The organism is Sutterella wadsworthensis, assembly GCF_003315195.1.
Taxonomy (GTDB): domain Bacteria; phylum Pseudomonadota; class Gammaproteobacteria; order Burkholderiales; family Burkholderiaceae_F; genus Sutterella; species Sutterella wadsworthensis.
On sequence record NZ_QNRV01000013.1, the window covers coordinates 1 to 57,671 of the forward strand.

Annotated in this window: 50 protein-coding genes and 2 other RNA genes (1 of these 52 running past the window's edge); 17 read left to right on the forward strand and 35 right to left on the reverse strand. The window is 56.8% G+C overall.

The window, feature by feature from the left end; all coding sequences use genetic code 11:
- Positions 1-352: 352 nt before the first annotated feature.
- Positions 353-955, reverse strand: a complete 603-nt coding sequence (mobA, locus tag DES29_RS06595) for a molybdenum cofactor guanylyltransferase MobA (RefSeq protein ID WP_021995201.1) — start codon at positions 953-955, stop codon at positions 353-355.
- Positions 956-1,016: 61 nt separating this feature from the next.
- Between mobA and DES29_RS06600 the strand changes: the two genes are divergently transcribed.
- Positions 1,017-2,258, forward strand: coding sequence for a molybdopterin molybdotransferase MoeA (locus DES29_RS06600; protein WP_113854646.1), 1,242 nt, complete (start codon positions 1,017-1,019; stop codon positions 2,256-2,258).
- A gap of 35 nt (positions 2,259-2,293) precedes the next feature.
- Here the strand turns inward: DES29_RS06600 and DES29_RS06605 are convergent, their stop codons facing one another.
- The 5 genes from DES29_RS06605 to DES29_RS06625 form a co-directional block, all read right to left on the reverse strand.
- Positions 2,294-3,229, reverse strand: coding sequence for a DMT family transporter (locus DES29_RS06605; RefSeq protein WP_016475050.1), 936 nt, complete (start codon positions 3,227-3,229; stop codon positions 2,294-2,296).
- Between the two features lie 116 nt (positions 3,230-3,345).
- On the reverse strand, positions 3,346-4,488 hold the full coding sequence (locus tag DES29_RS06610) for a metallophosphoesterase family protein (protein ID WP_016475051.1): 1,143 nt from the start codon (positions 4,486-4,488) through the stop codon (positions 3,346-3,348).
- Complete coding sequence (locus DES29_RS06615; protein ID WP_240912724.1) at positions 4,466-5,815, reverse strand: helix-turn-helix transcriptional regulator; 1,350 nt, start codon at positions 5,813-5,815, stop codon at positions 4,466-4,468. The genes DES29_RS06610 and DES29_RS06615 overlap by 23 nt, the downstream gene beginning before the upstream one ends.
- An 83-nt stretch (positions 5,816-5,898) precedes the next feature.
- Positions 5,899-6,558: an outer membrane lipoprotein periplasmic chaperone LolA gene (gene lolA, locus DES29_RS06620; protein ID WP_021995204.1), complete on the reverse strand. Its 660-nt coding sequence runs from the start codon at positions 6,556-6,558 to the stop codon at positions 5,899-5,901.
- A 12-nt stretch (positions 6,559-6,570) separates the two neighbouring features.
- Positions 6,571-9,030 carry a DNA translocase FtsK gene (locus DES29_RS06625; RefSeq protein WP_236578880.1) on the reverse strand — a complete coding sequence of 820 codons (2,460 nt, stop codon included), beginning with the start codon at positions 9,028-9,030 and terminating at the stop codon, positions 6,571-6,573.
- A 370-nt stretch (positions 9,031-9,400) separates the two neighbouring features.
- Between DES29_RS06625 and trxB the strand changes: the two genes are divergently transcribed.
- The 3 genes from trxB (at position 9,401) to DES29_RS06640 (ending at position 12,096) form a co-directional block, all read left to right on the forward strand.
- On the forward strand, positions 9,401-10,360 hold the full coding sequence (trxB, locus tag DES29_RS06630) for a thioredoxin-disulfide reductase (protein ID WP_016475056.1): 960 nt from the start codon (positions 9,401-9,403) through the stop codon (positions 10,358-10,360).
- A gap of 80 nt (positions 10,361-10,440) precedes the next feature.
- Positions 10,441-11,103, forward strand: coding sequence for a Smr/MutS family protein (locus DES29_RS06635; protein ID WP_016475057.1), 663 nt, complete (start codon positions 10,441-10,443; stop codon positions 11,101-11,103).
- Positions 11,104-11,142: 39 nt separating this feature from the next.
- On the forward strand, positions 11,143-12,096 hold the full coding sequence (locus DES29_RS06640) for a trimeric intracellular cation channel family protein (protein WP_016475058.1): 954 nt from the start codon (positions 11,143-11,145) through the stop codon (positions 12,094-12,096).
- Positions 12,097-12,395: 299 nt separating this feature from the next.
- Here the strand turns inward: DES29_RS06640 and DES29_RS06645 are convergent, their stop codons facing one another.
- The 7 genes from DES29_RS06645 to DES29_RS06675 form a co-directional block, all read right to left on the reverse strand.
- A complete protein-coding gene (locus tag DES29_RS06645; RefSeq protein ID WP_016475059.1) occupies positions 12,396-13,580 on the reverse strand; it encodes a porin in 1,185 nt (394 codons plus the stop codon).
- Between the two features lie 497 nt (positions 13,581-14,077).
- Positions 14,078-14,416: a P-II family nitrogen regulator gene (locus DES29_RS06650; RefSeq protein WP_005432453.1), complete on the reverse strand. Its 339-nt coding sequence runs from the start codon at positions 14,414-14,416 to the stop codon at positions 14,078-14,080.
- A 178-nt stretch (positions 14,417-14,594) separates the two neighbouring features.
- Positions 14,595-14,960 carry a hypothetical protein gene (locus tag DES29_RS06655; RefSeq protein ID WP_113854639.1) on the reverse strand — a complete coding sequence of 122 codons (366 nt, stop codon included), beginning with the start codon at positions 14,958-14,960 and terminating at the stop codon, positions 14,595-14,597.
- A 132-nt stretch (positions 14,961-15,092) separates the two neighbouring features.
- Complete coding sequence (gene glmM / locus DES29_RS06660; RefSeq protein ID WP_046446549.1) at positions 15,093-16,451, reverse strand: phosphoglucosamine mutase; 1,359 nt, start codon at positions 16,449-16,451, stop codon at positions 15,093-15,095.
- A gap of 36 nt (positions 16,452-16,487) precedes the next feature.
- Positions 16,488-17,357 carry a dihydropteroate synthase gene (gene folP, locus DES29_RS06665; protein WP_113854640.1) on the reverse strand — a complete coding sequence of 290 codons (870 nt, stop codon included), beginning with the start codon at positions 17,355-17,357 and terminating at the stop codon, positions 16,488-16,490.
- 97 nt (positions 17,358-17,454) lie between these two features.
- Positions 17,455-19,470: an ATP-dependent zinc metalloprotease FtsH gene (ftsH, locus tag DES29_RS06670; protein ID WP_021995000.1), complete on the reverse strand. Its 2,016-nt coding sequence runs from the start codon at positions 19,468-19,470 to the stop codon at positions 17,455-17,457.
- Between the two features lie 274 nt (positions 19,471-19,744).
- Entirely contained in the window at positions 19,745-20,398 is a 654-nt protein-coding gene (locus tag DES29_RS06675) for an RlmE family RNA methyltransferase (protein ID WP_005432462.1), read from the reverse strand.
- 126 nt (positions 20,399-20,524) lie between these two features.
- On the opposite strand from DES29_RS06675, the gene yhbY reads away from it, so the two are divergent.
- On the forward strand, positions 20,525-20,998 hold the full coding sequence (gene yhbY / locus DES29_RS06680; RefSeq protein ID WP_021995001.1) for a ribosome assembly RNA-binding protein YhbY: 474 nt from the start codon (positions 20,525-20,527) through the stop codon (positions 20,996-20,998).
- 137 nt (positions 20,999-21,135) lie between these two features.
- Here yhbY and greA read toward each other — a convergent pair whose 3' ends face one another.
- Positions 21,136-21,612 (reverse strand): transcription elongation factor GreA, encoded by a 477-nt coding sequence (gene greA, locus DES29_RS06685; RefSeq protein WP_005432465.1) that lies wholly within the window; start codon positions 21,610-21,612, stop codon positions 21,136-21,138.
- Positions 21,613-21,958: 346 nt separating this feature from the next.
- Here greA and DES29_RS06690 point away from each other — a divergent pair, with 346 nt between their 5' ends.
- Positions 21,959-22,591: an NAD(P)-dependent oxidoreductase gene (locus DES29_RS06690; protein WP_021995003.1), complete on the forward strand. Its 633-nt coding sequence runs from the start codon at positions 21,959-21,961 to the stop codon at positions 22,589-22,591.
- Between the two features lie 74 nt (positions 22,592-22,665).
- Here DES29_RS06690 and gmhA read toward each other — a convergent pair whose 3' ends face one another.
- From gmhA to ffs, 7 genes are all read right to left on the reverse strand, one after another.
- Positions 22,666-23,262 (reverse strand): D-sedoheptulose 7-phosphate isomerase, encoded by a 597-nt coding sequence (gmhA, locus tag DES29_RS06695; RefSeq protein ID WP_016475067.1) that lies wholly within the window; start codon positions 23,260-23,262, stop codon positions 22,666-22,668.
- Positions 23,263-23,287: 25 nt separating this feature from the next.
- On the reverse strand, positions 23,288-23,914 hold the full coding sequence (recR, locus tag DES29_RS06700; protein WP_005432470.1) for a recombination mediator RecR: 627 nt from the start codon (positions 23,912-23,914) through the stop codon (positions 23,288-23,290).
- Between the two features lie 11 nt (positions 23,915-23,925).
- Complete coding sequence (gene modD / locus DES29_RS06705; RefSeq protein WP_021995004.1) at positions 23,926-24,762, reverse strand: ModD protein; 837 nt, start codon at positions 24,760-24,762, stop codon at positions 23,926-23,928.
- A 124-nt stretch (positions 24,763-24,886) separates the two neighbouring features.
- The gene (locus tag DES29_RS06710) at positions 24,887-25,219 is read right to left on the reverse strand and encodes a YbaB/EbfC family nucleoid-associated protein (protein ID WP_016475070.1); all 333 of its coding nucleotides are present in this window, start codon (positions 25,217-25,219) and stop codon (positions 24,887-24,889) included.
- A gap of 50 nt (positions 25,220-25,269) precedes the next feature.
- Positions 25,270-25,692, reverse strand: coding sequence for a DNA polymerase III subunit gamma/tau C-terminal domain-containing protein (locus DES29_RS06715; protein WP_016475071.1), 423 nt, complete (start codon positions 25,690-25,692; stop codon positions 25,270-25,272).
- Positions 25,693-25,705: 13 nt separating this feature from the next.
- Complete coding sequence (gene dnaX, locus DES29_RS06720; protein ID WP_236578879.1) at positions 25,706-27,019, reverse strand: DNA polymerase III subunit gamma/tau; 1,314 nt, start codon at positions 27,017-27,019, stop codon at positions 25,706-25,708.
- Positions 27,020-27,173: 154 nt separating this feature from the next.
- Positions 27,174-27,272, reverse strand: an RNA gene (gene ffs / locus DES29_RS06725) — signal recognition particle sRNA small type.
- 378 nt (positions 27,273-27,650) lie between these two features.
- On the opposite strand from ffs, the gene trxA reads away from it, so the two are divergent.
- Both trxA and rho read left to right on the forward strand, forming a co-directional pair.
- Positions 27,651-27,971: a thioredoxin gene (gene trxA, locus DES29_RS06735; RefSeq protein WP_005432478.1), complete on the forward strand. Its 321-nt coding sequence runs from the start codon at positions 27,651-27,653 to the stop codon at positions 27,969-27,971.
- A 333-nt stretch (positions 27,972-28,304) separates the two neighbouring features.
- Positions 28,305-29,561 (forward strand): transcription termination factor Rho, encoded by a 1,257-nt coding sequence (rho, locus tag DES29_RS06745; protein ID WP_016475073.1) that lies wholly within the window; start codon positions 28,305-28,307, stop codon positions 29,559-29,561.
- A 74-nt stretch (positions 29,562-29,635) separates the two neighbouring features.
- On the opposite strand, the gene DES29_RS06750 is transcribed toward rho, so the two are convergent.
- Both DES29_RS06750 and hemC read right to left on the reverse strand, forming a co-directional pair.
- Complete coding sequence (locus DES29_RS06750) at positions 29,636-30,424, reverse strand: uroporphyrinogen-III synthase (protein WP_005432483.1); 789 nt, start codon at positions 30,422-30,424, stop codon at positions 29,636-29,638.
- Positions 30,421-31,350: a hydroxymethylbilane synthase gene (hemC, locus tag DES29_RS06755; protein WP_021995006.1), complete on the reverse strand. Its 930-nt coding sequence runs from the start codon at positions 31,348-31,350 to the stop codon at positions 30,421-30,423. The genes DES29_RS06750 and hemC overlap by 4 nt, the downstream gene beginning before the upstream one ends.
- A gap of 446 nt (positions 31,351-31,796) precedes the next feature.
- Here hemC and DES29_RS06760 point away from each other — a divergent pair, with 446 nt between their 5' ends.
- The 5 genes from DES29_RS06760 to DES29_RS06780 all read left to right on the forward strand — a co-directional run bounded on the left by DES29_RS06760 (position 31,797) and on the right by DES29_RS06780 (position 38,511).
- Positions 31,797-32,084 carry a type B 50S ribosomal protein L31 gene (locus tag DES29_RS06760; RefSeq protein ID WP_005432487.1) on the forward strand — a complete coding sequence of 96 codons (288 nt, stop codon included), beginning with the start codon at positions 31,797-31,799 and terminating at the stop codon, positions 32,082-32,084.
- 245 nt (positions 32,085-32,329) lie between these two features.
- Entirely contained in the window at positions 32,330-34,045 is a 1,716-nt protein-coding gene (locus DES29_RS06765; protein WP_113854648.1) for an ArnT family glycosyltransferase, read from the forward strand.
- 87 nt (positions 34,046-34,132) lie between these two features.
- Positions 34,133-35,560 carry an MATE family efflux transporter gene (locus DES29_RS06770; RefSeq protein WP_113854642.1) on the forward strand — a complete coding sequence of 476 codons (1,428 nt, stop codon included), beginning with the start codon at positions 34,133-34,135 and terminating at the stop codon, positions 35,558-35,560.
- 261 nt (positions 35,561-35,821) lie between these two features.
- Entirely contained in the window at positions 35,822-36,598 is a 777-nt protein-coding gene (locus DES29_RS06775) for a radical SAM protein (RefSeq protein ID WP_016475079.1), read from the forward strand.
- Positions 36,599-37,398: 800 nt separating this feature from the next.
- Positions 37,399-38,511, forward strand: a complete 1,113-nt coding sequence (locus tag DES29_RS06780; protein ID WP_021995008.1) for a type II asparaginase — start codon at positions 37,399-37,401, stop codon at positions 38,509-38,511.
- Positions 38,512-38,865: 354 nt separating this feature from the next.
- Here DES29_RS06780 and htpX read toward each other — a convergent pair whose 3' ends face one another.
- The 8 genes from htpX to gyrA all read right to left on the reverse strand — a co-directional run bounded on the left by htpX (position 38,866) and on the right by gyrA (position 50,090).
- On the reverse strand, positions 38,866-39,768 hold the full coding sequence (htpX, locus tag DES29_RS06785; protein ID WP_021995009.1) for a protease HtpX: 903 nt from the start codon (positions 39,766-39,768) through the stop codon (positions 38,866-38,868).
- A gap of 243 nt (positions 39,769-40,011) precedes the next feature.
- The gene (locus DES29_RS06790) at positions 40,012-41,169 is read right to left on the reverse strand and encodes a tetratricopeptide repeat protein (RefSeq protein ID WP_016475082.1); all 1,158 of its coding nucleotides are present in this window, start codon (positions 41,167-41,169) and stop codon (positions 40,012-40,014) included.
- A 253-nt stretch (positions 41,170-41,422) separates the two neighbouring features.
- On the reverse strand, positions 41,423-42,544 hold the full coding sequence (locus DES29_RS06795) for a porin (RefSeq protein ID WP_113854649.1): 1,122 nt from the start codon (positions 42,542-42,544) through the stop codon (positions 41,423-41,425).
- Between the two features lie 586 nt (positions 42,545-43,130).
- A complete protein-coding gene (locus DES29_RS06800) occupies positions 43,131-43,439 on the reverse strand; it encodes an HU family DNA-binding protein (protein ID WP_005432201.1) in 309 nt (102 codons plus the stop codon).
- A gap of 21 nt (positions 43,440-43,460) precedes the next feature.
- A complete protein-coding gene (gene rpsA, locus DES29_RS06805; protein WP_016475084.1) occupies positions 43,461-45,158 on the reverse strand; it encodes a 30S ribosomal protein S1 in 1,698 nt (565 codons plus the stop codon).
- A gap of 135 nt (positions 45,159-45,293) precedes the next feature.
- Positions 45,294-45,950 carry a (d)CMP kinase gene (gene cmk / locus DES29_RS06810; protein ID WP_021995011.1) on the reverse strand — a complete coding sequence of 219 codons (657 nt, stop codon included), beginning with the start codon at positions 45,948-45,950 and terminating at the stop codon, positions 45,294-45,296.
- Positions 45,951-45,970: 20 nt separating this feature from the next.
- Positions 45,971-47,077, reverse strand: a complete 1,107-nt coding sequence (gene serC / locus DES29_RS06815; RefSeq protein WP_021995012.1) for a 3-phosphoserine/phosphohydroxythreonine transaminase — start codon at positions 47,075-47,077, stop codon at positions 45,971-45,973.
- 100 nt (positions 47,078-47,177) lie between these two features.
- On the reverse strand, positions 47,178-50,090 hold the full coding sequence (gyrA, locus tag DES29_RS06820; RefSeq protein WP_021995013.1) for a DNA gyrase subunit A: 2,913 nt from the start codon (positions 50,088-50,090) through the stop codon (positions 47,178-47,180).
- Between the two features lie 226 nt (positions 50,091-50,316).
- On the opposite strand from gyrA, the gene DES29_RS06825 reads away from it, so the two are divergent.
- The 4 genes from DES29_RS06825 (at position 50,317) to ssrA (ending at position 53,684) form a co-directional block, all read left to right on the forward strand.
- On the forward strand, positions 50,317-51,642 hold the full coding sequence (locus DES29_RS06825) for a TRZ/ATZ family hydrolase (protein ID WP_021995014.1): 1,326 nt from the start codon (positions 50,317-50,319) through the stop codon (positions 51,640-51,642).
- Between the two features lie 199 nt (positions 51,643-51,841).
- On the forward strand, positions 51,842-52,510 hold the full coding sequence (locus DES29_RS06830; protein ID WP_005432189.1) for an OmpA family protein: 669 nt from the start codon (positions 51,842-51,844) through the stop codon (positions 52,508-52,510).
- Positions 52,511-52,601: 91 nt separating this feature from the next.
- Positions 52,602-53,258, forward strand: coding sequence for an HAD family hydrolase (locus DES29_RS06835; RefSeq protein WP_021995015.1), 657 nt, complete (start codon positions 52,602-52,604; stop codon positions 53,256-53,258).
- 63 nt (positions 53,259-53,321) lie between these two features.
- Positions 53,322-53,684, forward strand: a transfer-messenger RNA (tmRNA) gene (gene ssrA, locus DES29_RS06840).
- Between the two features lie 57 nt (positions 53,685-53,741).
- Here ssrA and DES29_RS06845 read toward each other — a convergent pair.
- From DES29_RS06845 to allE, 4 genes are all read right to left on the reverse strand, one after another.
- Positions 53,742-54,833, reverse strand: a complete 1,092-nt coding sequence (locus DES29_RS06845) for a helix-turn-helix domain-containing protein (protein ID WP_021995016.1) — start codon at positions 54,831-54,833, stop codon at positions 53,742-53,744.
- Between the two features lie 149 nt (positions 54,834-54,982).
- On the reverse strand, positions 54,983-55,909 hold the full coding sequence (gene arcC / locus DES29_RS06850; RefSeq protein WP_113854643.1) for a carbamate kinase: 927 nt from the start codon (positions 55,907-55,909) through the stop codon (positions 54,983-54,985).
- Positions 55,910-56,072: 163 nt separating this feature from the next.
- Positions 56,073-57,101, reverse strand: coding sequence for an aspartate/ornithine carbamoyltransferase family protein (locus tag DES29_RS06855; RefSeq protein ID WP_016475091.1), 1,029 nt, complete (start codon positions 57,099-57,101; stop codon positions 56,073-56,075).
- Positions 57,102-57,242: 141 nt separating this feature from the next.
- Positions 57,243-57,671: the 3' portion of a (S)-ureidoglycine aminohydrolase gene (gene allE, locus DES29_RS06860; RefSeq protein ID WP_021995018.1), read on the reverse strand. The gene runs 345 nt beyond the window's last position; 429 of the gene's 774 nt are visible here — the last part of the coding sequence; its start codon lies off the right edge, out of view; it ends in the stop codon at positions 57,243-57,245.

The following is a 57,671-nucleotide window of genomic DNA, read 5'->3' on the forward strand; positions in this document are numbered from 1 at the left end:
CGCCGGAATTGAAAGATTTGATTTGATCTCTTCTTTCGGCTTTCGAGAAGTGCAAACTTCGTAAAATTTTTGAGTCTCCGGATCGTGAAATCCGGTGCCTCTTTCGAGGCCCCTCAAGTTTCCGACGTTCACACTTATCGGTTCGTTGAATCTGATTTTTAAAGAACTGTCTGATCTGTCCGATCAGCGAAGAGTTCGCATCTTACAGAAGCTTCATCTTCTTGTCAAATGTCTGTCACATCGCAACGGACATCAACTTCTTTGCACTTCGCTTTTGTTTCGGCGTTCTCGTCGAAGCGAAGGATGCGAATTATGCAGAGCTTTTAAGCTCCTGTCAAGCGTCTGCAAAAAATTATTCTGCAGCCTTGAGTTCGTCGAGCGTATTGAGATTGGCAAAAGCACTTTCATCGGGCATCTGCACCGTCTCGGCGTGCAGTTCCGAATACCACCACCCCAATCGGCGTCGCCCTAGTGCAAGAAAGGATCCTGCGCTAAGCAGGCACTTGCTTCGAAGACAGGCAAAGGCATTTTGCGGACGCTCACCCTTAGCAATGAAGGCGTCGGGATCCCTGCCCTCTTGAAGTGAGCGCTCTTGAGCCATCCGAAAGCGCTCCATCAAGTCCTCAGGGAAAAACGGCGCATCACACGGCGCAGTCAGCACCCACTCCGTCATCACAACGCTTTGAGCCCCAGCTGCAGCCAAAGCGGCGAGCGGTCCGGCAAAAGCATCATCCAAATCACGAACAACCGGATACCCCCAAGCAGCATAGCGCTCAAGATTTCGATTGGCAGAAATGACGATAGAAACACACTGAGGCTTCAATCGGTCTATCACCGCTTCAATCAGCGGCCGTCCTCGGAAAAGTTCCAGTCCCTTGTCAACTCCGCCCATACGGGTGGCACGACCGCCCGCATAGATCAATCCCGTCACATTGTCTCTTGCTATCACTGCCATCCCGGACTCCTTGCTCTGGGCTATTCTTTCGGACATCAAAATCCGCTATGGGACACTTCTCATGACCGACTTCATCAGCGTCGAAAAAGTCTACGGCATCCTTGATGCGGCGATTACCCCCATCTCACGCAAAGAACGGCTGCCGCTCCGGGATGCACTGGGGTGCGTACTTGCCGAATCCCTTTATGCGACTAACGACGTACCTGCGTTCAATAATTCCGCCATGGACGGCTTCGCTTTCCCGGGGAGCTCGCTGCCCGCTCACGGCCTCGCACGGCTGCCGGTTGAAGGCGTCTCCTATGCCGGCGTGCCCTATTGCAGCGAATACTCGCCGCGAACCGCTCTGCGCGTCATGACGGGGGCAGCGGTGCCAGAAGGAGCCGACACGGTTATTCCCTTTGAGCATGTGCGCGAAACGACCGATGATGCAGGCCAAACGTGGATTGAATTTCCACACGATGAAGTCAAACCCGGCGCCAATCTTCGTCTGAAAGGAGAAGAAATGAAGGCGGGCAGCATTGTCATGCCGGCAGGGTTGGTACTCACTCCGGAATGGATCGGCATGGCGGCATCGCTCGGACATGCTGAACTTCTGGTGCGCCGCATCCGTGTCGCCGTTTTCTCCACGGGTGACGAACTCGCCGCCCCCGGGACTCCGGGTCCGCTCGACACCGGCCGAATTTACAACGCCAACTCGCCCTTGATCGCCGCCCTGGCGCAAAGCTGGGGAGCGCAGGTTGAAGACCTCGGCATTCTTCCCGATAACCCCGAAGCCATCCGGAGCGCCTTTCTGGATCTCGGCTCACGCGTCGACTTCATTGTCACTTCGGGCGGCGTCGGCGAAGGCGAGCATGACTACACCTCTAAAGTATTCGCGGAACTCGGCGGCGAGCTCTCGCACCATCACATCAGCCAGCGTCCGGGGAAACCTTTTTCTTTCGGGCGTCTGGGTGAAGCCGGACCTTGGTTCATCGCGCTGCCCGGGAATCCGGTTGCCGCTGCAGTTTCCGCAAAGCTCTACCTGCATCGTGCGGTCAGACTCGCTGCCGGCGCACTCAGCGATGAGATCGGCGGCAAGGTCGTGCCGGCTCGAGCATTAAGCCGCGTCAAAGGCCGCACCGGCCGCACCGACATCGTCCGCGGCCATCTCGAGCCGCAGGGTGAGGTGCTCACTTTTACGCCGGCCGGCAGTCAGGGTTCTGCCATGCTTTCTACCTTGGCCGGCATGAATGCAGCCGCCGTACTGCCCGAAGACACAGCTTCAGCCGAAGCCGGCAGCTTCGTTGAGTGCCTGCTCCTTTAAGCGAACGGCCGAATCGGCACCGTCCTGCGGCAGCTTTATGAGGATCGGCGGCGCTGAAAAAAATGCGGACGCTGCACCACCATGATGCCGCAGAACACCATTAAAGAACCCGCCACGAAAGGGAGTCCGACGGACTCCCCAAGTAAAAGCACCGAAAGGATGACGCCGAAAATCGGCGTCATAAAGACCAGAATCCCCAAACGAGCTGCCAAGTAAATTTTGATCAGCCGGCACCAAACGAGATAGCTTGCGAAAGACACGATAAAGATCTGAAAAAGCAGACTCGTCCAGCCGATCGCCGTTCCTTCGAAATGGTTCTGCCCGGTGAGCAGCGCACAGGGAAAAAGCAGCACAAAGCCGCCCGCCAGCTGCCAAAAAAGCATCTGCGTAGGCGCGGCCTCACTCACCGTCGTCACGCGCATCACGATGATCGTGAAGCCCCAGGAGATACCGGAACAAAGCCCCAGAATGTCACCCCACCACCAAAGTTCGCTGCCTTCGGCGGCGGGAGAATGGGACATAAGCGCCGGAAGCAGAAAAGCGGCTCCAATACCGAGAAACGCGAGCAGCACGCCGCCCCACTGAATCACAGAAAGCCGCTCTTCGGGCAGTTTGATGGCCAGACCAACCGCGGCAAAAAGCGGCGCAGTGTAAAGCAGCACCGACATATGCGCGGCGGAAGTGAAGCGAAGTCCTTCGGCCACGAAAAAGAATTCACCCGCAAAACCAAGCGCCAGCAGGAAACCGTCGCGCCACCTCAGCTTCGGATTCCATTTTTCATGCAGCACGAATTTAGCGGTAATCAGCAAAAGGAGCGCGGCGACGCCGGATCGCACTGAAACCTGAAGCATCGGTGAAACATCGCTGCCTGCAGCCTTAATGGCGACTTGCTGCAGTCCCCAAATAATGCAAAGAACAAGACAAGTGATGAGTGCGTAGCCGTCAATGGGACGACGAGAACTGTCGGGCATAACTCTGACAAAGAAAAACGAAGCGCCCGAAATGGAATCAATCGGGCGCCGTGGAAAGTAGAAAGGATACCGCTTTGGAGCAAAATCTTCTGCACTCAATGCGTTATGACTAGCACTTAAGCGCCGCCGTCAGAGCCGGCTCCCGTTTTCTTCTTGGGCTGCATACGCTTCCAACGGCCGCCTGGAGCACGGGCGCTCACGGCGCGTCCGAGCATTGCGTCGCGCCGAGGTTCTCGCTTTTCAGCTTCTGCGAGCGCACGGTTTCGCGCACGGGTCATCCGCGACGTGCGTTTTTCCTGCTCTGCCTCCGCCTCCTTGATGGAGCTCGGCGCAGGCTTCATGTCTGATGAAGGATGAAGTTCCGGCGGCTGAAAAGTCGGGGCTGCATGAGGGAGCGGCGTGCGCACAACCATCGCTGGCGGCGGCGTCCGTACGGGCGGAGCATCAATGCCGTGACTGTCCGCCCACTCCAACGCGCTCTTGAGCGCAGCGGCCTCACGGGGATCGAGCTGTGCAGGAATAACCACTTCACCGGTTATGGACGTAATGCCGCGGTACCCCACGCCTGTCATGATGATGCCGTGATGGCGTCCATACGCCCGGTCCTCATGCTGGTGCCCGTGGAAAAGACGCTTCACGCCCAGTGCCTCAGCGAGCCGATCGATAGCCGCAAACCCCTTGCGATGGCAGGACGGCGCCTCATGAGTGACCAGAATGTCTGCATGCTGACGCATCAAGTTCTGATAGACCGAAGGAAAGATCGTTGTGCGGTGACGGCGCGGCACCCCGCCGCGCCAGACGTTTCCGGGCCCTACCCGACGAATGAAAGTGGCCGGGCAGTAGTAATTGGGGGGATCATCAGGCATCCAAACCTGGCCGCGAAAAACGCCGCCCAAACCCGCAATGCGTACACCGCAGACATTGGCAGCCCGACCGTGGAGATTCTTGTCGGCAAGCTTGCTGCGCCACAAGTTGTCATACATCTCGTCGGATTCAGAATCGTGATTGCCGGGTATCCACCACACAGGAGCGTATTGCAGCGCCTCCTCCAGAACAACCTCAAGGGGGGCCGGCGCCTGCATATCGCCCAAAATGACCAATGCATCAGGCTGATACTCACGAGCAGCTTGATTGATCTGATCAAAACACCCATGAGGATCACCGCAAAAAAATATTTGCGGCAACTCCTTCGCAGCAGCCGGCCGACGGCGGCGGCGAGTCCTTCTGCGCTTCTTCTTAACCTCGATTTCCGTTGTCATCGCCCTTCTGATCACCCGTGTACTGCGCGGCGATGCGGGCGGCCTCATCACGGACTTCTTCACGCAGCTCCTGCGGGCCGACAACTTCGACCTTGGAGCCCCAGCGGAGAATTTCGCCCACGATTTCGGTGGAGTCGGAATAAGGGACCGTCAGCATCAGGGTGCCGTCATCGAGCTTTTCAACGTGCTGCTTCGGATGCCAGGCCTCGCGCAGCACATAGCTGCCAGCCTCTTGCGTAAAGTGCAGCTCAGCCGACTGAATCTTCCTGCCATGGAAGATTCCGTAGCCGCTGTCGAGCTCTGCCTCAATCGTGCTGAGCGGTATGCGCCGCACAGCCGTCGTGAGGATTTCGGCATTGGAGATGTTTTCGATCAGGAAGGTTTTGAGTGCTTCTGTGAGATGACAGTAAGCATCCACATACCAGCGGTTGCGGTAATGTACAAGGCGCAGCGGAGAAATCTCCCGCTCCTTGGTTTCTCCGGTGCGCTGAGAGTGGTAGCTGATGCGCAGTCGGCGTTTTTCGCAAAGCGCACATCCCACGAGTTCGAACGCTTCGGGCTCGCGGAAGATAACGCTACGGTCGATCACGCGCACGTGGCGCATGAGCATTCGCGGGCTGGTGCCGCCCAAATTGAAGAGATCCATGACACGCGCACGCAGCGGCGAAAGCTCTTTGGCAAGCGCAGAACTGCCGTCGGCCTCAAGCTGTCCTAAGAGGTCATAAGTCGATGTGAGCACAAAAAGCTCATCCGACGAATACCACTGCTTGGAGCGCAGCTTGAACGTACGATCCTTTGTTCGCCGAAAGGGATCAAAAGTTCGCGACTGACTTGCGCGTTTGGCGCGCAGCGCAGGTACGGTTTTATGCTCGTCAGCATCTGGCGACTCTGCATAGCAATAACCGCCTCGGGCCTTGGAGAATTGAATCGGTGCGCCAAGCTCCTCGCGCATGTAACGCAAGTCTCGCTTAATGGTGGGTGCGCTCACACGAAGAACCTCTTCAAAGAGCTCAAAAGGGACTACCCCCCTTTCGGCAAGAAGGCGGTCAATGATCAGACGGCGTGTGCTGCTTTTCATGACGGCGGGTTCCTCTGTGGATGCACTTCCGGCCAAAAGCCGGTCTCTTCTTAAGGTTGACGCGGCACCGGCCGGAAGACGATGCGGCTTCTTCATGAAGCGCTCGCCGCGGCCATCCGCAGACTTTGAGGGACACTTGCCCAGAACTTGAAAAGCTGACGCTTTCCGCTCCGGGAGCGCTCCCTCCATTTCGAAAACATTTCGGATTCGCTCTCCACCTGTCTCAAGCACATGAGTGCTCTTGCGCACGGCGGCGAATCCAAGTGCATCAATTCTAACGGACTTGGCAGCAAAGCCTGTATAGGAGCTGCAAATTGACTGCGGAACTTTTTTTAGGCGTCCTGGAGCACATCGACGCCCTTAGGAATCACAAAGCGGAACCGATCGGGATTCATCTGCTCGAGCGCCTTGAAGCGGAGAAACTTCACCTCTGTGGTTTGTCCAAACGTATCGCGAAGCGACATGCTGTCAGGATTGCCTGAAGCATCGAAAACTACCTTCACCGATTCAAACCCAGCCTGAGGCTCTTTAGGCGTGAGCGTGACGGCACCCGCCTCCGACGATGTCTGCCAATCCTTCGGGAGCGTCCCGCTGCCGAAAAGAACGGCTGCCGGGGTTGCGCCCAACGCGTCGGAGACTTTTTTAACGGTCACCTGCATCAGATCTTCGTCATAAAGCCAAAGTGTCTGGCCATCCGACACGACCTGCTGCTTCCAGGGCTTCTCATAATTCCAAAGAAAAGCGCCGGGACGACGAAAGGCGAAGATACCCTCGGCTTCGTTGACCAGCTTGCCCGAGCGGTCGACAACACGCTGCCGGAAGGCGCCTTCGGCAGCCGAAACGTGCGACAAGAAGGCCTCGAGCTGAGCGCTTCCGTCAACGGACACGGTCTTTACCGCTTCGGCGCAGACACCCAGAGGACTGAATGCGCCGGCGCAGAGCGCAGCACCCATCAAAACAAAAAAACGGCGGCGGGGAAAATCTGCTGACATGAGCAACATCCATCAAAGTTCGCGGTCAGGCACCAGCGTCGTACGCTTGCCCATAGCATTCGGCTTGCTCACAAGCCCTGCAGCCTCCATCGCTTCAAGAATATTGGCCGCACGGTTGTAGCCTATGGCAAGGTGACGCTGCACGAGAGAAATGGAAGCACGTTTTTCTGTAAGCACAACTTGCACGGCTTCATCGTAGAGCGGATCCTTTTCGCCGGACTTGCGGCCGCGGCCGCCGACGGAAGATTCGCCGTCCTCGTCGGCGGTTTCCGCTCCCTCTGTAACCCCCGAAACATAACTCGGCGAACCCTGGCGGCGCAGCGCTTCCGCCACACGCTGCACTTCACCGTCATCGACGAAACACCCCTGGATGCGGCGGGCATCGGGCGCACCCGGACGATGAAAGAGCATGTCGCCGTTGCCGAGCAGCTGCTCAGCGCCAGATTCGCCGAGAATGACCCGACTGTCGGTAGCAGAAGCCACCTGGAAAGCGATTCGGCTCGGTACATTGGCCTTAATCAGAGACGTCACCACATCCACCGATGGCCGTTGAGTGGCCAGAATCAAATGGATGCCGGCAGCACGCGCCTTCTGTGTGAGGCGGGTGATTTCACCCTCAACTTCCTTGCGGTTGGTGAGCATGAGGTCAGCGAGCTCATCCACCACGCAGACAATGTAAGGCCAAGGCTCGAGGTTGGGCGCCGCAGGATCGTCCTTGGCCGCCATCGGATCGCGAATAGGCGTTCCGCGGGCTTCGGCTTCAAGCACCTTCTCGTTGAAACCCGAAAACTGACGCACACCCACGCGGCTCATGACGGCATAGCGGCGGTCCATTTCGTTGGTCAGCCACTTTAACGCTGCACTGGCCTTATTCATATCCGTCACTACCGGCGTGAGGAGATGCGGAATGTCGTTGTAGAGCGAGAATTCGAGCATCTTCGGGTCAATCAGCACAAGCCGCAGGCGCTTAGGCGAATTCCGAAAGAGCATCGACAGAATCATGGCGTTGATGCCCACGGACTTGCCCGAACCCGTCGTACCCGCCACCAAAAGATGCGGCGTCTTAGCGAGATCAATCACCACGGGGTGACCGGCAATGTCTTTGCCCAAGGCAAGCGTAAGCGCTGAGGTGCTCTTCTCATAGGCTTCGCTCTTTAGGATTTCTTTAAGCCGAACCGTCTCACGCACGGGATTAGGCACCTCAATGCCAATGCAGCTGGTGCCGGGGATAGAGAGAACGATGCGCACAGCCTGCACGCCCAAAGCACGGCGCAGATCGTCGCGGACACTTTCAATCTGCGCACCTTTGACGCCCGGACCTGGCTCCAGTCGATACTGCGTAATCACCGGACCAGGCTGAGCACCCAGAACTTCCGCATCAATGTTGTAGCTCTTTAGCTTGGCAACGATCAAACGGCTTGTCAGCTGAATCGATTCCTCATCCGTCTTTCGCCCGTTGGGGTCAGGCGTATCCAGAAGCGAAAGACTTGGATGTGCCTCTTCTACCGAAGGACGTGCAGGGGAAGTAAAGCCCTGCGGTGCCGGCGTGATCATCTGATCGACAAAAAGCGACTGCGAACCCGCACTCTTCAGGTCGGGTTTAACAATTTCAAATTCCTGCCGCAAAGCGGTTGGTTCATAGAGCGCAGAGATATCCGCTGCCGAATCCGTGCTGCCATCTGAAGCAGGGACTTCTTCTCCGGCATCGGAATACCCAACCGTTCTCGGCGCGTCCTTCCGAAAGCGGGCAACGATTTTCTCATCAATGAAGCGGCCGATCCCTTCTGCAATGTCTGCCCAGGAAAAATCGAGCAGTAGGGCAATACCGATCGCCATCAGCACCAAAAAGACGACTGCCGAAACACCAGCACCGACATAGTAGATAACCGCACGCGCCAGAGAGTTGCCCAAAATACCGCCGGTGCCGGCCGGCAGTCCGAAATCCACACCGCCGAAGCGGAGGGCCTCAAGCGAAGTGGACCCCATCAAAAGTGCGCAAAGACCGATGAACGCGGTGAATTTCGGCGGATTGACACGATCAGGGGCGGTTTCACCGCGCTGAATGCGCCAGCGTGCACGCAGCGCAAAAACAGCCATCATGGCCAGACCGAGCACGAGCCACCAAGCGGAAAAACCAAGCATGCTAAAGAGCAGATCCGCCGCCCACGCCCCCCAAAGGCCGCAGAGATTGACCGGCGCACGAGCCGTTGAAACCGAAAACGAGGGGTCAGCAGGCGAATAGCTCGCAAGCGCCGCGGCGAGTGCGACGGCAAGCGGCATGGCGAACACCCAGGCATACTGCCAGAGAAAACGGGCAAGACCCACAAATGCTTCAGAGAGACGCTCACTCAATGCGCGCATAAGCGCTGCTCGGCGCTCGCGGCGAGCGGCTCGACGTGCCGCAGCTTCTTCGCGGCGGGCAGCCTGATCGGCATCCGCCCCGGCTGAGGGCACTCCGCTTCTGCTGAGCACTTCGCCTTCTGCATCGGCATTCGCATTCCGCCTGGCTTTAGAGGCCCGGCTGGCTTTTGAAGCCCTCGAAGGCTTGATGCGATCTTCATCCACATCGTCTTCAATTTTTGTTCGCGTTCTCGCCATACGGAACCCTTGGTGTATGCTCAAACCAATTATTTTATGAGCGAACTGGAATGAGTGCTTTACAGCTTTGCCGCCTCAAGGCGCCTCAGCTGCCTGCAAATTCCTACTCGTTCATGGCTGTCCGAGTTGCGCCGTCTTTTGCCGGCATTCTGCAAACGCCAAATCTAGACGCCTCTAAGCTGTGCCGAGACTGGAAAGCTGGCGGCCTTTCGGACGTTAACCCTTTTCTAAAGAGTAAAGCACCATGACGCAAACAAATCACGCCAAAGTCATCATTCTCGGTTCCGGTCCTGCTGGCTGGACCGCCGCGGTATATGCCGCACGCGCCAACCTTAAACCGGTCGTCATTACCGGCATGGAAGCGGGCGGCCAGCTCATGACCACGACCGAAGTTGACAATTGGCCGGGCGCTGCTGAAGGCATTCAGGGACCGGACTTGATGGAACAGATGCAAAAGCAGGCTGAACGCTTCGGCACCCAGGTGGTCTACGACCTCGTGAAGGATGTTGACCTCTCCAGCCGTCCATTCAAGCTCACAACCGACCTCGGTGACGTTTGGACCTGCGACGCGCTGATCGCCGCCACCGGCGCTTCGGCCATGTATCTGGGGCTTCCCTCTGAAGCCGCCTATAAGGGCAAGGGTGTTTCCGCCTGCGCCACTTGCGACGGCTTCTTTTACCGCGGAAAGCCCGTTGCTGTCGTGGGCGGCGGCAACGCTGCTGTCGAAGAAGCGCTTTACCTCGCCAACATTGCCTCCAAAGTAACACTCATTCATCGACGCGATACCTTCCGCGCTGAACCGATCCTGATTGATCAGCTGATGGATGAAGTGAAAGCCGGCCGCATCGAACTTGCACTGCGCCGCGAAGTCGACGAGATCCTCGGCGACGGCAAGAGCGTTACCGGCGTGCGCCTGAAGAGCACCGCCGGCGAAGCGCCTGTCGAAGTGCCGTTGGAGGGCGTCTTTATTGCCATTGGGCATAAACCCAATACAACGATCTTTGAGGGCAAGCTGGAGCTTTCAAACGGCTACATCGTTACCCGCGGCACAGGTCATGCCACTGCCTCCGCAACATCGGTGGAGGGCGTTTTCGCTGCCGGCGACGTTCAGGATCAGGTCTACCGTCAGGCGGTCACCTCCGCAGCGGCAGGCTGCATGGCGGCGCTGGATGCACAGCGCTACCTTGAGGCACTGAGCCGCTGATCAATATACAGCCTGAAAGCAGATCAATCGCTGCCGAACCTTTTGGAATCCAATCATTTCTGCAACATCCGACTTTTAAAATGGCTCAATATCACGATCTTTCGGATTTAAAGAAGCTTTCACACGACCTCAAGGTTCAGGCCAAGGCCGCGCAGGAAGCCAAACGCGTTCAGGCGGCCAAAGCGAACCGCCTTGGCGCCGAAGCGGCGGCTTTCCGCGAAGCGATGGCCTCGCTCGGCGTCAAGAATGAGGACCACACCCGCGGACGCCGTATTACAACGCCGGCCAAACCAGCGCCAGTTCCGCACCAGAGCAAACTGGAAAAAGAAGCGGTTCTCGAAGAATCCCTCTCAGACCAGTGCGATCCGGTGGTGTTTCTCGAGAGCGATGACGGCCTCATGTTCCGCCGCCCGGACGTGCCGCCGGATATTCCCCGCAAGCTCTATCGCGGTGAATGGACAGTGCAGGATCACATTGACCTGCACGGTCTCTTCGTTGACGAGGCGCGCGACGCCGTCGCGGCCTTCATCCGTACAGCGATGATCCGCGGTCACAGATGCCTGAGAATCGTCCACGGCAAGGGCTATAACTCCGAAGGCGGTCAAAGTGTTCTCAAAGAAATGGTCCGCCGCTGGCTGCAGCAAAAGAGCGAAGTCATGGCTTTTGTCCAGGCGCCTCCGCATGACGGTGATTCCGGCGCCGTAATTGTGCTGCTCGAGCAGCGCCGCCCGCGCCGCAGCTAAGGGGACTCTGCGCAACGCCGCAAGGAGGGCACTTTCGCCATGATGACACCCGTAATCAATGCTTTGACGCCGTCGACTGAATGGGTCGACACGATTGCCATGCTCGGTTTCTCGTTTGCCGGCATTCTGGCTGCTCGCGGGCGCGGCGTTGACCCGGTGGGTGTTTTTATTTTGGCCTTTACAAGCGCCTTCGGCGGCGTTACGGTACGCGATATGCTGCTCGACATCCGGCCTTTTTACTGGGTGTCACACGAAGCTTTTACCTGGCTCATCATCTGCTTCACCATTTTTGCGCCGGTCATTGCTGCCCGTCTTTCCGACCGCATTGCACGAGAACTCTTTCTTTGGGCCGATGCTGTCGGTCTGGGTTTCTTTTCAGCATCAGCGACCGTTCTTGCGTGGGAGAGCGGCATTCCGCCGCTCTCGTGCACATTGGTTGGCGTGATCACCGGCATTGTGGGCGGTATCTTCCGCGACGTCCTGCTTAACCGCTTGCCCGCGGCGCTCTCTGACCGCAAACCTTATGGGCTGGCCGCATTTATCGGCTGTTGGTTTGGAATCGTGCTCCTTTCGGACGGCGTTGCCGCAGCAACCGTCATTTTGGTGACCGCCGCTTCAATCGTGCTGATCCGTATGTTCACACTGAAGGTGAACTGGGAAATTCGCTATCGCTCTCCGCTCTCACGCCGCATATTCCCTGGGAACGGGCCTATCAGTCTGACGCGCATCCTTCGGCGTTCTAATACTGCGCCAAAGCCCCCTCGGCTGCTGAAAACGCCAAAGTCTTCTAAGTCATCCAAATCGGAACCTGCGGCTTCCGCACCACAAATGCCCCGCATTTATAAACGTGCTAACCCTGCCAATCTGCCGTCGGCAGCGCCCTGGCGCCCTATCGATGCGCCTTTAGAAGATAAGACCAAACCCTCTGCAAAATCCCCTTCGCAGAACTTAAATACGCCTGCAGAACCGGACTCTCCTAAACACGAAGATTGATCCTAATAAACCTTCTTGGAACTGATGCCAGATGGCCCAGAACGGCATCAGCATGAGAATGCCGTTGAGCAGACAATCAAATGCTTTGTGAAAATGCTCTGTGGTGTCTTGGAGCTCTTTGACCGATCGCCCGCATTCAGCAGTACCGGACAACCCACATAATTTCGAAAAAGCGAACGGCGCGGAGTCCTAATGGAACTTCGCGCCGTTTTGTTCTTGAGGCTAAATGCCTCATCAAATTTTTGTGATCTTTGGACCTCCTCAAGTGAGGAGGTTCGGTTCACGCAAGATTTGATGGATTAGAACGTGTGAACGAGGCCGCAGTAAACCTGAGTAACCTGAGCTTTGTAATCAGAGACGTCACCTTCTGCAGCATCACCCTTGGTCTGACCGTACCCGGCACCAACATAAACGCCAGTACGAGTGGAGAGCGGATAGTTGTAACGAGCAGACACTCCATAGTACTTGTAGTCACTGTCAGCTTCATTACCCGCATATTCTTCCGAGAAATCAACGAAGTAGAGACCAGCCGTGAGCGTACCAGCACCTAAAGGAGCAGCAGCACCGAGGTGCAGACCATAGCCCTTCAAGCCCAATGCTTTATAAGTATTGTTGCTAAGCTCTGCGTCAATACCAGCAACTGACGTCTGATGCTTAAAGTACTGGGCTTCAGCGAAGAGTTGAACAACTTCGAAATCGTAGTTGCCACCGATGAAGACTAACTGGCCATCCTTGTCGAGTTCACGACCGTAAGCGACAGCAAGAGTACCACCGTTATTCTCATTAGCACCGTACTTTGTCAGTTCATAGCCAACAGCGAAAGCGGCAGGGCCATATTCGCCCGACACACCAATTGATGCATAGCGCTGGGCATGCGACGTGCCTTCATCACCGCTAAATTCGGGATCTCCGTCAGAGTTAACTTTTGCAGAAGCCTTGCTGTCCGTCTTGAACGAATACTGAGCAGTCAGCTGCAGACCGGCAAAGCGCGGAGTCTGATAGACAACCATGTTGTCATAACGATCAGAAGCCGCAAAGCCCCAAACATCACCATCGCCGCCGTCGAAAGATTCAACATAGCCCAGCATGTCATACGTGCCGCAGGACGACGAAAGGCCGCCGAAACGGCCGAAGGCAACAGAACCGAACGGGCCGGAGAGCGTCAGACCGGCTTCACGGCCGAAGAGACGGCTGCCCTGACCCATCGTACCATCGTCACCATTGAAGCCGCTTTCGAGCTTGAAGCTGACCTTATAGCCGTTGCCAAGGTCTTCGGAGCCTTTCAGACCCCAGCGGTTGCCCGTATCCCAACCGGTCTGCATGTCAAACGTGTCGCTCTTCTCAGAGGAACCGTCAAACTTGGTGGTCTTCTTGTGGAAGTATTCAAAACCGGTATCGAGAGCGCCGTAAAGCGTCACGTCAGCGGCCATAGCAGAGCCGGCAAAAACGCCGAGAACGGCGAGAGCGGTGAGAGACTTTTTCATGATGTTGCCTTCACATAGCTATACGGCTTGATCAAGCCGCATAAAGAATGGATTAGTGGGAGACCGTATGCTGCCGGTCTCCCGAACGACTCATAAACGAAGACTCTTGCAGAAACCGTTTACCTGTCGCTCCACGTATGATAGGCAAGCGAATAAGAATCGCTATTTTTTGTTTCGCTTAAAAATTTGTTATATCTTATATATTTCAATATATTACAGCGAATACAACTCCATTGTCGAAATCAATTGTTGCCCCCCCCCAACAGATTTTGTCTCTTAATGCCGCATATCTCGGCAACGATATGTGTTCTCTCCCGTTATTGTCTTAGATGACGCAGAATGTCAAAACACAGTGTGCTGTGAGCATTTGCGCGCCTGTCTTTCTGATGCGGTAAGACAGGCTTTCCAAAAAATGAGTGGGCGCTCCAAGCAATGATGAACGCCGGCCGCTAAATCAAATAGAGCCGCTCAAAGCGGCTCTATATTCAGCCGAAAATTTAAACAGCTGATTCGCCGGTTTCACCCGTACGGATTCGAATCACCTGTTCAACGTCGTAGACGAAAATCTTGCCGTCGCCAATTTTGCCCGTATGGGCAGCTTTACGAATAGCATCAATGGCTTGCTCCACGAGGTCGTCGGCCACAACCGTTTCAACCTTAAGCTTGGGGAGAAAGTCCACGACATATTCTGCGCCGCGGTAGAGCTCCGTATGCCCCTTTTGGCGACCGAAACCTTTGACTTCGGTAACAGTAAGGCCGTGCACGCCCGTTTCGGAAAGTGCTTCACGAACATCGTCGAGCTTGAAAGGCTTAATCACGGCAACGATCTGCTTCATTTGATTTGACCTGAATCGAGTGGCTGCGGAACGCACCTGCGATCCGCTGTAAAAGCATAAGTCTAAAGAAAAACAAAGCCGGAGTTCCTTTCGGGACTCCGGCCTTCTTGAGATTGAATCAACTCTTCTGCGAAAGTACTTCATAGAAGCACCGCCGACAGACGAGACACATTCATTCTCAGGCCACCTTCGTCGTACGCTTGACAGAGGATTTGGCGGGTTCCGCCTCAACAGCCGGGGCAGCGGCCGGAGCCGGTGCAGCGACGGATTCAGCGGGCTTAACGGCCGAAGCCTTGCCGACGCGATATTCGTAGAGCGAAACGTCTTTGACACGGACGCCGAACTTTGGATCGTTGTTCGGGCTGTGCCAGACGTCGCGCTTCTGACGCCACGCATTGATAAAGGCGATCACATTCTGCGGCATCTTGACGGAATCAGAAAGCTCATTGACGGTGAACTGCTGACCGCCGACCAAAAAAAGCTGCAGCTGGTGAATAAAAGGGCCCTGTTCTTCAACCTTGACGGGTTCCGGATTCTCTGCCATTTTTTAGTTTCCTAAGCATTCACGCATGCATCCGTCGGTCGAAAAAATGATACGAACGACGGGTTGTTGGAAAGGTGCAATGCACGCGTATTAGGTGAAGTACTTTATCACGACTTCCGCTGTCGCAAGTCATCATTTAGATGTTTTTGACAACAGATTGTTTTCAAGTGCCTGTGCCATCTTCTCGGCAAGCTGTTCGGCAAAGGCCTTGTCATCGGCCTCAACCATGATGCGGAGCACAGGTTCCGTTCCGGACGGCCGAATGAGCACCCGGCCTCGGCCGGCTACCGCCCGTTCCGCTTCAGTGACTGTAGCAGCAAACTGAGGCAGGGAGTGCCAATCAGCACCGCGCGTGAACGGACGATTAATGAGCACCTGCGGCATCAGCTGGAGATCCGCCGTGAGCTCCGCCAAGCTTTTGCCTGTATGACGCATCGCCGAAAGAACCTGCAGAGCGCTCACGATACCGTCGCCCGTGGTCTGTCGGTCGAGTGCGAGCAGATGCCCAGATGTTTCGCCGCCCAAAATCCAACCTCGCTCGAGCAGCATCTCAAGCACGTATCGATCCCCTACTTTGGCTCGACCGAAAGGAATGCCGAGCTCATTGAGCCGTTTTTCCAGTCCGTAGTTGGTCATCAGCGTTCCAGCAACGCCCGCCACCATGCCTTTGGAAAGGCGGTCGCGGATCATCACATAGAGCAGCTCGTCACCGGTATAAACCCGTCCGTCAGCGTCAGCCATGATGAGACGGTCTGCGTCCCCGTCAAGGCTCACCGCCACTTGACAGCCCGCGGCCCGGCACTGCTCAGACAAATGCTCAGTGTGTGTCGCCCCTACGCCGCGATTGATGTTGAAGCCGTCAGGCGTATTGCCGACCGCGACCACATCGGCGCCAAGCTCATGAAAGACATCCGGCGCAACGTGATAGGCCGCACCGTTGGCGCAGTCGACGAAGATCTTCAGGCCCTTTAAATCGATGTCGCTGTCGATCGTCGATTTGCAGAATTCGATGTAGCGCCCAGAGGCATCATCGAGCCGTCGAGCCTTTCCCAACTCTGCCGACGGAACGCAGGCGAAGCCTTCGTCAATCTCTTCTTCAATCTCCACTTCCCAGCTGTCCGGGAGCTTCTGTCCGGCAGCAGAGAAAAATTTAATGCCGTTGTCGTCATAGGGATTATGCGAAGCAGAGATAACAACGCCGGCATCCAGCCGCTGCGCGCGGGTGAGATATGCGACTGCGGGTGTCGGAATGGGACCGCAGAGAACCACATCAACGCCGGCGCTTGAGAAACCGGCCTGCAGTGCGGCTTCAAGCATATAGCCCGAAACACGTGTGTCCTTGCCGATCAAGACCGAAGCGCGCCCCGTTGGGTTATGCCGCTTAAGGACTCGGCCGGCGGCCTGACCAAGCTTCATCACGAAGTCCGGCGTAATCGGAGCTGAGCCGACCTTGCCGCGCACACCGTCTGTGCCGAAATAACGTCGCTTCATAGTGGTTCTCCTTGGGTGTTCTTCTTTGTATTTTTATCAGTGAACGAGCCGAGCTGCCGCTTTTTCAATAGCCGACAGCACGAGGAGTTCATCACGGGTTTCAGCCACATCATGCACGCGCACGATCTGAGCGCCCAAACCGCAGGCAATGACCGCGCAGGCAGCACTGGCCGCAGTCCGGTCTTTAGGGACTTCTCGTCCGATCACCGCACCCAGCTCTGACTTGCGCGATACAGCCGCCATCAAAGGCTGGCCGGAGGAAGCAAAACGAAGCGTAGCGGCAATCAGTTCAAAATTGCCTTCTACCGTCTTGCCGAACCCAAATCCCGGATCCCAGCAGATGCGGTCTGACGATACGCCGAGCTCACGAAGCGCGGTCGTGCGTTTGGCCAAATAGTCATAAACGGACGCAACAATGTCCGATCCGCGAGGCGCATCAAAGCCATGCATGACCACCAAGCCGCAGTCGGTGGCTGCCGCCGCTTCTGCAGCGCCCGTAAGATCGAACCCGCGGACGTCGTTAAGGATCTTTGCCCCCGCTTTAGCAGCGGCCGTCATGATCTCAGGACGCGAAGTATCCACGGACACAACGAACCCCTCGGCAGCGAGCGCCTCCACCACTGGAAGCACTCGGCGGGATTCTTCTTCAAGCGACACTGGGCTGGACCCCGGACGCGTAGACTCTCCGCCAACGTCAATAATGTCGGCGCCATGAGCGGCCATTCGCCGAGCCCAAGCCACCGCATCGTCGAGCTTATTGTGATCTCCGCCGTCGGAAAACGAATCCGGCGTTACATTGAGAATTCCCATAATGAGCGGTCGAGCGCTCAAATCGAATACTCGGTCGGCGCAGCGCCATGTTTTTGCGAACGGCATGGTGCCGCCGTACTGCAGATTTGTGAACATCCTCTTATTCCTTTTTTCTCGCACTGAAAAAGGCCGCCCGACAGCCGCAGAGCGGCAGGCGCGGCGGCCTTTGCAGATGGGCTGCTCAGAGCGCACGTTATTCGGGCTTCCTGCCGTCCTTCGGTGCGCTTTGATTGCCGTTCGTCTTTGAGCCGACATCGGGCTCATCAGAACCCGTATCAACGAGCTTGTCGGTCGGCGCAGCATCCGCAGCGGCAGGCGGCTCTTCAGCCTTGACTGTCGGCTTTGCAGCCGGCTGCGGCGCACGCGGCTTCATGTTTTCCTGCGCTTCCGTTGAACGAGGCGCGCGAGGCGGACGACCTTCCATGATGTCGTCAATCTGCTCCTTGTCAATGGTTTCCCATTCAAGAAGCGCATGCGCCATGGCGTGCATCTTGTCCTGATTCTCTTCAATGAGCTTGCGCGCAAGTGCATACTGCTCATCGATGATGCGGCGGACCTCTTCGTCCACAGCCTGCATCGTGCGCTCGGAAACATGTGTGGTCTTCGTCACCGAGCGGCCCAAGAACACTTCGCCTTCGTTTTCCGCATAGACCATCGGTCCCATGCGTTCACTCATGCCGTAGCGCGTCACCATGTCGCGGGCGAGCTGAGTGGCGCGTTCAAAGTCGTTCGAAGCGCCCGTCGTCATCTGATGCATGAAAACTTCTTCAGCAATTCGTCCGCCGAAGAGAATGGCAATACGAGTGAGCAGATACTGACGGTTATAGGCGTAGCGGTCCATCTCCGGGAGCTGCATGGTGAGACCGAGCGCACGGCCGCGCGGAATGATCGTCACCTTATGCACCGGGTCACTTTCAGGCAGGAGCCGAGCAACCAAGGCATGGCCGGATTCGTGATAGGCCGTATTCTTCTTTTCGTCCTCGCTCATCACCATGGCGCGGCGTTCCGCACCCATCATGATCTTGTCCTTGGCGTTTTCAAAGTCGGCCATCGTCACAACGCGGCCGTTGCGGCGAGCAGCGAAAAGCGCAGCTTCATTGACCAGGTTCGCAAGATCGGCACCTGAAAAACCAGGCGTGCCGCGGGCGAGAATCGCCGAATCAACGTCCGGACCCGCAGGGATCTTCTTCATATGCACAGCAAGAATCTGCTCACGGCCGCGGATATCAGGCAACGGCACCACCACTTGGCGGTCAAAGCGACCGGGACGCAGAAGCGCAGGGTCAAGTACGTCAGGACGATTGGTGGCAGCGATGACGATCACATTTGCGCCGGTATCGAAGCCGTCCATTTCAACGAGCATCTGATTGAGTGTCTGCTCGCGTTCATCATTGCCGCCGCCGAGGCCGGCGCCGCGCTGGCGGCCGACCGCATCAATTTCGTCGATGAAGATGATGCAGGGAGCATTCTTCTTGGCGGTTTCAAACATGTCGCGCACGCGGGCTGCACCCACACCGACGAACATTTCAACGAAGTCGGAACCCGAAATTGTGAAGAAAGGCACACCGGCTTCGCCGGCAATAGCCTTAGCGAGCAGCGTCTTGCCGGTACCCGGGGAGCCCACGAGCAGCACACCGCGCGGGATGCGGCCGCCCAAACGCTGGTACTTCGACGGATCGCGCAGGAAGTCGACGATTTCCTGCACGTCTTCCTTGGCTTCGTCGCAGCCTGCAACGTCCTTAAAGCGAACCTTGTTGTCCTGTTCGGTGAGCATGCGGGCCTTGGACTTCCCAAAAGAGAAGGCGCCGCCGCCGCCCGCACCGCCCTGCATGCGGCGCATGAAAAAGATCCACACGCCGATCAAGAGGAGCATCGGGAACCAAGATACGAAAAGCGTTGTCAGGAAGGACGGTTCTTCCTCAGCCTTGCCGTACACCTGAACGCCGTTCTTACGCAGGTCGTCGACCATCCAAAGATCGCCCGGACTCGTGATGGCGTACTCAGCTCCGGACTGCGGCGTGACGAGGATCTTGCGACCCTGCACCTCCACTTTGCGGATCTTGCCCGCCTTAGCGTCATCCATAAACTGGGTGTAGCTCGTCTGATCGAGCGGCTGCGCCGAGTTGGTCTCAAACTGGCGGAAAACCGTGAAGAGCACCACCGCGACGAGAATCCATACGGCAATGCGGGCAAAAGACTTATTGTCCAACTTTGAACTCCAGTATCCGTTCCGGTCCGCCAAAGCGCTTCACTTCCTGACGCTCAAACGAAGCGGCGAAGAGAGACGCTGTACGACCGGTTTGCTTGATGCGGAGCGGACGGATGCGCTCGCGAGCAGGGTTGAGCCCGCAGCAGTCTGCTTCACTTGTTAGAGAAGACAGCTCTGCGGGCCGCAGATTTTGTAATTGTAGCGGCCGCACCTCTCTCAGGCAGGATCCTGAGGCACTTTGACGCGTTTTGCCGGCCGCCGGCAATGAAAGCAATTATTTCGGCGCCTTTAAACCCCGTGAGACCAGATACACCTCAGCGGACGTGTCACGGCTCGCTTCCGGCTTCTTAGCCGCCACCTTCTTGAAAACGCGTTTAAGCGACTCCACATATTGCGAATAGCCCGATCCCTGGAAGGCTTTTGTCACGAATACGCCGTTAGGCGCAAGGTGTTCGAGGCAAAACTCCAGCGCAAGCTCGTTGAGCAGCAGCGAACGTGCTGCATCGGCCGCCGCGATGCCCGAAAGATTCGGCGCCATGTCCGAAAGGACCACGTCGACCTTGTCTCCGTTTAAAATCTCGGCGAGCTTATCGGCCACCTCTTGTTCGCGGAAGTCGCCCTGCAGAAAATAGACGTCATCGATGGGATCCATCGGCAGGATGTCCATGGCGATGATGCGCCCGCGAACGCTGCCGTCTGGACCGGCAAGCCGCTCCCGCACCACCTGCGTCCAACTGCCCGGCGCCGACCCCAAGTCGACGACGGTGCTTCCGGGCTTGAGGAGATGCTCCTTCTCATCGAGCTCAATGAGCTTATAGACGGAGCGTGCGCGGTAGCCCTCCGCTCTGGAGCGCTTCACGAACGGATCATTAATGTGGCGTTCGATCCAGGCGCGGTTGGATCTGAGTTTTTTGGTTGCTACGGGCATTGCGGCCCTCTCCAACTGTTTTGTGTTTTACGCTGCGCCCGACAGACTTCGCGGGTCGGGACTTGCTTCATCCCCGATCCTAAAGCGGCATCGGCCGTCGGTGCAGATCAATTTGACTGAAATTTTATGAGCGAAATTACTCTTTCGCGCGATGCGCGTCTCACGCTGCGCGCTCAGGCGCATCATCTCAACCCCGTGGTTCTTCTTGGTGCCAGCGGTCTCACCGAAGCGGTGATGAAAGAAATCGACCGCGAGCTTAAGGCTCACGAACTCATCAAAGTCCGCGTACCGACAGACGACCGCGAAGAACGCGAAGCGATCTTCGTCAAGATAGCCGACGAACTCGGCTGCGCCCGTGTGCAGATGATCGGCAAGCTGCTCGTCCTGTGGCGTCCGGCTGATGAGGAAGAACCCACAGCCGAAGAATGGATTGCCCGAGCTGCTGCCGCTGCCAAAGGGCTCGACAAAGAGGCCGCTGCTCCGGCCAAAAAGGTGGCCGTGAAGCGTCCCGGCGACAAGAAAAAGAAGGTTGAAGCGCAGCCGCGCCGACGTGCTCGTCCAAAGACGAAGCGCGTGACGAAAAAGTTCGCGCTCGGCTGATTCGACGGATCACACTGAAATAGAAGGGTTGCTGCACCAGATCCAGAGATCTGCGCGGCGGCAACAATTGGGCGGCAGTTCCCTATGCGGAACTGCCGCCTTTTTTGTCTCGGTGAACCGCCAAAGAGACGATCGAATTACTTGTATTCGACCGTTTCAACTTCAAATGTCACCTTGCCCTTCGGAGCCATGAAGACGACCGTATCGCCTTCGCTCTTGCCAATGAGTGCACGAGCGATCGGAGACGAGACCGAAATGAGGTTCTTCTTGATGTCGGCTTCATCGTCGCCCACGATCTGATAGGTGACGTTTGAATCCTCTTCTTCGTCGTAAAGCGTGACGGTAGCACCGAACACAATACGGTCACCCGCAGCCACCGTCTTCGGATCGATCACCTGCAGCGCCGGAATCTTGCCTTCGAGCTCAGCGATACGGCCTTCAATGTGGCCTTGCTCTTCACGAGCAGCATCGTACTCGGCGTTTTCCGAAAGGTCGCCTTTTTCACGCGCTTCAGCAATCGCTGCAACGACATTGGGACGAGCGGTCTTCTTGAGGTAGTCGAGTTCGGCCTTGAGCTTGGCTGCGCCGGCAGCCGTAATAGGAATGCGGTTCATAGTATGAATACAAAGAGCGTTGTGAGTTAATCGGGTGTGTCTGTGCGCCGGGCACCGCCGGTCATCATGACAAACGGTTCTTTCAAAGCTCAGCAAAGAGAGCATGGGCGGACAGGCAATGCGAAGGGCGGCGCCAATGGTTTCGGCACCGCCCTTCGAAAAGATTCTGTTTCGAAGAAGAATTCTAGCAAAGTGTGAGCGTTCGGGTTCGTGCAGCCGCTTCAAACGCATCGGCCCCTGTGTACCTGCCCTTTCATCAGGCAAACGTTTGACAATCCTGAATCAGCTTTTTATAGTTGCATTAGTTCGATATCGAACCAAGTAACATTTAAGGGAATCTGTCACCATGATTCGAATTGCAGTTATCGGCGCCAATGGTCAAGCCGGCCGCCATATTGTTGCGGAAGCACTCGCCCGCGGCTTTGAAGTCACCGCCTTCGTTCGCGGCAGCACCGCTCCGGCGACACAGCATGTGGTTCATAAAGATGTCCTCGCGATTGAGCAGTCGGATCTTGCCGGGTTTGACGCCGTGGTGGATGCGCTCGGTTTCTGGACCCCTGACACGCTGCCGCTTCACGTAAAGACAGCGCTGCATCTGGCTGATTTGCTCTCGGGCACGAAAACGCGCCTGCTCATCGTCGGCGGCGCGGGCAGTCTCTATATGGATGCGGCCCACACGCAGCAGCTCGTGGATCAGCCTTTCTTCCCTGCGCAATACCGTCCGCTCGCGAGTGCTCAACGCGATCAGCTCGAGGCCATCCGCAAACGCAGTGATGTTCAATGGACCTTCATTTCGCCCGCAGCGGAATTTGAAGTCAGTCAGCCTCGGACGGGCCAATATGTGCTCGCCGGCGAAGAATTTACAACCAATGCGGAAGGCAAAAGCGTTGTGAGCTATGCCGATTACGCCGTTGCGGTCGTCGATCTCATTGCCAACGGCACGCACATTCAGGAGCGCGTTTCAGTTCGCGGATCGTAATGCTACATGCTTTGGCAGCGGACATCCCGTCCGCTGCAGCACGGTTTTTTTAAAGCACCTTTACGGGCCGAGCATCACTCGCCCGCATAATTTTCCGGATTAAGGCGTCTTTCAACGAGCTCAATGAAGATGTGAATGCATTTGATGTGGAGTTCCTGCACGCGGTCGGCGTAACGTCCGCCCGGCGTCACGATCGCCACATCAGAAAGCTTGGCAATCGGGGAATCCGCTCGCCCCGTAAGCGACACTACCTTCACCCCCTTGGCTCGGGACGCCTCAACCGCACGGAGCACGTTCTTGCTCGTGCCCGAAGTGGAAATGCCAAGCAGGACATCTCCCGAACGCGCGACGCCTTCAATGTAGCGGGAGAAAACATATTCATAGCCAAAATCATTGGCCACGCAGGCCATGTGCGAGGCATCGGCAATCGCTGTCGCAGCATAGGCCGGCCGATTATTACGGTAGCGTCCCGTCATCTCTTCGGCAAAGTGCATCGCATCGCAGAGACTCCCGCCGTTTCCGCAGGAATAAATGCGCCCGCCAGACTGCAGTGCATCAGCCATCAGATTGCCGGCAGCGTTGATTCGCTCAAGCATGACTTCATCGGAGAGAAGATGCGCAAGCGCCTCCTGCGCCTCCAAAAGCGCGGCGCGGACATGGTGTGTGCTCATGCGAAAAATCCCTTGTTGAAAATGTTCAGCCAATCTGCCGGCGGTCTTCAATGGCCGCGGCAATCGTCGCGAGATCAGTGTACTCAACCTCCAGCCCGGAAGGCAGACCTCTTGCAAGACGCGTAATTCGCAGCTGCGGCCAACGCTTCTTGACGGCGCCCATCAGATAGTACGCTGTTGCATCCCCTTCGGGCGTGTAGGACGTCGCAACCACAATTTCACGCAACCCGTTCTCTGCGAGCCCTTCCTCAATGCGCACAAGAAGTTCAGGGAACCCGATCTCGGTCGGCCCCATATCATCCATGGGCGAAAGCCGCCCCCCGAGAATGAAATAAAGACCCGGCCAATTGAGCGACTTTTCGAGTGCCATCTGATCCTGGACGGTTTCGACTACGCAGAGCAGCGACGCGTCTCGTGACGGATCTGCGCAGATTTCGCAGACCGCCCCTTCGCACCAGGTGCGGCAGCGCGGACAGCGATGCACCTTGGTTTCAGCGTCTGCCAGCGCTTGCCTAAGCGCCTGCAGCTCACCGCGGCGCTTAGGCGAAAGGAGAAAGAAAGCCGCGCGCTGAGCACTGCGCGGACCGTATCCGGGGAGCGCTTCCAATGCTTTAACGAGCGCAGCAATGGCGGGAGAGCTTTCCTGCGGCATAACGTTTTGCCTCATGCCTCACGCGCAAACGTCATCTTGACGTCGCGCGGACGACCCCAATAAGGCCAGCTCGTCACCAGTATGACTGCCCCGGCCGCGGCATAGGCAGCCGCATTTTCGGCATTGACGCCGCCCGCAACGGAAAGCAGCGTTCCTCGGCCGAGGCGTTTGGCAAAATCTGCCGTGCGCGCCAGCGCCTCGGGGGCAAAGCGCTCACACTGCACAATGTCGGCGCCAAGCTCGATAAACTCACGCGCTTCCGCTTCGCAAGAAGCTTCTACAGCTGTCTTTTTTTCCGGATTAGCGGCCTTGAGTCTGGCAAAAGCGCCCGCAAAGTCGTCGGTAAAGACGCGGTGCTGATCAAACACCAATATGGAATCGGACAGTCCCAGACGGTGCACGGTTCCGCCGCCGGCAAGCAGGCCGGCGAGCGCAATGCGCTTGCCGCCCGGATAGTGCTTGCGGGTTCCCGCCACCACCGCCTGCGGATTCACCGAACGAGCCGCATCAACCATCGCCCGCATGCGCTCGGCGATGCCACCCGCGTACTCCATGACGCACTGAGCGGTTTTATAAGCAGCATGGAGCGCTTGAGCGGAGCCGCGGGCACAGAGGAAAGGAACACGAGCAGCGAGCGAATCGCCGTCCTTGGCGAAAACTTCAACGGATGCGCCTGCAGCAAGAAAAATTTCCCGCGCCAGATCGATGCCGGCCGCGATGCCCGGCGCCTTGAGCGAAGCACTGACAGTGCCGCAGGTTTCCTCGATTCCCAGCCCGACCGTTGTAAGGTCTTCATAAGGGCAGTCGGCCAAAAGGATCGATTCGGCCCATTGACGCGTCGTGAGCATCACGCACCTCCAAAATGTGCGGCATAAAGAAAAGCTCCGCCGGATGCGGCACGCCGCCCGAACGGAGCCATCCGCCGAACGCGTGCACTGCGCTCGGCATGGGATGAGAAATCTCGAGCTGCTTTTAGAAAGGCAGCTTCATGCCCGCGGGAAGCGGAACGGCTTTGTTCATCGCCGCTTCGCTCTCCGTACGGCAGGTTTGCTGCGCATTGTTGAAAGCGAGCATCACGAGATCTTCGAGCATTTCGATATCTTCAGGATCCACCACCTTCGGGTCGATCTTAATGCTGCGGCATTCATGACCGCCTGTAATCACAACCTTCACGGCGCCGTTGGCGGCTTCACCCGTGAATTCGGTCTGCTTCAGTTCTTCCTGAACTTTGGCGAGCTTTTGCTGCATCTTCTGCGCCTGGGCCATCAAACCGCCCATGCCGCCCATTCCACCCATGCCGCGCATGCGAACCTCCATTGAGTGTCTTAAAAAAATGTTGCTGTTCTTTGCCGCTCTTACTCGGCTCCGCGCTTTTCTTCTTCACTGAGCGGTCGAATTGAACTCTCGTCAATTGTGCCGCCGAAAAGCCGCAGAACCTCTTTGACAAGCGGATCGTTCTTGAAGCGCTCGACCATCTCCTGGTGCTCCTTGGCACGCCGACGGCGATCGGCATCAGCCACCGTCGCGCCAGCCTCAGTAGCGCCGGCCTCAAAAAGCACACGGAACGGCCGGCCGAAATAAGCCGACAAACGCTCCTCTAGGAACCTGCGGTTCTGCTCAGTAACGAGCGACTGAACGCCGAGGCGCAATTGTACGCGATCCCGAGTAAGTTCAATGACCTGCGACTCTGCAGCAAGCACCTTTAAAGGCCCCGCAAGTCCTGCTCCCGCAATAATTTCCCGCCAGCTGAGGGGTGCCTCGTCAATGGACGGCTGCACCCGGGGAGTGGCCTCAGCCGGCGCGGGGCTCTCCCCCGCCGGCTCCCGGATTATCGGGAATGAAGGGCGGAGGCTCCTCCATCATCGGAGGCGGCGCCGCCTGAAGGGACTGAGTCGGTCGGGACGGTGCTTGCGGAGCCCGAGGCGTCGGGGCACTCTGCGGGGCGGGCGAAAGCGCTGCCCGCACCGGTTCAGGTGTGCGCTGAGGCGGCACATTGCGAAGTCCTGCAGGCTTAAAGGCCAGCATGCGCAGCAGCGCCATCGTAAAGCCCGCATACTCGTCGGGCGCCAGTGCCAGATCATTTCGACCCGTAAGCGCAATCTGATAGTAGAGCTGCACCTCTTCGGGCGAAAGCAGAGCTGCGAGCTCGGCCAATTCCGGATATTCCGGGTCATCCGCCGCGACAGCCTCTTTCACGCGCTGCAGGAGCGCAATCTTATGAAGCATGGCAGCGAGTCCCCTCAAGGCTTCGCCGAAGGAGACGCTCTCGACGACCATTTCGTCAGCGAGCCGAATCATCTGCGCAGCATCACCCGCGGCCAACGCACGCAAAAGTGCGCTCAGCGCATTGGCCGACGACAGACCGAGCATGCTCCGTACAGCACCATTAGTCACTTTGCCGCCCGAAAAGGCTATGGCCTGGTCGAGCAGCGACAAAGCATCGCGCATCGAACCGCGGGCGCCTTCAGCGATGAGCCGCAGTCCAGGACGTTCGTATTCGATGCCTTCCTTTCCGAGAATAAATTCCAGATGCTCGACAATGCCCGCTGGCGTCATGTTGCGCAGCGTGAACTGTAAGCAGCGCGACAACACCGTCACCGGCACCTTCTGCGGATCCGTCGTCGCCAGAATGAACTTCACATATTCGGGCGGCTCTTCGAGGGTCTTCAGCATGGCGTTGAAGGCCGTGCTTGAGAGCATGTGCACTTCGTCGATCATGTAGACCTTGAACCGCCCCTCGGTCGGTGCATACATCGCTCGCTCAAGGAGCTGCGTCATATCCTCAACCGAGCGGTTCGAGGCCGCATCCATTTCGATGTAGTCGACAAAACGCCCTTCATCAATTGCGCGGCAAGCTTCGCACACGCCGCAGGGGTGCGCCGTCACGCCGCCCTTGCCGTCCGCGCCCTGACAGTTGAGCGCCTTGGCGAAGATGCGGGAAATGGTGGTCTTCCCAACGCCGCGCGTGCCGGTAAACAGATACGCGTGATGCAGCCGCCCTTCGGTGAGCGCACGCGTGAGCGCCGTCACCACGTGGTCTTGGCCGACGATGGATTCGAAATCATGGGGACGCCACTTGCGGGCGAGTACCTGGTAGCTGCTCATCTTGCGAAAACGCTTCGGGCTCTGAAGAATTCGGACGGCGCCAAAACGGGCCATCCAATATATGGAGCTTTATTTTAGCGGCTGTGCAGAATGCCCCAATGCATGCTTATTGGATCCGGCCCCGGATCTTCGCTGCAGCGTTTGCAGGTACGAAAATGGCGAGCCTTATCCTCGGCACTGCACGCACACCAGTATGGCTGCTTCGTTCCCGACCTGACCAGGTTTCCGGGGCGCGCATGCGAGGGGACCCGCCAAGCGCAAGAGTATATGGGATGGTTGCAGGAATTGCAAAATTTTGCTTCCTGCGCCGCCTGCACCCGTTCGGCATTTGCTCGAGCAGTGTTAGTATTTGCGGCAGACTTTACCAAAGCGGTCTGCCGGGCGCTCGCCTCTAAATGCTCCTGAGCATGGAGGATCCACGCATCGGCCATGCCGCTCCAGCCGAACCGGCGTGAGCCGGTCCGTGCGCAACCTTTTCATTCCAGTCAGACGCAACCCTGCGAAAGCGGCATAGAGCCTCTGTTCGGTCATTCTTTTGCGGCACCTGCCGCCGACCGCTTTTCGTGCTTCGCACCAAGCGCTTTTAAAGTTCTTCAGCACTGCGGTGCCGTCTGACTTCATGGAGACCATCATGAGTGAAATTCTTCACATCAACGACGAAACTTTTGATCAGACCGTCAACAGCGACACTACCGTTTTTGTTGACTTCTGGGCGCCCTGGTGCGGCCCCTGCCGCATGCTCGCCCCGCGCCTTGAACAGGCGGCCGAAACGTTTGACGGACGCGCTGTTATCGCCAAGTACAACTGCGACGAAGCCTCTGACAAGGCTGCTCAGTACGGCGTACGCGGCATCCCGACCGTCATCGCCTTTAAGAAGGGCGAGGTCATTGATCAGCGCACCGGTGCCTGCGACCAGGCTACGCTTGATGCGTTTATCGAAAAGAACCTCTAAAATCCTATTTCTCCGCTGCGGCGCTCAGCATCCATGAGCGCCGCGGTGCATTCCGGCTTCCGTCCGGAATGCCGCAGTCCGCCGATCGCTCATCATGGAGCATTTCCGGCAGCTGCCGCCGCATTCAGCCCTCTGAGCACTTCTAACGCTCTGCAGCATCGCCAGAATGCACCCGCCGGTTCTGCGCCTCATGAACCCGGCCTCCCCCAATAAGCAACAATTTATCTACTCGAAGCAGGACACACCGCTTAGGCGTGCACCTCGACGCTGCGCAATGCCGGATGATTCTGATCCGTATGCGAGAGCCGTCTGGCGCCGCCGGCCTTGAAGATCATGCACCTTTCCGACCTTAAAGCCCTTCACGTTTCCCAGCTCCTAGACATGGCCGCTGCGCTCGAAGTCGACAACGCTCAGCGCATGCGCAAGCAGGAGCTTATGTACGCCATTCTGAAGAAGAAGGCCAAGCTCGGCGAAACCATCTACGGCGACGGCACGCTTGAAATTCTTCCCGACGGATTCGGCTTTCTGCGCTCGCCCGAGACGAGCTATATGGCAAGCACCGATGACGTCTATATTTCGCCCTCGCAGATTCGCCGCTTCAATCTGCATACCGGCGACTCGATTGAAGGCGAAGTCCGCATTCCGAAGGACGGTGAGCGCTATTTCGCACTGGTGCGAGTGGATACGGTGAATGATTTGCCGCCCGAAGCGCTTAAGCACCGGATGCTTTTTGAGAACCTCACGCCGATCTTCCCGAATAAGCAGCTCGTGCTCGAACGCGACATGCGCGGCGACGAGAACCTCACGGGCCGAATCATTGATATGTTCGCCCCCATCGGCAAGGGGCAGCGCTCGCTGATCGTCGCTCCGCCGAAGTCAGGCAAGACGGTTCTGCTGCAGCACATCGCCCACTCCATTTCAGCCAACTATCCCGACGCCGTCCTCATGGTGCTTCTCGTCAATGAACGTCCGGAAGAAGTGACGGAAATGCAGCGCACTATCCGCGGCGAAGTTGTCGCCGCCACATTCGATGAACCGGCGGTGCGCCACGTACAGGTCGCCGAAATGGTGATCGAAAAAGCTAAGCGCCTCGCTGAATCCAAGCGCGACGTCGTGATTCTGCTCGATTCCATCACGCGTCTTGCCCGCGCCTACAACCAAGTGATCCCGTCGTCGGGCAAGGTGCTCACGGGCGGCGTCGACGCCAACGCACTCGAACGGCCCAAGCGCATCTTCGGCGCGGCCCGCAACATCGAAGAAGGCGGCTCGCTCACGATTATCGGCACCGCGCTCATTGACACGGGCTCACGCATGGACGACGTGATCTACGAAGAATTCAAGGGCACGGGCAACAACGAAATCCACCTTGAACGCCGCATGGCTGAAAAGCGCGTCTTCCCGGCCATCAATCTCACGCGCTCGGGCACCCGCCGCGAAGAGCTGCTGCTGGATCCGGAAGTGCTCCAGAAGACCTGGGTGCTGCGTAAGTTCATCTACGACATGGATGAAATCGAGGCCATGGAATTCCTCCTCGACAAGCTCAAGAAAACGAAGAACAATGCAGAGTTCTTCGAACTGATGAAGCAGTAACACTCACGCCTCATCAAACCAAACGGCCTGAAGCATCAAACCTCAGGCCGTTTGTTTTTCTGGCGAAAACAATATCAAGCTGCCAGACTTTCTCGAATCCGAGCAATCACTTCATTCTCGTCTGGGCTCGTGAGTTCGATCGACTGAAACCCCGCTTCACGAAGACGCGACTCCACGCGCGGATGAATCGTGAGCGCCTTGCCCCGGGTAATCCACATGCGGGCATTGGGTACGGGTCTCACTGCATGCATCAGCACATCGACCGCGTCAGTGCTGGTGAGGTAGATCAAGGGCGATGGGCCAAGGATCGCCTTTTCCAGGCGATGGAGCTGCGGCACCGTCAGTTCGAGCGGCACGCGGATATAAGTAGAGAGCACCACCACATCGCTCCCGATGCGGCGGAACTGTTCGGGGAGCCACTCTCGTCCGGTCTGCCCTCGCAAAAAGAGCACTCGCGAAGGCGCTCCGTGCGCCTGCACGAGCGGCCACAAAGCCTCACTGCCCGAATGCGACGCGTCGCCCTCGGGATAGATGAGCTTCACCTTGGGGCCCCAGGCCGCACGGATCACGCGCGCCGTGCCTTCGCCCACCGTTGCGAGCGTGATGTGCTCGGGCCACTCACGCACCCAGTGCGCTGCAGCCGCAACAGAGGCTGGGCTCGGCAGCACCACCATTTCAACATCATCGAGATTGGAGAGACGTTCAGTGATGTGATCTGTTTCTTCCGGAAGCTCAATGGAAAATGCCGGCCAGCGCACAGCATGGATCCCTTGGGCTTCAAGCAGTTCAGCGAGACGATTGTTGGCTTCGCCCGGACGCATCAAAATGACCGGGCGGGAGGTCGTTCGGAGTGGTTCGTTCATCCCAAGCAGGCCTTCAGATAATCTTCTGCACCTTGACGGCGCAGGTCTTCAACAACACGAGCGGCGAGCGCTTCGGGCTCGGCCAAAGGACCGCGGGCTTGAGTGAACGCGGCCTTGCCTTCCTTATGGTTGCCGACGAGCGCGCGCAGCCAGAGCTCGCCCTTTTCCACCACAGCATACGCCGCGAGCGGCACCTGACAGGAACCGCCCAATGCGCGCGATACAGCACGTTCAGCCATGCAGCAGGCACGGGTTTCAGGCGAATTGATGAAGCCGAGCGCGGCTTCCATCTTCTCGTCGCCCTTGCGGATCTCAATGCCGAGCGCACCTTGTCCCGGAGCCGGAAGGCTGACTTCCGCGGGAATGATCTGACGAATACGGTCGCCGAGTCCCAGCCGCTTAAGACCAGCAGAAGCCATCACCAAAGCGTCAAACTGACCTTCGTCGAGCTTACGCAGACGCGTGCCGACATTGCCGCGCACCGGCAGCACTTCCAAATGCGGGTAGCGCATGCGCAGCATCAGCTCACGGCGCAGGCTGGCGGTGCCGACACGCGCGCCGGCAGGCATATCGTCGAGGGACGCGTACTTCGGCGACACAAACGCGTCGCGCGGATCTTCGCGTTCACTCACTGCAACCAGTTCAAACCCTTCGGGAAGCTCCATCGGAACGTCTTTGAGGGAATGCACGGCGAGATCAGCTCGCCCTTCGAGCATCGCCGCCTCGAGCTCCTTCACAAAGAGTCCCTTGCCGCCTACCTTGGAAAGGGTGCGGTCGAGAATCTGGTCGCCGCGCGTCGTCATGCCAAGGAGTTCAACCTCCGCCCCAGGATAACGGTCGCGCAAAAGCGCCTGAACGTGCAGAGCCTGCCACATGGCAAGCGGGCTTTCGCGGGTGGCGATGACGCATCGATCAAAGTGGGGCATGGTGAGTATGTCTTCCTTTTATTTTTTGAGGGTTGTTCCAAAAGCCTTCCTAAGCGAACTGCACCTGCAGATCCGCAAGTGCGCGACGACGCGGGAGGATGACTTCCGGCGGTCTTCTTATTCTAAGGCCTGCTCTTTAGCGCCTCCCTTAAGTTTCGCATTTGGGCTTGAAGGGCCGCTGATTACATCCATTTCTCGAGCCTCATACCGGCAAAACATGCCGTGAATCGCGCTGCAGTTCATCTGACGGCCATTGTCTCTGCCTTCTCTGACAGCAGGATTTAAGCTCATCGGACTTGCATGTCGTCCTTCATTTGAGCATAATGGCCGGTCTTCCCAGTTGGCACGTGGGCCGGCATGCCCGTCGTAAGACCTTCCTCTTTATGAAGGCTGACGCGCAAGGCCGCCAGGGCGACCGACACAAAAAACTAGGAACATCTTTCAAAATGAAGCCGAATATTCATCCCGAGTACCGTCCCGTTGCCTTCGTTGACCTTTCGATCAACAAGACCTTCATCATCCCGTCCGCCGTTCAGACGCGCGAAACGGTTGAAATCGACGGCGTGACGTACCCGCTCTTCAAGCTCGATACCTCCTCGGCCAGCCACCCCTTCTACACGGGCGCCCAGACCCGCATCGTTGAAGCCGGCCGCGTCGAGAAGTTCCGTGCGAAGTTCGCCGCCAAGAAGCAGGCCCTCAACACGGCCGCCGAAGCTGCGAAGACCACGAAGTAATTCGTCAGCTTTCGCCGCCGGATCCTTTTTTTAGGCGCCGGCGTGCAATCTCTCGCTCGGGTGCTACGAGGCCGCCTCATTACAAAAGAGCCCCGACGCATTCGCCCGAGAGCAAAAAAGGAGAGCCCCTCAAGACTTGAGGACTCTCCTTTTCTTTGTTTGAACTTTCCGCAAACACGGTCGCCGCACTCTCCCCCCGAGAGCACCGCCACCTTGCGCCCAGTTCGTTTTCTGCTGCATTCGTCATGCTCACACAACGCCCTACTCCCGCCTTCATGTCTCAGGAAGCCGCCCGCCGGCTGCCGCGCTTTGCATTGGCGCTGCTGCTTGCGGTCTTTATTCTGAGCAGCTTTTGGGCTGACGGCCTCTGGACGCTGCGCGATGCTGCGGGATTCGGCGTAGCGCAATCCATGACAAACGGCGGACTGGAAGCTTGGCTTTTGCCGCAGATTCAGGGGACGCCGGAAGCGGAGATCGGTCCATTGGCAGGATGGGCAGCAGCGCTTTTCATGAAGCTCTTCTCTGAGCTTTTGGGCGAAATCGGTGCCTATCGATTGACGAGTGTTTTCTGGTTCCTTTTCACATCCGTCGCGGTTTGGTCAACTGCCTGGCGTCTGGCGCGACGTGCCGAAGCCCAGCCGGTAGCCTTCGCCTTCGGCGGTCAGGCTGCCCCGGTCAGTTTTGCCCGAACTACAGCGAGCTGTGCAGTACTCTTCTTTGTTGCGTCCTTTGGCATCGCCACCCGCCAATATGAACCCATTGCCGACACAGCGCTGGTTGCCGCTGCGGCCTGGGCGCTCTACGGCGCGGCCTGGGCGCTTCGCCGCCCCTTTGTCGGCGCATTCGTCTCCGGTCTTGCCGCCGGGGGTGCCGCACTCACCACTTCATTCGCCTGCGGCTTTTGGCTCTTTCTGAGCGCCCTAGCGGCACAGGCAGTGCTCCGCGCTTTGGGCGGCAGCCGTCTGCTGCGAATTTCGTTTACAGCATTGGGATTTGCTGCACCGCTCATTTTCTGGATAGGCACCGCCTGCCTCACAGTACCCGACGCTGCCGAAGTTTGGTTCCCGCTCTGGTTCTCAAACCAAGCTCAGCATCTGGAACCCGCCTCTGCTGCCGCCATTTTCTGGCTTTCACGTACGGCTGTTTGGTTTCTCCTTCCCATGTGGCCGATTGCGCTCTGGGCGCTCTACAGCTGGCGGCGTCAGCTTGACCGCACGCAGATTCTGCTGCCGAGCCTCTTCCTCGCGGCCATCGTCTTTGCCGGATTCTTCATCCGTTACGATGCTGCAGGGAACCTCCTGCTGATCTCGATTGCGCCCACCTGCGTGCTGGCCGCCTTCGGGCTCGCGAGTCTGCGCCGCTCACGTGAAAATCTTTTGGATTGGTTTGCGCTTTCGGTCTTTACCGTCGCATTGCTCACGGTCTGGCTTTACTGGCTTGCCGCTCTCACCGGCATGGCTCCCAAGATGGCCAAGTCCGTCTATATGCTCGCACCGGGGCTTGACGTCACACTCGACTGGTCTATCCTCGCTCCGCTTACGGTCACTGTCATCTGGTTCGTTTTTGTCATCTGGCGCCTCACGCACCGCCCAATCGTCGTTTGGCGAGGCCCATGGCTCTCTGCGGCCGGCATGACAGCTGTAGCCGTGACGCTGCTCGGCCTCTGGCACGAAGGCATTGACGTCAACCGCTCTTACCAAGGCGTCGCCCGTGCCACGGCCGAAGCCATCGAAAGTCTTGCAGGCACCGGCACCAAAATCGACGGAGCTGATCTGCCGGGCGGCATCCGCGCTGCACTCCACTATTACGGCGGCATCGACTTCGCTCGCCCGGGCGAAAAGGCCCCCTTGAAGCTCGTACGCGTACGCAGCGACTACGCGCCGGCGAAGGCTTTGACCGAAGCGATCTCCCGCCCCCATACCGACGAAACGTTCTACCTTGTTGCGGGCACGATTCGATGAATCCTGCCGACGCCATCCCGCAGCAGCCAAACACCAAATCCCGTGGTCTTTGAGCATACCTAAACACGTTAATTGCGACCCCGCTTTATGACGACGCTTTTACCTCCAGACATCTCCCTCAAGGCGCTCCTCAAGCTCGCCGGCCCAATCTTCGTCGCCAACGTAGCCATCATCGGCAGCGGCACGATCGACACGATTATGGGCGGGCAGCTGGGTAAGGAGCATCTTGCCGCCATTGCGCTGGGCATATCCGCCACGATTTCCGTGCTGATGGGACTCGTTGGCATTCTGCAGGGGCTTTCACCCATCGCCGGCCATCACTTCGGCGCTCGGCGGCCGCGGGAAATCGGCATCGATGTGGCCCAAGCCTTCTGGCTCGTCATTTTTCTCTCCATGATTGGCGTACCGCTTCTTGCTGCTACCGATTTTTGGACAGATTTGGGCGGCGTGACGGGTGAAGTAAAGCGCATGGCGGCTGACTATCTCTTCTGGACCGCCATGGCGCTTCCGGGCTCAATGGCTGCACGCGTCTTCATTGCCGTGAACGCTGCGGTCTCGCGGCCCAAAATTACGATGTGGGTATCGCTTGGCATGCTCGTCCTCAAGGTGCCGCTCAACGCTATCTTCATGTACGGACTGCTCGGCTTCCCGGCGATGGGCGGGGGCGGCGCGGGCGTGTCGTTCTTTGTGCTCACTTATGTTTCGCTTTTTGCTTATTGGATCATCTGGCGAAAAAGCGCTTACTTCCTGCCTATGCACTCGAACGGCTTCGTGCGTCCGCAGTATCAGCGTCTGAAGGAACTCCTCAAGGTCGGCGTGCCGATGGGCATCTGTACGTTCTTTGAAGTTTCGAGCTTCACGCTCATGGCTATTTTTGTTTCGCGTTTGGGGCCCGCTGTGATTTCCGCACACCAGATCGTTGCGAATCTGACGTCACTTTGCTACATGGTGCCGCTTTCGGCCGGCATTGCCTCGAGCGTGCTGATTGCGCAGAGTTTGGGCGCTGGCTGGCCAGCAGTCGCAGAAATCGCCATGAAGCGTACGCTGCGCCTTACCCTTTCTATTGCTGTCCTCGCCTCGCTCGTGCTTTATCTCTTTCGCGGAGCGATTATCTGGCTCTATACCAGCGAGCCGCCTGTTCATGATCTCGCTGCGTCGCTCCTGCTTTTCGGGTGCTTCTACCACGTCTTTGACGCCATGCAGTCTGTGAGCAGTTTTGCACTGCGAGGCTACCGCGTCACTTTCGCTCCAATGCTTATTTACGGCGTACTCCTCTGGGGCGTGGGACTTGGTCTCGGGTACTTCTTCGCCTTCGGCGGCGAATGGGCCGGCGGACCTTACGGTGCCTACGGCTTCTGGGGAGCTACCGCTGCCGGTCTGTTCCTCACCGGCATCGCACTCTTCGTGATGGCCTTCTGGGTAGCCCGCTCCTTCTCCAAAGACGAGAAACACAGCAGCGCGGAAGTCGCCGCAGCCATCGAAGCCGCTCGCGCCAAACAGGTCATGCCGGCCTAATCGACACTGAGATTGGTCACACACTGCTTTTTTTCAACAGCGGCTTTTGCTCACTAGCAAAAGCCGCTTTGTTATTCCGGACCTCCCCGAGAAGCGAGCCATCATGAGGCGCGATGCGCAATCCGCGCCATCGGCAAATTTAAGGCATATCCCGGAGATCTCGGACGTGCTAGTGTGTTGAAAGCGCTCTTTCAATTCCAAAAAACCTTACCTGTCGCTTCCGGCCGACCCCAACCAAGCCGCACTACAGGCCGTACGACTATGTCTACCATGCTTTTCCCCAGTCCGATTTTCGGACCCGTACACTCGCGCCGTCTTGGCGTTTCGCTCGGCATCAATCTGCTTCCCGCCGACGGAAAGATCTGCTCCTTTGACTGCATCTATTGCGAATGCGGACTCAACGGCTCACATCGGCCGCACCTACGCTGCCCAAGCCGTGCGCTCGTGGTCTCGAGCCTAGAGGAAAAACTCGTTGAAATGGCGGCCGACGGCGTCAAGCCCGACAACCTTACTTTTGCCGGAAACGGCGAACCCACATCGCATCCGGAATTTCCGGCAATTGTCGACGACGTTATCGCCCTGCGAAACCGTTTTGCGCCATCGGCCAAAATCAGCGTTCTCACGAATGCCAGTCACATTCTTAAACCCGCCATTTTCGAAGCTCTTCTTAAGGTTGACAATCCGCTGCTGAAGCTCGATACGGTCGACCCCGACTACATTCGCCGGGTAGACCGTCCCAACAGCCGCTATGACCTGCCCGCACTCATCAAGCAAATGCAGGCCTTCAACGGCAAATGCATGATCCAGACAATGTTCATGAAGGGAGATTGGCAGGGCGTATCCGTCGATAATACGGGGGATGAATACGTATTGCCTTGGCTTGAGGTCGTGAAATCCATTCATCCCGAACTCGTCACGATCTACACCCTTGACCGCGAAACGCCCAGCAAATCACTTCTCAAGGCTACGCATGAAGAACTTGACCGCATTGCGGACCTTATTCATGCCGCCGGACTGAAGTGCACGGTGAGTTATTGATCCGAAGAACGATTGCCTTCACCGTCGGCTCGAGCCATTCGCTATCAGTATTGGCTGCAGCAGTCTGAAAAACATTTCACCGGGCTGCAGCCAAACATTCCAAAAGATCGTCAGCCTCTGCTGTACGTTCTTATAAACCTGCCTCAGAGGGTTCTAAATGACCCTGCCGCAAGCGAACTGTCTTCAAGGCTGAGCCGCTATTCGAACCGCCCTGCAACAGCAGAAATGCTGCAGATAGGCAACGCGAAATCGGACTGTCTACAAACGATGTGCGTAAAATCGGCATCCTTTGCTGCAGCTCCTCAGACGCTCTGTATGACTGCCCTGCTCATTCTCTGTCGTTGTTTGGATTGGAACTCTCTTGAGTGTTGGAAATACATTCAACGCTTTGTGAAGTAAATGCACTTTGAATTAAATTGCGGCATATGAAATCGAGCATTTCTGCCCAAATACTTTATTTTCTCGCGCTATTTCAGTGACATTTTTAGTAGAGCTGGCGCAGCCTCTCACTAATCCGTATCAATGAGGCTCGCAACTGACCACGATTGCGACCTTCAGCGGCAGGGACACTGTGTCTTGCCGTCCGGATCCTCTATAGGGCATCAATCGAGCAGTTCATTTCGAATATTTTTCCAAAGTTTTCTCACCAAGGTATCCGCTGATTGAGACATCGCTCATGCAATTGGAACGACTTTTGCATCAGCGCTAATGGGATTTTTTCCATCGTCTTCTAAAACTGCTGACCATCATCCGTCGTCCGCAGCCGCAAAGACCTCCCCATTTATTCAGAGGACTCACTGATGTTTCGTCTTGGTTTCGCTGCCTTAACTGCTTCTGCTCTTTTCCTCATCTCCGGACCTGCGCTGTCCGCTCCGCCAACAGTAACCACGCCGCCGTCTGCTGCCGCCATGCAGCAGCTCCCGCGCGTAGCTATTCTCGCAACAGGCGGTACCATTGCTAGCCGTGGAAGCAATGCACTGTCACTCACAGATTATGGCGTCGGTTCCGGCCACAAACCCGTCGGCATTGAAGTTCTGGTCAATGCAGTCCCTGAAATCAAGCAGTTTGCAGAGATCTCGGGCGAGCAGGTTTTCAATGTCGGAAGCTCAAAACTCTCTATCGACAATTGGCTTACGCTCGCTCGCCGCGTCAATACTCTCCTTGCAGACGAGCACATGGATGGCATCGTCATCACACATGGTACCGATACGCTTGAGGAAACAGCGTACTTTCTTAACCTCGTTGTGAAATCTGAAAAGCCCGTCGTTCTCGTCGGCAGTATGCGGCCAGCGACTGGACTATCAGCTGACGGCCCGCTCAACCTCGTCAATGCCGTAGCGCTTGCCGCCAGTAAAGAAGCGTACGGTCAGGGCGTAATGGTCATCATGAATGACCAAATCTCTTCAGCTTTCGGCGTTACGAAAACCAATTCCACCAATGTCGGAACCTTCAAATGTCCTGATACGGGCTATTTGGGCTTCATGCAGAACAATAAGCCCTACTTTTTCAATGCCATTCAAAAACGTCACACTACCCAGAGTGAGTTTTCCATTGACGGTCTAAAAACGCTTCCGCGTGTTGATGTGCACTACACAACACTTGGGGAAGACGGCCGCATCATTGACGCTATGGTCAAACTTGGTGCCAAAGGCATTGTGAACGCCGGGTTAGGTCACGCCAACGTTCCTAATGAAGTCATGAACAGCCTAATTGCCGCTAAGAAAGCTGGGGCCGCCGTTGTTGTGGACTCTCGCGTCGGTTCGGGACTCATCACGCCGATTGGCAAATTCACCCGCGAAGGCTTTGTCAGTGCAATGCTCCACAATCCGCAGAAAGCCCGCATCCTTCTGATGCTTGCACTCACCAAGACAGGCGATCCCAAAGAGATTCAGCGCATTTTCAACGAGTATTAATCTTCTTTCCTTCGTTTCAATCCTCCTATTTCTGCGAGTACCCAGCATGAAAAACACCTTTGTGCTGGGCTACGAGAACAAGCGAAGACCGCTAATACAGCGCCACCCCACTGGACAAACTCAGAAAAGCCGCCATGCCAAACGCGATATGCCAAAGCTCTCCATAACTCCAATACTTCAAAACACTTTCTGAGGCGTACGGCCCCTCATGGTAGGAGCGGTAGACCAACAGGGAACTAACCGCTTAACCTGTGTCACCCAATAAAGCAAAACCTCCTGTCGGAAAATCCTTCAGGAGGTTTTGTTTATCTACGGCTCTCTGCGCTCCGCCTTGGGGAGCAGAGCGCATAAAGATCAGTTAGCCGTATAGCGGTGGTCGCGGAGCGCCTGAACACGGTCTTCAATCGAAGGGTGTGAAGCAAAGAGGCTGCCAATACCGCCCGAAATACCGAAGCCCTTTACGGCGCCAGGAAGTTCATTGGGTTCCATGCCGCCCAAGCGCTGCAGCGCATTGATCATCGGCGTGGTGTCGTGCATGAGATCTGCTGCGCCAGCGTCAGCATGGTATTCACGCCAGCGGCTGAAGTAAGCAACGACCATCGAGGCGAGGAAGCCCAGGCAGATATCGAGAACAAGCGACGTCACATAGTAGCCGACGCCCGGACCTTCATCTTCATTACGCAGAATCTGGCGGTCAACCACCCAACCGATGATGCGGGAGATGAAGAATACAAAAGTGTTCATCACGCCCTGCAGAAGCGTCATCGTCACCATATCGCCATTCTTCACATGGCTCATTTCATGAGCAAGAACGGCTTCAACTTCCTGAGCATTCATCGAGCTCAAGAGTCCCGTCGACACTGCGACGAGAGAATTGGAGCGCGAGGGGCCCGTAGCGAAAGCGTTGGGTTCGCCTTCATAGATGGCGACTTCCGGCATCGGAAGACCCGCTTCATTGGCAAGCTTGCGCACGGTTTCAACGACGTACTGCTCCACGCGGTTGCGGGGATTATTCACGTCAATCATCGTGAGGCCCATCGTCATCTTCGCCATCATCTTGGAGGCGAGGAGCGAGATGATCGAACCCGAGAAGCCCACCACCATCGCGAAGATGAAAAGGGTTCCAAGGTTGAGGTTCGAACCGGCCATGGTGCCGAAATTGATGCCGAACACCATCTGCACCACCGTGAGGATCACGGAAAGCATGATGAAGATGGCGAGATTGGCCAAAATGAGGAGGCCGATGCGCTTAAACATGGCTATCTTCTTCCTTCTAGGCGTCCATTCGGACGCATTAAAAATTGCAGCTGCCGCTTCGTCTTTATTCTCATGGCCGCAACAGCGCGATGCCCCGCGAATGTCTGAAGTTCTCTGAGAGGGTGGGGTATCCGCTTCAGACAATCCGCCCAGTCTTAGGGGAATTTGAAGTTTATTTTACGGTTGAGACTCGAGAGGCTGATTGCTTCATCAGCACCTATTTGTAACAAACAGGCGGTGATTTCAACGATCAGCAACGCGCTTGGGTGAGAAGCTTTCCCATGCACCGCACCCTAAGCAGTGCCACGAGAAGCTCGACGCTAAGAACCCGCACTTGCGGCACTGGAAGCGGCTCCACTTGCGGCCATTCTTTTCCATCAATCCCGCCACGAGCTTTGTCATGGGATCATCGGGATTGCCTTTAAGACGAATCTGCAAAAGCGCGTTGTAGGCCGAGAGCGTCGGATGCTTTTCAAGAAGACTCTGCGCGAGAGTCTCAGCCGCTCCGATGCCCTGCCAAGCGGCAATACGCGAAAGCGTTGCTTCCATGACATCTGCCGTACTGAGCCGTTCCGTGGTGTCGAGCAAGAGCTTTAATGCACCCGCGCGGTCACCCTGTTCATTCATCGCATCGGCGAGCTTGCCGATTACCAAAGGCGCATAATCCGGATTCTTCTCAATGACCCGGCGCCACCAGCGAACAGCTTCAGTCGTGGCGCCTGCGGCCTCTGCCACCTTGGCAATCGTCATCTGGGCACGCGGCGTAGCGTCCGCGTACTTCATAAGCTGCTCGACCAAAAGACGAGCATCTTCCGAACGCTTGGCACGAAGCGCCTGATCAATGCGTTCGCAGTAGAAATGTGCAATTTCAAGCGAATGCGTTTCGCCGGCCTGTGTTTCGAGCAGTCGAGCCGTTTCCGTTGCCGCCGCCCATTCATGCTCAATGACATAGATGGAGAGCAACTGGCGAAGCGCATAAAGATGTTCGCTCGGCACCGAAGAAAGTTTGCGGTAAGCCGCTTCTGCGCGGTCAAAGAAGCCGGCCGCCAGGAAGTCCTGAGCGAGCTCCTTCAATGCTAAGGCACGTTCTTCATCCGAGAGGTCCGCACGATTGTAGAGATGCCGATGCAGACGAACCGCTCGTTCAAATTCCCCCCGGCTGCGAAGCAGGTTCCCGAGAACGCGTTCAAGTTCCGTGAGTTCCGGATCCACGCGCACAACTTCAATGAAAGCGTCGATCGCCTTATCGGATTCACCGTCCAGAAGAAGGGCAAGCCCTTTCGTGGTGATCTCCGGCACCTTCTCGGATTCGCCCCGCTGCTTCTGATCGAACCCCCTGCACCACCAACCGGCAAAAAAGAGGACGGGTACGAATACCAGATACCAAAGGTCAAATTCCATGATTGAACGCGGGACGGGAAAAAAAGACTGAGGGAGGGATTTTACGCCGGATTGCTTGTTTTGTTTGAATTTTTCTTAATAGAACTGCTTCATCCGCCGTACAAGAACTTTTGCCTCTGATAAACAAACGGCGCGGAGTTCGATATTGAACTTCGCGCCGTTTTGTTCTTGGGACTCAATGTCCCCATCAACTTGTTGTGAGTTCCTGATCTCCTCTCGAGCAGAGATCAAGTATCACGCAAGGCTTGATGAATTAGAACGTGTGGACGAGACCGCAGTAGACCTGGGTGAGCTGAGCCTTGTCGCCAGAGTCATCAGCCTTGGTCTGACCATAACCCGCACCAACATAAACACCGGTACGTTCGGAGAGCGGGTAGTTATAACGGGCAGACGCACCGTAGAACTTGAAGTCTTGATCAGCCTCAGCGTCGAATTCTTCAGAGTAATCTACGTAATAGAGACCCGCCGTCAGCGTACCACCAACGAGCGGAGCAGCCGCACCCAGGTGCAGACCGTAGCCCTTCAGGCCCAATGCATCTTTGTCGAAAGCTGTAGCCTCACCCCACTCATTGGTATTGAGAGCAGTCTGATGCTTGAAGTACTGCGCTTCGGCGAAAATCTGAACAACTTCGAAATCATAGTTGCCGCCCAAGAAGACCAACTGGCCGTCCTTGTCCAGCTCACGGGCGGCAGGGGTAGTAGATGGAGCAGCAGAAGAACCGTATTTCGTCAGTTCATAGCCGACAGCAAACGAGGCGGGACCATATTCACCGGACAAACCGACAGAAGCGTAACGCTGAGCGTCAGAGGTACCTTCATCGCCACTGTAAGTTTTAGCTTTGGTGTCAGTCTTGAAAGAATACTGAGCGGTCAGCTGCAGACCGGCAAAACGCGGGGTCTGGTAGACAACCATGTTGTCATAACGAGAAGAGGAGGCAAAGCCCCAAACGTCACCGTCACCGCCGTCGAAGGATTCGACGTAGCCGAGCATGTCATAGGTACCGGCAGACGAGGAAATGCCGCCGAAACGACCGAAAGCAACAGAACCAAACGGACCAGAGAGCGTCAGACCAGCTTCACGACCAAAAAGACGATCACTCTGGTTCATCGTGCCATCGTCACTGCTAAAACCGCTTTCGAGCTTGAAGCTAACCTTATAGCCGTTGCCGAGGTCTTCAGAACCCTTCAGGCCCCAGCGGCTGGGCGTATCCCAACCAGTCTGCATGTCGAACGTGTCGACCGCCTTATCACCCGTCGTCTTCGTATGTTTGTATTCGAAGCCGGTATCGACGGCGCCGTAAAGCATCACGTCAGCAGCCATTGCAGAGCCGGCAAAAGCGCCGAGAACGGCGAGCGCAGCAAGAGTCTTTTTCATTTTGAAATCCATTCAAAAAGCAACCTGACTGAACAAAATCCGCAAACTTTGGTCAATCAAGTGAATTGATTAAGAAGCTCCAGCATGAGCTTCCGCCTTCGGGCTGTCAGCACAAATGGAATCCGTGCGCAGTCCTCTGAAGTCCGGATAATCCTACAAAGTTTCTGAAGCTTGCAAACAATCCTTTTAAGCTCCATTGAGAATTCTTCTTATTTATCAAAGCTCTCCGGTAGCTTCATCTTGTTTCATTTGCGCAACAAATCTTTCACATCCCGTAAACTCAGAATGATATTGATGCACCTGTTTTTTCCTGCATCATCCTGCGGATACGTCCTTCATTTTCTCAAGCTGATCGCCTCTCCTATTCAATTCACTCAGCCTGTGTTGTCGGTATACGCATACCCCAGATTGAACACACCGCGAGTTCCGACTGATGGGAAGCCCTGTTCTACCCGCGGTCTTTCACTCATCTCATCATCTTGAGAACGCTGCCCATAGCAAAAGCCGCCTCCTCTCGAAAGAGAAAGCGGCTTTCTATCTGCCTTGACTCCCCGTACGGAGAATCTTTCAGATCAAGCGGAAGCTATTAAAGCTTCGAGTCGCGGCTCGCGTCCACACGCTGCCTCAAGTCCTTACCGGCCTTGAAGAAGACGGTGTAGCGGGCGCGCACAGCAACAGCCGAACCGTCCTGAGGATTGCGGCCGACACGCTCCGGTCGATATTTCAAACCGAAGGAGCCGAAACCGCGGATCTCAATGCGTCCGCCTTCAACGAGGGTCTGGCTCATCGTATCGATGATCACACCCGCCGCGTCCATGCAGTCGCGCTCGCGAAACGTCGGAAGACGTCCATAGAGTTCAGCAAGCAGTTCGGATTTGGTCATGGAATTACCCATGGTTGCCTCCTCTGAAGCGAATTACTTCTGTTCGAGCTTGGCCTTGAGCAGGGCGCCGAGGTTCGTCGTGCCAGTGGCAGAACCAACGTCAGAGGCGTTGAGGCGATCGAGAGCGTCGCGGGCCTCAGCGGCATCCTTCGCCTTGATGGAGAGCTGGATGCTGCGGTTCTTGCGATCGAGGCTGATAACGGCGGCTTCGACTTCCTGACCTTCCTTCAGAACGGTCGTGGCGTCTTCAACGCGGTCAGCGGCGATTTCGGAAGCGCGGAGGTAGCCTTCGACGTCGTTGCCGAGGTCGATCACGGCGCCCTTGGCGTCAACGGTCTTGACGGTGCCCTTGATGACGGAGCCCTTTTCGTGCGTGGAAGCGAACGTGCCGAACGGATCGCCGGCAAGCTGCTTGATGCCGAGGCTGATGCGTTCACGTTCGGTATCGATCGCGAGCACAACGGCTTCGACTTCGTCGCCCTTCTTGAAGTTGCGAACGGCGTCTTCACCAGATTCGTTCCAGGAGAGGTCGGAGAGGTGAACGAGGCCGTCAATGCCGCCAGGCAGACCAATGAACACACCGAAGTCGGTGATCGACTTGATCTGGCCGGAGACCTTGTCACCCTTCTTGTGCGACTGGGCGAATTCTTCCCAAGGATTGGCCTTGCACTGCTTCATGCCGAGGCTGATGCGGCGGCGATCTTCGTCGATGTCAAGAACCATGACTTCGACTTCTTCACCGAGCTGCACAACCTTGCGCGGATCGACGTTCTTGTTCGTCCAATCCATTTCGGAAACGTGCACGAGACCTTCGATACCGGCTTCGACTTCAACGAAGGCACCGTAATCGGTGATGTTCGTGACCTTGCCGAAGAGGCGGGTGCCCTTCGGGTAGCGGCGGGCGATGCCGATCCACGGATCTTCGCCGAGCTGCTTGAGGCCGAGGGAAACGCGGCACTTTTCCTTGTCGAACTTGAGAACCTTGGCGGTGATTTCCTGACCAACCTGAACGACTTCGCTCGGGTGGCGGACGCGGCGCCAGGCGAGGTCGGTGATGTGGAGCAGGCCGTCAATGCCACCCAGATCAACGAACGCACCGTAGTCGGTGATGTTCTTGACGATGCCCTTGACGATGGCGCCTTCCTGGAGCGTCTCGAGGAGCTTGGCGCGTTCTTCGCCCATGTTGGCTTCGACGACGGCGCGGCGGGAGACGACAACGTTGTTGCGCTTACGATCAAGCTTAATGACCTTGAATTCGAAGGTCTTGCCTTCGTACGGCGTCGTGTCCTTGACCGGACGGGTGTCGACGAGCGAACCCGGGAGGAAGGCGCGAATGCCGTTGGTCATGACGGTGAGACCGCCCTTGACCTTGCCCGTGACCGTACCGGTGACGAGCTCGCCCGATTCGAGAGCCTGTTCGAGGTTCATCCAGGCGGCGAGGCGCTTGGCCTTGTCGCGGGAAAGGATCGTGTCGCCGTAGCCGTTTTCAACGGACTCGATGGCAACAGAGACGAAGTCGCCCGGCTGGACGGTGACTTCACCCTTGTCATCCTTGAACTCTTCGATGGGCACGTAGGCTTCGCTCTTCAGACCGGCGTTCACGACGACGAAGTTGTAGTCGACGCGGACGACTTCAGCGGTGATGACTTCACCCTGACGCATTTCCTGGCTGGCAAGGCTCTGCTCAAAGAGCTCAGCGAAGGATTCGGGCTTGTTGGTTTCGTTGGACATTGTGGAATGGATAAAAAGCACGCCCAAGGGCGGTCTTGTCGGTGAAAATCCGAAGACCCAAGGGCGGAGTTAACGAGAAATCGTCGACACCGTTTTTAAATGGCGCCGACGAAGAAACCGATATGCTACAGCAACTTAATTGAGCTCGGCCCACCAACCAAGCACTTTTTTAACGACTTCGTCGATTCCCATTTCGGAAGTGTCCAGCAACCGGGCATCTGCGGCCGGTTTAAGCGGCGCCACCGCGCGTTCGCGGTCACGCCGATCGCGCTCTTCCAGATCCCGGGTAAGAGCGGCCAGATCGGCTTTTTCACCGCGAGCTTCAAGCTGCTTCACGCGCCGCTCAGCGCGCACGCGGGCAGAAGCCGTCATAAAGATCTTGAGTTTGGCTTCCGGAAAAACCACCGTGCCCATGTCGCGCCCGTCGGCAACAAGTCCGGGAGCCGCCGCCGCACGGCGCTGCAGGTCGAAAAGCGCCTGCCGCACCCCCGGCACAGCAGCGCACTTCGAAGCAGCAACCCCTACGGTTTCGGCGCGGATGGCTTCCGACACATCCTCGCCGTCGAGCCAAATGCGGCCATTCTTAAATTGAGGCGCAAGCGATTGAGCCGCCGTCGTGAGAGCTGCGGGATCGTCAAAAGAAACCTTCGCGCGCAAAGCAGCCAGTGCGGCAAGACGATAGAGTGCACCGCTGTCAAGGTAGTGCCAGCCGAGTGCATCGGCGGCGCGCTGAGCAATAGTGCCCTTGCCGCTTGCGGCGGGGCCGTCAATCGCAATGACGGGGACTGTCATAGCTTCATCCTTCTATTTATTCAATTGACTGCCGACTGGGTTCGTCCGTGGCGATGCGCAAAAGTCTTCATAAAGTCAGCCAACTTTTGCACGCCTTCAATCGGCATGGCGTTGTACATGGAGGCGCGGATGCCGCCGACAGCACGGTGGCCTGCCAAATTAGCGAGTCCGGCTTCGGCTGCTTCCTTAACAAATAAGGCTGTAAGCGCTTCATCCTTCAAGCGGAAGACGGCGTTGACGCGGCTTCTCGACTCGCGCTCAACATGCGAAACGTACATTTCCGGCATGGCATCAATCGCGTCATAGACAATCTTTGCTCTTGCGCGAGCGTACTCATCCATCACCGCAACCCCGCCGTGCGCTTCTATCCACTGCGCCATCAGATTGGCGACATAAAGCTGAAAAACGGGCGGTGTATTGGGCACACTGTCAGTTCGGCTGTAGACGCTGTAGTTAAGTAGCGTCGGCACTTCAGTGCCGGCGAGTCCCAGAAGATCTCGCCGGAGCACGATAACTGCAAGCCCGGCGATGCCAAGGTTCTTTTGTGCTGAGGCATAAAAAAGCCCGAATTTATTGACATCCACCGGGCGCGTCAGGAAGTTGCTCGTCATGTCGGCCACGAGCGGCACGGCTTCAGCATCCTTCAGCACCGGCACTCGCTCAAATTCGATGCCGTGAATAGTCTCGTTGTCACAGTATGCGCAGTAGCTCGTTTCAGGAATGACTTCGAGCTCTTCATCCGCCGGGATGCGATTGCCCGAACCCGAAAAGGCCGACTGCACGCGGCCAAAGCGCAGCGCTTCCTTGGCCGCCGCCTTACTCCAGGCACCCGTAATGATGTAGGTCGAGAGTGTCCCGGCTCCGAGCAGATTCATCGGCACCATGGCGAACTGCATGCGTCCGCCGCCAGGACAAAAGAGCACATCGTAAGTATCAGGGATCGAAAGGAGCTGACGCAGGCGGCTTTTGAGCTCCGTCATTACGCCCGTCACCTGAGGCCCTCGATGGCTCGCTTCCAGAATCGACCAACCGCAGCCATGAAAATCAAGCATCTCCGACTGGATCTGCTTTAGAACGCTCTCGGGGAGCATGGCCGGACCGGGGGCAAAGTTGTAGGGGCGCGTCATTGCAATGATTCTCAAAAAGATCCGCTTAATGGATGCGAAAAACCCGGTCCGCAATGCACAGGCTGCATTTGCGGACCGGGTCTATTCTGCCTCAGCCGCGTCAGTTCTGTTTCGGATCCTTGGGCGGGATCACTTCTTCAGAACTGTCGGCTTCCTCAGCATCATCGCCCTCGTCGACTTCATCGTCATCGATATCGTCGAGATCATCCGTATCAGGCAGGTCGCCCGCATCATCAGGATCAACCTCAACGTTGAGGTGTTCAATTTCGCTTTCGTCCTCTTCGCCCGTACGGTCGACGCGGCGAACGGCCGCGAGTGTGTCGTCGGGCATGCGGATGAGGATGTTGCCCACCGTATTGCGGCCGCGTTCAGGCACTTCGCCCGCCCGCGTACGCACGACTTTGCCGCCCGTGGAAAGCAGCATGATGTCGTCCTCAGGCTTCACGATAACGCCGCTCACCGGCGCGCCGTTCTTTTCAATCACACGAATAGCGATAACGCCCTTGCCGCCGCGGTTGCGCAGCGGATAGGCGGCAAGCGCCGTGCGTTTGCCAAAACCGTGCTCGGTCGCAATGAGGAAGGCCTGCGTTATATCGTTCGTCGAGGCGAGCGCCACCACGGACTCATCGGCCTTGACGCGCATGCCTCTCACGCCGTGAGCTGTGCGGCCCATGACGCGGATGGTCGACTCTTTAAAGTGCACGCAGCGGCCGTTGTCGGCCAAGAGGAAGACGTCGTCGTCGCCCGAAGTAATCGTGACGCCGATGAGTTTCTCGTCGCCCAAGTTCGTCGCTCGGATGCCGCGGCGGGCGGAGCTGAATGCCGACAAAGGCGTACGGCGCACCGTGCCTCGATCCGTGGCAAGGAACATGTAACGGTCTTCGGAAAACTCCTGAATCGGCAGAATAAAGCTGATCTTTTCGTTTTCTTCGAGCGGCAGCAGATTGACAATCGGGCGCCCGCGCGAATTGGCCTTGCCTTCGGGCAGATCAAACACGTCGATGGCGTAGACCTGACCGGCCGTAGAGAAGCACAAGATGATGTCATGCGTGTTGGCCAGGAAGAAGGCCTCAATGACGTCGTCGCGCGTCGTCGCCTGCAGATTGCGGCCCTTGCCGCCGCGCGACTGTGCGTTGTAATCAGCGAGTTCCTGACTCTTCACAAAGCCGTCGCGGGTGAGCGACACAACCATGTCGCGGCGCGGAATAAGGTCGCGCTTATTAAAGTTAGTATCTTCCGACAGGTCGATTGTTGAGCGACGCTCATCGCCATAGGCTTCACGGCAGGCAAGGAGCTCTTCCTTGATGATGGCTGTGACGCGTTCGGGCTTATGCAGAATGTCAATCAAGTCGAAGATCCGCTCCATCGTGGCAGCGTAGTCCGCGAGAATCTTCTCGCGCTCGAGCCCCGTCAAACGGCGCAGATTCATCGCCAGAATATTGTCAACCTGAACCTTCGTCAGATAGTAGAGGCCATCGGGCTGCAGACCGCGGCGCGGATCGAGCCCTTCGGGGTCTGCGTCCTTGCCGTATTCGGCAGCACGCCGAGTGATTTCTGCTGCAAAGCCGAGCGGCCAGCCGCGCCCCATCAGGGACTGCTGAGCCTCTTCAACCGTCTTCGCTGCGCGGATCAGACGGATGAATTCGTCAATGTTGGCCAAAGCGATCGCCTGACCGGCAAGAATGTGGCCGGCGCCGCGACTCTTCTTCAGTCGGAAGATCGTGCGGCGCGTCACCACTTCGCGGCGGTGCTCGAGGAAGTACACGACCATCTGCTTCAAATTGAGGAGCATCGGCTGGCCGTCCACCAAGGCGACCATGTTCATGCCGAAGCTTTCCTGCATCTGCGTGTTCTTGAAGAGGTTATTGAGCACCACTTCGGGCATCGCGCCCTGCTTGAGATCGATCGCAATGCGGATCTGGCGGGTCGACTCGTCGCGCATTTCGGAAATGCCGTCGAGTTTTTTGTCGCGCCAGAGTTCGTGCATGCGTTCGTAGAGCACGCGCTTATTGACCATGTAGGGAATTTCGTCAACGACAATACGCGTGCGCGAATGGTCGCGACCGAATTCTTCGAGGTGCGTGCGTGCACGCATGATGACGCGTCCGCGGCCCGTACGGTAGCCCTCGTAGACGCCCGACAGTCCATAGACGATGCCGCCGGTGGGGAAATCAGGCGCGGAAATCAGCGCAATGAGATCATCGACCGAGCAGTCCGGATGCTCCAGTGCATGAACGCAGGCGTCAATGGTTTCGCGCAGATTGTGCGGCGGAATATTCGTCGCCATACCCACTGCGATGCCCGAAGAGCCGTTCACCAACAATTCCGGCAGACGCGTCGGCAGAACAACCGGCTCCACTTCGGAGTTGTCGAAGTTGGGAACAAAGTCAACCGTGTCTTCATGCAGATCAGCGAGCATCTCCTCGGCGATCTTCATAAGCTTCACTTCCGTGTAGCGCATGGCCGCAGCGCTGTCGCCGTCGATCGACCCGAAGTTGCCCTGACCGTAGATGAGCGGATAACGCATCGAGAAGTCCTGCGCCATGCGCACGATCGTCTGATACGCCGCACTGTCGCCGTGCGGATGGAATTTACCGAGCACTTCACCCACCACACGGGCAGCCTTCTTCGTGGGCGAACTCCAGACGTTGCCGATTTCCTTCATCGCGTAGAGCACGCGGCGATGAACGGGCTTCAACCCGTCACGAACGTCAGGAAGCGCACGTCCCACGATGACACTCATCGCGTAGTCAAGGTAGGACTGGCGCATCTCGGTTTCGAGCGAAACCGGGAGAAGTTCGTTGGCGATCGAATCGCCCGACGCGCCGTGGCGGCCCTCGCCGCCTTCGTCATCTTCACTCTCGTCTTCGGGCGCAGCATTCGTCTGGGCCGTCTGGGGGGCATCAGTCTGCACATCCGGGGTGTCTGTCGTCCGACGGTCTTCTGCCGCCGGTCCTTCAGCCTCTGCCTTCCCCGGGATCTCTTCGCCCTGAGTCTTCTTTTCTTCGTCCATTAACGGCACCTTGGTGAGTGTTCATCGACCGCAGATATTTCCCGCTTCTGAAAATCAACAGGCACAGAAAAAGCGTGCCGACGCCGACTGAAGAGGATGCGGATCGATCCGAAACGGGTTATTTTAACAGGTTGATCCGACGCGTCCCAAAAGCCTAAAAGACGCGAATGGTTCAATATTCTGCACAGATTTCAACTTTCGACATACTCCTTTCAGCCGTCCCACCATGGAACTTATCGACACCCTCATTGAAGCCCGCTGGATCATTCCGATCGTCCCCAAGGGCGTGATTCTTGAAAACTCCGCCCTGGCCGTCAATGCCGGACGTATCGTCGACATCCTGCCGATTGAGACGGCCGAAAAAACGTATCAAGCCCAACAAGTCTTCCGTTTCCCGACAAGCGCTTTGCTGCCTGGGTTCGTAAATCTGCATTCACACGCAGCCATGAACCTCGTCCGCGGACTGGGTGCCGATCTTCCTTTGATGGATTGGCTCACCAAAGAGATCTGGCCGGCTGAAGGCAAGCTCATGAGCCCAGAATTCGTGGCCGAAGGCTCTTGGCTCGCCGGGCTTGAAATGGCCGCGAGCGGCGTCACGACAACGTCCGACCATTACTTCTTCCCGAAATCCGCTGCCGAGGGGCTCCTTCGTGCCGGTCTGCGCTGCGCGGTTTCCGGCATCGTTATCGGTTTCCCTTCAGCGTGGGCGAAAAACGACACTGAATACTTGTCGCTTTCCGAAGCACTGATTCAAGAGTACGAAGGCGACCCCTTCGTGCACACCACCATTGCGCCGCACGCACCCTACACTGTGAACGATGCAGCCTTGAAACACTGCGCAGAGATTTCTGACAAGTACGGCGTGCCGATTCACATGCATGTCAATGAAACTGCAGTGGAAGTCTCCGACAGTCTGCGCGACCACCACGAACGTCCGATCGACCGTCTGAAACGCTTAGGTCTGCTTAACGAACGCCTGATCGCCGTGCACAGCGTACATGCGAGCGACGAAGACATCACTAAGATGGCTACTGCACACGCCTCGGTCTGCCACTGCCCATGCTCAAACCTCAAACTCGCCTCCGGCTTTGCTCCGATTGCGAAGTTCCTCAAGGCGGGCATCAACCTCGGCATTGGCACTGACGGCGCAGCGAGCAACGACAAACTCGACATGCTCGGTGAAACGCGTCTGGCCGCCATGCTGGCCAAAGCCGTCGCTCAGGATCCGACCGCCGCTCCGGTCTTTGCCATGCTGGAAGCCGCAACCTTGGGCGGCGCGCGTGCACTTCGCTGGGACGCTGATATCGGCTCACTCGAAATCGGCAAGGCCGCCGACCTCTTCGCCATTGACCTCGGCACCCCCGAGTCGCTGCCGGTGGCAGACCCTGCCGCACAGATCCTCTATTCTGCCGGCCGAGAATGCATCACCCACACCTGGGTTGACGGCCGTCTGATTATGGAAAAACACGCTCGCGCCGCCTATCCGCAGACCGATGCACTCGCTGCGGCAGCACTCTGTGCCCAAAAGTGGCAAAGCCGCCTCAAAAACTAACTTTGAAAACGATAGAGATCTGCAGTGAGCCCCTCGCAGATCTCTATCAAATTCCTATAATGGACGAGTAAAAGTCGGCGGCGATTGTTTACTGCCGACTGCCGATTAATGCAACCCATTTTTGGATGAACCCTCGTTGCCGTCTACTTCAAAAGCAGGACAGGCAGCTGTTCTCGTCCCATCTTCAAAGGAAACTAATATGAAGTCCTCGAAGCTCTGCGGCATCGCTGCCGCTCTCTTGCTCGCCGCTACCGGTGCTTCCGCCGCCGACGCTGTGAATCCCTATGTTCACTCTTCCTCCGGTCAGGTCGTGAAGAACAGCACGGATCTTTGCTGGCGTACCGGCTTCTGGACTCCGGCTCTCGCCGAAGCCATGGGTATTGACGGCGCTGGCTGCGCTTGCGATGCCGACATTCTCGACAAGAAGGCCTGCACGGCTGTTGAAGCCCCGGCTCCTCAGCAGAAGTCCGCTGAAAAGGTCACCTTCTCGGCTGATACGCTCTTCAACTTTGACAAAGCCACGCTCAAGGACGAAGGCCGTGCGGTTCTCGATGACCTCGTCTCCCGCGTTGCCGGCGTTGATCTCGAAGTCATCCTGACGACCGGCTACGCTGACCGCATCGGCTCCGACGCATACAACCTGAAGCTTTCGCAGCGTCGTGCCGACGCCGTGAAGGCCTACCTCGTCCAGAAGGGCGTTGACGCCGCGCTCATCAAGAGCGAAGGCAAGGGTGAAGCTGATCCGGTCGTGAACTGCCCGAACCCGTCCAAGGCCGGCCAGGTCAAGACGTTCAAGGAACTCGTGCAGTGCCTGCAGCCCAACCGCCGCGCCGTGGTTGAAGTTGTCGGTACCCGCCCGGCCAACTAATGCTTTTCCCGCGACTGCATTCTCAGTCGTAGCATAAAAGCAACACCCCCACCCCACAAGGATGGGGGTTTTCCTTTATATGGAGTGCCGCATGACTCAACGCCTATTCCTCTTTGACCTTGATGGAACGCTTGTCGACTCCGCGCCTGACTTAGCCGGTGCTATGAATGAAATGTTGGCCGCCCGAGGACTTCCGGAGCGGCCGCTTGAAGAACTTCGTGAACCATCAGGACACGGCGGCCCAGCGCTGCTTAAGGCCGCTTTTGGAATGGAGCGCACCGATCCTCGTTTTGAAGCGATGCGGCAGGAATTTCTCGAGCGATACGCCGCGCGCGCCACCCGATCTTCAACGCTTTACCCGAACGTTGTCCAAATGCTCGACCGCCTCACTGCGGCCGGCGTAAAGCTCGGTGTTGTGACTAATAAGCCACAAGGATTGGCCGAAATCGTCTGCGAGCACCTCGGTCTTACGCCCCGAATGACAGTCGTTGTAGGACTCGGTCCTGCGGGCACGGCCTTGAAACCGAAACCTGATTCACTGATTTACGCCTTGAAGCTCGCCGGCGCAAAGGCGGCCAATGCGCTTTATGCCGGTGACAGCAACTCGGATGGTTTGGCGTGCCAACCCATTGGACTGCCGGCTGCCTGGGTAAGCTGGGGCTGCCAAAAGACTCCGCCCGACTCCGGCATCTTTGACTACATCGCCGACGAACCCGCTCAATTAGTGGAATGGGCCTTGTTTCGATGAAGTATCCATTTGCAAGGTGCGACGCCATTCGTCGTCAGAACTGCGTATAATCCCTTTCGACTCGGGGGCGCCTTGGTTTCGACAGGGACGCGGACGCCGTACGGGGCATGCCGAGGTGCAGTCACCTCGTAAATCCGCTGCAAACTTATAAACGCCAACAACAAGCGTTTCGCTCTCGCGGCTTAATCCCGCGGGATGCTGCACTGATTTGACTTTGGGTCAGGCCGGGTAACCGGCAGCAGCATCAAATCACAAAGCCTAGGGCCCGCGGCTGTCTCCGACGCGTTCCCGAAATCTAGGGGGCTGGGCAGCGGTTGGCCCGCCGGTCGGCAAAGCCGCTGCTAAGACCTAAATCATCCGGCTATGCATGTAGAACCGACGGAAAAAGGTTTCTGGACGCGGGTTCAACTCCCGCCGCCTCCACCAAATTCAAGTCCCAGACAGTGTTACTGCTGTCTGGGACTTTGTTCTTTCTGCTCCGCCTCAGGTCGGCAGTTGACGAATGCGTCGCCGGTAGGCTGCCGGAGAACATCCGAACCACCGCGCGCAAGTACGGGAAAAGTTGCTGGGGTCCGAAAAACCGATTGTGTAGGCAATTTCCGTGATCGATCGTTCGGTATGCGCAAGCGCATCATGAGCAAGTTGTTTTCTGTGCTTGTCCACCAGCTGCATGAAAATTGTTCGCTCGCCTTCAAGACGCCGCTGCAGCGTGCGCGAAGACATGTTGAGCCGTGCTGCAACTGCCTGTATTCGTGCGCTCTCGCCGGCTTTTAACAGTTCCTCAATTTCTTCTTCAACTCGAACCGTGAAGGAATACTGACGAACACGATTTAAATACTGACGCACGATTTGTTCGTTGGCCTCACGAAGCATGGCATTCTGTGCAGCATAAGGCTCCATGACATCGTGATAGCTGTAGCGAATAAACCAGCCTTGCGGACTTTCAGTGTCGACCGAACAACCAAAATAGTCTTCCAGCCGTTTTCGGTCATTCGCCGAGCAGTTGTTGATCTGTACGCCGACTTCAACCGGCGTCACCCGATGCTGCGAAAGTGAGTTTGCCTGCCGTTGTATGAATGCAATGACGCATAGTAATGCCGCCTGCTTCGCTTCATTGCCGTGCAACGTCCTCAGTGATAAGGATGAACTGCTTGCATTGTGTGCAAGGCTCATATCCATCGTTGTAGAAATGACCTTTCCATAGCTCGCAGTGAGTTCGAGAACCTGTGCGAGTGAATGGCTCGTCATAATGGCTAGTCCAAGCCCATGGAGTGTCGGCGCCTGCATTTCCTGACCGCAGGTAAGACCAATCAGTTCGTCTCCCGTAGCGGAAATCACTGCCTCCCAAAAGCGGCGAACAGTCATGGCTGGATAGCGGGCATCCGGAACAGTGAGCAGCGTCGGATCCATGCCGATGCGCTCGAAGATCGCTTCTGGCGAAACGCCGTAGCCGCGAACGGTCTGACAGATGGATCGAATCCAACTCGCAAGAATACTGTCGCCTAAAGGTAATAGTTGATCGTCGTCCATTGGGACGACCTCTGCTGGCGACCGTTCCAAAGACTGCGTACTCATCGCGCATTTCTCCGTCTGTTAAATTTGGCATTTCAAGATTACTCTGCACTGCCAAGCTTTAAAAAAAAGGCCGCAGAGAGTGCCTGCGGCCAAGAGGGAAAGATAAGGAGAAAATCTCAACCTGCGGAATTGGGGAATTTACGGCTTCCTTAGCCGTAGACAACTCCTTCTTCCTTTACAACACGAGTGCCGGACTCACCGGCCAAAATTTTCTCAATTTCCGAAAGTGCCCCGATAACAGCCGTCTTTCCAGTGCGCTCAACAAAACGGCAAGCGGCCTCCACTTTCGGCCCCATCGAACCCTTGGCAAAACCGAATTCACGCAGAGATTTCGGATCGGCTTGAACAATCTTCTTCTGATCGGGCTTACCCCAATTAATGTAGGCACCGTCTACATCGGTAGCAATGATGAAAAGATCTGCGTCAAGCGATGCCGCGAGCACGGAACTTGCCAAATCCTTGTCAATCACAGCTTCAGCACCAACGAGGCGGCCATTTTTATCAAAATAGGTCGGAACGCCGCCCCCGCCGCAGCAAATGACGATATGGCCGTTTTCTACCAGTGTCTTGAGCGGTGCAAGTCCCCAAATACGTTTAGGATCCGGGCTCGGTACGACTCGGCGCCACTTGTCGTTATCGGGAGCAATGGTCCAGCCGTGCTGTTTGGCGAGCTGTTCGGCCTCTTCTTTCTCGTAGACGGGGCCGACTGGTTTGGTCGGGTGCTGAAAGGCCGGATCATTTGGATCAACCTGTGTCTGCGTGAGAATAGTGGCTAAGGTAGCGGTTTTCGGCACATAGTTGACAAGTTCCTGCTGGATCATGTACCCAATCATGCCGACGGATTCAGCACCAATCACGTCCAAGGGATACATCGGAACTTTCTTATACGCATTGTTTTGCAGTGCAAGCAGCCCCACTTGAGGACCATTGCCGTGCGTGACAACAAGTTCATTACCAGCATAAGCCTTGGCAATCTGTCTGCAGGCCAGGGATACGTTTTCACGCTGGTTTTCGCAGAGCATCGGTTCGCCGCGCTTTAAAAGGGCGTTGCCGCCAAGTGCGATGACAAGACGCATGATTCATGTCCTTCTTCAGAAATGTTGGGTGTCAAAGGGCAACTTTGCCCTCTCTCAAACTCCATGAGGGGGCGAACCAGCCCATGATCTTGCTGGCCCGGCCTGTTTGATGAGTCCCCGCAGAGAAAATCGAAACTCTGCGGCAACTCTCACCTCAATCGAATCAGTTGACGCCAACGACGGCGGCCAGGAGCGCCATGCGCAGGGCTACCGAGAAGCCGATGGCACGGAAATAAAGTTGATGTTCAGTATTGTCGATACCGAAATCAAATTCCCCAGGATTGCGCGGCAGAGAGTGGTGAACACCGACAGTCTTGCCAGTCTTTGCCTTGATATTGCGAAGCATTTCAAGCGAAACGTAGTAGTTCGCCATCTTCTTTTCGAAATCCGCACGGTTCGGGTCATCCTTTTTCACCGAACAGCCCGGCAGATAAATGAGATCTACGTTTTTTTCCGCATAGAGCTCTTCGTTCTGCTTCATCGTGAGATCAAAATGCTCTTCGAAATTTGCATTCATCTTGATGAGTTTCTGGCGAACCACTTCAGGCGTACGCAGCTCACTTGTCCCTGTATAGATGATCTTTGCCCCCATGGCTGCCAGCGCCAGTGCGAAGGACTGTCCTGAACGGGCACGAGAAAGATCCGGTGTAGCGATAGCAACGGTCACCTTAGAAAGATCACCAAACGCGCGCCAGCAGGTGTAGGAATCGAGGAGCCCCTGGGTTGGGTGCGTCACATGACCATATCCACCCGAGATAACCGGCGAGCAGTGACCTTCAATTTCCTTCAGTGCACCGAGCGCTTCCTTGTCGTCAGGATGCCGCATGACGATCACATCCGCATATTCGCTCGTAACGCGCAGACTGTCGGCAAGCGACTCGTTCTTGGCGACCGACGAATTATGCGTCGGATCCGCCTCCGTAATCACAGAGCCGCCAAGCCGATGCATTGCGTTTTCATGTGAACAGCGAGTACGGGTAGAAGGCTGGAAAAAAAGCGTATAGAGCACTTTGCCCTTCAAAAGATCCGTACCGGTTCGCATGAACGGTTCAAGCATCTTTGCCGCTTGAAAAAGCGAGTGGATTTCATTGCGGGAAAAGTCATCAAGGAATGTGATGTTGCGCCCGCGCATGTGGGTATTTTCGAGCGCTTCACGAATATCAAGATGCTTAAAGTTCTGGTCGAGAGCCATGATAAATAGTTCCTTTCTTGAATGTTTAATAACCATTCCGCTGCAGGTGCAATTCGCGAGCGGAACCGTTCCAAGGTGAGCGACCTCGCAGTTGGCGAGAGCCGCACACAAGGAGCGGATGACGAAATGAGCGTTTAATCGTCAGATCTCAACGTCGCGATTACAGTCTTTGGAATAGATGTAGGAGAACGGGCCTCGCCCGATGCCATAGGCTGCCTGCACGGAGAAAGCTCCCATCCAGAGGAAGTCTTCCTTCTTTGTGAGGTACCACGTGTCGTCAAGCAGATAAGCGCCTTCTCCCTCATAGATGTAGGCGCCATGCTCCTGAACATGTGTCTCACAGATGTTGTGCGAAGCACCCGGGTCGAAAGAGAGAATGTGCATATTCATGTCAAAGGCTTCATTCACCGGCAGGAAATCCTTGACATGGACATTGGCCATTTCGTCGTAATCACGGAAGGCAATTTCATTGATATTCCCGAAGACTGTCCAAGGCTCAAGCCCTTGCGGGTGCGGGATATAACGCTGCTTATAGAGCAGAATGCGGCCGACCTTGCCATTTACATTACG

What these genes read in the sequence shown, in the direction of transcription:
- mobA (WP_021995201.1), bottom strand. Translation starts at nt 955, where the DNA reads ATGGCAGTGATAGCAAGAGACAATGTGACGGGATTGATCTATGCGGGC.
- DES29_RS06600 (WP_113854646.1), top strand. Translation starts at nt 1,017, where the DNA reads ATGACCGACTTCATCAGCGTCGAAAAAGTCTACGGCATCCTTGATGCG.
- DES29_RS06605 (WP_016475050.1), bottom strand. Translation starts at nt 3,229, where the DNA reads ATGCCCGACAGTTCTCGTCGTCCCATTGACGGCTACGCACTCATCACT.
- DES29_RS06610 (WP_016475051.1), bottom strand. Translation starts at nt 4,488, where the DNA reads ATGACAACGGAAATCGAGGTTAAGAAGAAGCGCAGAAGGACTCGCCGC.
- lolA (WP_021995204.1), bottom strand. Translation starts at nt 6,558, where the DNA reads ATGTCAGCAGATTTTCCCCGCCGCCGTTTTTTTGTTTTGATGGGTGCT.
- trxB (WP_016475056.1), top strand. Translation starts at nt 9,401, where the DNA reads ATGACGCAAACAAATCACGCCAAAGTCATCATTCTCGGTTCCGGTCCT.
- DES29_RS06635 (WP_016475057.1), top strand. Translation starts at nt 10,441, where the DNA reads ATGGCTCAATATCACGATCTTTCGGATTTAAAGAAGCTTTCACACGAC.
- DES29_RS06640 (WP_016475058.1), top strand. Translation starts at nt 11,143, where the DNA reads ATGATGACACCCGTAATCAATGCTTTGACGCCGTCGACTGAATGGGTC.
- DES29_RS06645 (WP_016475059.1), bottom strand. Translation starts at nt 13,580, where the DNA reads ATGAAAAAGTCTCTCACCGCTCTCGCCGTTCTCGGCGTTTTTGCCGGC.
- DES29_RS06650 (WP_005432453.1), bottom strand. Translation starts at nt 14,416, where the DNA reads ATGAAGCAGATCGTTGCCGTGATTAAGCCTTTCAAGCTCGACGATGTT.
- DES29_RS06655 (WP_113854639.1), bottom strand. Translation starts at nt 14,960, where the DNA reads ATGGCAGAGAATCCGGAACCCGTCAAGGTTGAAGAACAGGGCCCTTTT.
- glmM (WP_046446549.1), bottom strand. Translation starts at nt 16,451, where the DNA reads ATGAAGCGACGTTATTTCGGCACAGACGGTGTGCGCGGCAAGGTCGGC.
- folP (WP_113854640.1), bottom strand. Translation starts at nt 17,357, where the DNA reads ATGTTCACAAATCTGCAGTACGGCGGCACCATGCCGTTCGCAAAAACA.
- DES29_RS06675 (WP_005432462.1), bottom strand. Translation starts at nt 20,398, where the DNA reads ATGCCCGTAGCAACCAAAAAACTCAGATCCAACCGCGCCTGGATCGAA.
- yhbY (WP_021995001.1), top strand. Translation starts at nt 20,525, where the DNA reads ATGAGCGAAATTACTCTTTCGCGCGATGCGCGTCTCACGCTGCGCGCT.
- greA (WP_005432465.1), bottom strand. Translation starts at nt 21,612, where the DNA reads ATGAACCGCATTCCTATTACGGCTGCCGGCGCAGCCAAGCTCAAGGCC.
- DES29_RS06690 (WP_021995003.1), top strand. Translation starts at nt 21,959, where the DNA reads ATGATTCGAATTGCAGTTATCGGCGCCAATGGTCAAGCCGGCCGCCAT.
- gmhA (WP_016475067.1), bottom strand. Translation starts at nt 23,262, where the DNA reads ATGAGCACACACCATGTCCGCGCCGCGCTTTTGGAGGCGCAGGAGGCG.
- recR (WP_005432470.1), bottom strand. Translation starts at nt 23,914, where the DNA reads ATGCCGCAGGAAAGCTCTCCCGCCATTGCTGCGCTCGTTAAAGCATTG.
- modD (WP_021995004.1), bottom strand. Translation starts at nt 24,762, where the DNA reads ATGCTCACGACGCGTCAATGGGCCGAATCGATCCTTTTGGCCGACTGC.
- DES29_RS06710 (WP_016475070.1), bottom strand. Translation starts at nt 25,219, where the DNA reads ATGCGCGGCATGGGTGGAATGGGCGGCATGGGCGGTTTGATGGCCCAG.
- dnaX (WP_236578879.1), bottom strand. Translation starts at nt 27,019, where the DNA reads ATGAGCAGCTACCAGGTACTCGCCCGCAAGTGGCGTCCCCATGATTTC.
- trxA (WP_005432478.1), top strand. Translation starts at nt 27,651, where the DNA reads ATGAGTGAAATTCTTCACATCAACGACGAAACTTTTGATCAGACCGTC.
- rho (WP_016475073.1), top strand. Translation starts at nt 28,305, where the DNA reads ATGCACCTTTCCGACCTTAAAGCCCTTCACGTTTCCCAGCTCCTAGAC.
- DES29_RS06750 (WP_005432483.1), bottom strand. Translation starts at nt 30,424, where the DNA reads ATGAACGAACCACTCCGAACGACCTCCCGCCCGGTCATTTTGATGCGT.
- hemC (WP_021995006.1), bottom strand. Translation starts at nt 31,350, where the DNA reads ATGCCCCACTTTGATCGATGCGTCATCGCCACCCGCGAAAGCCCGCTT.
- DES29_RS06760 (WP_005432487.1), top strand. Translation starts at nt 31,797, where the DNA reads ATGAAGCCGAATATTCATCCCGAGTACCGTCCCGTTGCCTTCGTTGAC.
- DES29_RS06765 (WP_113854648.1), top strand. Translation starts at nt 32,330, where the DNA reads ATGCTCACACAACGCCCTACTCCCGCCTTCATGTCTCAGGAAGCCGCC.
- DES29_RS06770 (WP_113854642.1), top strand. Translation starts at nt 34,133, where the DNA reads ATGACGACGCTTTTACCTCCAGACATCTCCCTCAAGGCGCTCCTCAAG.
- DES29_RS06775 (WP_016475079.1), top strand. Translation starts at nt 35,822, where the DNA reads ATGTCTACCATGCTTTTCCCCAGTCCGATTTTCGGACCCGTACACTCG.
- DES29_RS06780 (WP_021995008.1), top strand. Translation starts at nt 37,399, where the DNA reads ATGTTTCGTCTTGGTTTCGCTGCCTTAACTGCTTCTGCTCTTTTCCTC.
- htpX (WP_021995009.1), bottom strand. Translation starts at nt 39,768, where the DNA reads ATGTTTAAGCGCATCGGCCTCCTCATTTTGGCCAATCTCGCCATCTTC.
- DES29_RS06790 (WP_016475082.1), bottom strand. Translation starts at nt 41,169, where the DNA reads ATGGAATTTGACCTTTGGTATCTGGTATTCGTACCCGTCCTCTTTTTT.
- DES29_RS06795 (WP_113854649.1), bottom strand. Translation starts at nt 42,544, where the DNA reads ATGAAAAAGACTCTTGCTGCGCTCGCCGTTCTCGGCGCTTTTGCCGGC.
- DES29_RS06800 (WP_005432201.1), bottom strand. Translation starts at nt 43,439, where the DNA reads ATGGGTAATTCCATGACCAAATCCGAACTGCTTGCTGAACTCTATGGA.
- rpsA (WP_016475084.1), bottom strand. Translation starts at nt 45,158, where the DNA reads ATGTCCAACGAAACCAACAAGCCCGAATCCTTCGCTGAGCTCTTTGAG.
- cmk (WP_021995011.1), bottom strand. Translation starts at nt 45,950, where the DNA reads ATGACAGTCCCCGTCATTGCGATTGACGGCCCCGCCGCAAGCGGCAAG.
- serC (WP_021995012.1), bottom strand. Translation starts at nt 47,077, where the DNA reads ATGACGCGCCCCTACAACTTTGCCCCCGGTCCGGCCATGCTCCCCGAG.
- gyrA (WP_021995013.1), bottom strand. Translation starts at nt 50,090, where the DNA reads ATGGACGAAGAAAAGAAGACTCAGGGCGAAGAGATCCCGGGGAAGGCA.
- DES29_RS06825 (WP_021995014.1), top strand. Translation starts at nt 50,317, where the DNA reads ATGGAACTTATCGACACCCTCATTGAAGCCCGCTGGATCATTCCGATC.
- DES29_RS06830 (WP_005432189.1), top strand. Translation starts at nt 51,842, where the DNA reads ATGAAGTCCTCGAAGCTCTGCGGCATCGCTGCCGCTCTCTTGCTCGCC.
- DES29_RS06835 (WP_021995015.1), top strand. Translation starts at nt 52,602, where the DNA reads ATGACTCAACGCCTATTCCTCTTTGACCTTGATGGAACGCTTGTCGAC.
- DES29_RS06845 (WP_021995016.1), bottom strand. Translation starts at nt 54,833, where the DNA reads ATGAGTACGCAGTCTTTGGAACGGTCGCCAGCAGAGGTCGTCCCAATG.
- arcC (WP_113854643.1), bottom strand. Translation starts at nt 55,909, where the DNA reads ATGCGTCTTGTCATCGCACTTGGCGGCAACGCCCTTTTAAAGCGCGGC.
- DES29_RS06855 (WP_016475091.1), bottom strand. Translation starts at nt 57,101, where the DNA reads ATGGCTCTCGACCAGAACTTTAAGCATCTTGATATTCGTGAAGCGCTC.